Genomic DNA, 57,017 nt, shown 5'->3' with positions numbered 1-57,017 from the left:
TTGCTACACGATGGCTTCGTGCGCTGGCGCTACGCCGGTGTGGCGGGCATTGAACGCTCCCGTTCGCTGCGGGTGCTGCTGCTGGGAATGGTGTACCCCGCGCTCGCGCTGGTCAGTGGCGTAATTGCACTGGTGGGCACCGCACCCAACGTCGGCCTGCACTACGCGATCGGCTTCTCCGCTGGCGGAGCGGTGATGGGCTGGCGCGCCAAGGCGGCGCTGGCGCACAAGCGAGCGCTGGGCCTTTAACGACGTCTAGCGGCGATCTGCTCTTTGCGTGCAATGCAGGACACCATCCACCACTGGGGGCCGCTGCAACCAGCGCGGTGCCACCTGGCGGCATTACTGCCTGGCCGGCACGCGACCGTACGTCACCGACGCCTGACCGGCATCCTCCCCAGGCCCTGACAGGGGTATTCCATGTCAACTTTCCACCCTGCTGACCCCGCTGACGGGCAACCGCGCCCGCAATCGCCGTTGTCTTTGCTCAGCGTCCCGTTTGAGCCGGGACTGCTGAGCGCGCCCGGCTGGGAGGACGGTCTGGCCAACCTGGACTGGACCGAAAACGACTGGGACCTCGCCCAGCGGATTGCCCAACGCGCCACCCAGGCCCAGCAGAGCGGCCAGGCCACCGCCTCAGCGCTTCTGCAGTTTGTCGCCAGGATCAGCTCAATGAGCCTGCAGGTCGGCGGCACCACCCTGTTCATGCCGCGCATCATCAGCCCCGAGGGATCCTCCGCCGGACTGGACCACATCAGCGCCAATGACCTGCAGGCGCTGACGGCGCTTGCGCGTCAGGCACCAACTGACTGGCTCACCGCACGGTGCGCCGATATCGCGCTGGCGACGAACCGGATCACGGGGCGGGACATCCAGCAATTGGCAGCGCTTGGGGCGCGCAGCTACCTCCGTCTGGCACAGCGTGCCGCGGCCAAGGAGATCACCCCGCAGGCGGTAGATCACCTGCGTAGAGCCCTGGATCTGGGCTGGCGCGGCCTGCGCAAGGATGATGCCTTCCGAAGCGAACTCTGGCTGACCTTCATGGTCATGTTCCAGTCGGTACTGGATGGCCCGATGAAGGGGTTGGCCAACCGTTTCGCCGACGAGCTACTCCGTCGCGCAGACGCAGAGCACACACAAGCGGCCGCCGCGTTGCTGGAGTCCACCGCCGCAGGGATGGACCCATCTGCGGACATCGACAGCGAGCTGACCCACCTGCTGTTCCAGCTGGCAAGCCGCCTGTGGCTGTCCCTCAACCTTGTCGAGCGCAGTCGCCAGGCCGGTCGGAAGGCAGGGGAATCACTGGTGGTACGCGCCGGCCGCGCCAGCTCGGCCATGGTCGCGTCGTACTGGATGGCCCAGGGCATTGCCGAGCTGCGGCAGAATCACGCGCCACGCGAGCGTATTCGCGAGCTCCAGCGCGACCTGGAGGACGTGCGCCTGCGCATCAACGACGAAATGGGGGAGGTGGCCATTCCAGTGGACACCCGTCCCATCCACGCCTGGGTGGACGAACACCTCGCAGCGACGGACTATCCAACCTCGCTGATGCGAATTGCGTTCAGCTTCACCGACTATTCGGACTTCACTACCGAAGTGGAACACGCCAAAGCACTCAAGGCAGACTACTTCAGCGCTTGGTTTGGCAGCACTGAGCTGGACGCCGACGGCGTACCGCTACGCTCGCACTCACCGTTTGATCCCACGGATCCCGAACACCTCGAAACGGCTGCGGTCGAAAATGTCTGCCAGACCCGCTACACCTTCTTGCTGGCACCATTCATTCTAACCAGCGTGCGAAAGCTCTCTGAGCGATTCAGCAGCTCCTTCAATGACGTTCTGTCCTTCGTGGGTAGAAGTCCGGGCGCTCCCGAGGGGCACCACAAGCAGATCGCACGGGGCTTGGTGGCAGGCCTGCAGCATGAGTGGGACACGGCCGGGATCAACCTACTTCCCATGGTCGAGCCGATGGTTCGTGCTCAGCTGAAGGCGCACGGCATCAACACCTTGGTGTTCAACAAGGTGAAAGGCGAACAGGAGCGCTCGCTGTCAGAGCTATTGGAGCTTGATGACGAGGTCGGCATTCTTCCGCGCGGCCTGAACTTCGAGCTCAAGGCCCTGATGACGCACCGCGCAGGCTGCAATCTCCGCAACCGCTACGCTCACGGACTACTAAGCGATCAACAGCTTGGGACCTTCCCCATTGTCATCACGTGGTGGGTCGTACTCAGGATGGTGTTGGACCCTTACCGCTGAAGTGGGCAAGCAGCGGCGGGAAGGCGCTGTTGAGACGGCCTCTCGCTAGATGTCCCTTGCTGTGCAATAGGCCGTTATCTGCCTGACGGCCTCGCGGGCGTACCGCGTGACCCCAATCAGCGTGGCAGAGGCCATGCCGTTCCAATCCCCGTATCCCAACAACCAGACCGAGGGCACCGCCACCGCTCGCAGGCCGCTGCCGTCGACCTCCACCTGGCCCTTCGGGGTTACCAGGTCCAAGCCCTTCAGGTGCGGCAACGCCGGGCGGAAGCCAGTGCACCAGATTACCGCATCGAACACCCGCTCGGTGCCATCGGCCCATTGCATGCCGGTGTGGGAGAAGCGGGCCGGCGGTGGCACGGCGGCAAGCACCCCTCGCGCCCGTGCGTCGAGCACCGGCGGCACCATCACGATGTCGCCGAAACCGCCTGACGGCAGCTCGGGCTCCCTGCCTTCCTGTTGCGCCTTCCATCGCTCAGTGGCGCGTTCGAACAGCACGCGGCCATCGACGTCATCGGCTAGGAACGCCGGGTCGTGCTGGGTGATCCAGGTGGTTTCAGCCACCATCGATACTTCGGCCAGAATCTGCGCACCTGAATTGCCACCGCCCATGATGGCCACCCGCATTCCGGCAAACGGCGCAGCGGTACTGTAGTGGGCAGAGTGCAGCTGGATCCCGGTAAAGGAGTCCAGCCCCTCGTACTCAGGGGTGTAGGGTTCTCCCCATGTTCCGGTGGCGCTGATCACCGCCCGCGCCAACCATTGCCGACCGTCGCTGGCCTCCACCCGCAGCCGTTCGCCGACGCGGGTGATTCGTTGCACGCGGATGGGGCGAATGATCGGCAGCGCATATTTCTTTTCGTACTGCGCCAGGTAGGCCAGCACCTCCGCACGCGCAGGGTAGGGGCCTTGGCTGGCGGGCATGGGCCATCCGGGAATGGAGCTCCAGCCCGCCGGGGAAAACAGATGCAGCGATTGCCAGGCATGCTGCCATGCGCCGCCGGGCGACGCTTGCGCATCGAGAATCACATAGGACAGCCCGCTGCGTCGCAGGAAATAGCCGGCCGAAAGACCCGACTGGCCACCTCCAATAACCACCACATCGACGCTCTCCATCGGTGCTCCCTCGCGCCGCCGCACTCAGGCGGCGCTCTTACGCTGCTGTTGATCGGAGATCTTGAGTGCATCCAGGTAGCGCTCCGCATCCAGTGCGGCCATGCAGCCGAACCCGGCCGAGGTGATGGCCTGGCGGTAGTGCTGGTCGGCCACGTCGCCGGCGGCGAACACGCCCTCCACCGAGGTCTGGGTGGCATTGCCGCCCAGGCCCGATCGGATGTCCAGGTAGCCGTTGTTCATGGTCAGCTGGCCCTCGAACAGGCTGGTGTTGGGGTGGTGGCCGATGGCCACGAAGAAGCCGTGGGCGTCGATGTCGCGGGTGCTGCCGTCCAGGGTGGACTTCACGCGCACGCCGGTGACGCCGGCCTCATTGCCCAGCACTTCATCCACCTGGTGGTGCCAAACGGTTTCGATCTTGCCTGCGGCGACCTTGGCGAACAGCTTGTCCTGCATGATCTTTTCCGCCTTCAGGCTGTCGCGGCGGTGGACCAGGTAGACCTTGCGGGCGATGTTGGACAGGTACAGCGCTTCTTCCACGGCGGTGTTGCCGCCGCCGACCACGACCACGTCCTGGTCACGATAGAAGAAGCCATCGCAGGTGGCGCAGGCCGACACGCCGCGGCCCTTGAAGGCCTCTTCGGTCGGAATGCCCAGGTACTTGGCGGTGGCGCCGGTGGCGATGATCAGCGCGTCGCAGGTGTATTCGGCGCTGTCGCCGATCAACTTGAACGGGCGCTGGGTCACATCGGCGGTGTGGATGTGGTCGAAGATCACTTCGGTCTCGAAGCGCTCGGCGTGGGCCTGCATGCGTGCCATCAAGTCCGGGCCCATCACGCCGTGGGCGTCACCCGGCCAGTTGTCCACCTCGGTGGTGGTCATCAGCTGGCCGCCCTGCTGCAGGCCGGTGATCACCACCGGGTTCAGGTTGGCCCGGGCGGCGTAGACGGCTGCGGTCCAGCCCGCCGGGCCGGAACCGAGGATCAACAACGGGATGTGTCGGGTCGTGCTCATGATTCAATAACTCCGTGCGTCGGCAGGAAAGTAGCGCTTGCCCAGCCGCAGGGCGACGTGGACCAACAGGATCAGCACCGGCACCTCCACCAACGGACCGATGACCGCAGCGAAGGCGACCGGCGAGGCCAGACCAAAGGCGGCGATGGCGACGGCAATGGCCAGCTCGAAATTGTTGCCTGCCGCAGTGAAGGCGATTGCGGTCGTGCGCGGGTAGTCCTTCGCAATGAACTTGCCCATGAAGAAGCTCAGCACGAACTGAATGATGAAATAGAGCGTCAGCGGGATCGCGATGCGCACTGCATCCATCGGGATGCGCAGCACATCTCCCCCCTTCAGGCTGAACATGGCAACGATCGTGAACAACAGCGCCGCCAGCGTGATCGGACTGATCGCCGGCAGGAACTTCTCTTCATACCAACGCACGCCCTTGCGCGCCTTGAGCCAGCGGCTGGTGAGGAACCCGGCGAGGAAGGGAATGCCCAGGTAGATCAACACCGCCTCGGCAATGGTCCAGAAGCTGACGTCAATTACGCTGCCCTGCAGCCCGAACACCGGCGGCAGCCACGACAGGAAGAACCAGGCATACACACTGAACAGCGCGATCTGGAAGATCGAGTTGAAGGCCACCAAGCCGGCCACATACTGCCCATCACCGCGGGCGAGCTGGTTCCAGACCAGCACCATGGCAATGCAGCGTGCCAGGCCAATCAGGATCAGGCCGGTCATGTATTCGGGGTAGTCGCGCAGGAACAGCACCGCCAAGCCGAACATCAGGAACGGACCGATGATCCAGTTCTGCACCAGCGAGAGCATCAGCACGCCCTTGTCGGCGAACACCTTGGGCAGCTCTTCGTACTTCACCTTGGCCAGCGGCGGATACATCATCAGGATCAGGCCAATGGCGATGGGGATGTTGGTTGATCCAATCGACAGGCTGTGGAGCGCGCTGGGCACGCCTTCGAACATCGCGCCCAAGCCGACGCCCAGGGCCATCGCCAGGAAAATCCAGAGCGTAAGGTACCGGTCCAGGAAGGACAGGCGGGGGGAATCAGCAGTCATGGCAGGTCTCGGAAAAGCGGTTAGTCGATCTGAGCGATCGGGTCGAGGCGGGCCTTCAGCGCCACGCGGTCGTCCCAGGCGCTGTCAGGAATCTCCAGGAACGCCTGCAGGCGTCGCTTGATGGTCTGATGGGCACGGTCAAAGGCTTCTGCCTTCTGCGCATCCGAACCTTCCACGCCGGCCGGGTCGAACAGGCCCCAATGCACGCGGACGAAGTCACCAAACACCACTGGGCATGCCTCGGCCGCCGCGCTGTCACACACGGTGACGATCAGGTCCATGGCAGCGGCATCGGCTTCGGCAAATTCGTCCCAAGACTTGCTGCGCATGCCCTCGACCGGGAAGCCTTCGCGCTCCAGCTGGGCAATGGCAAAGGGATTGACGCGACCGGCCGGCTGGCTGCCCGCACTGAAGGAGAGATAGCGGCCTTCGCCCCACTTTTTAAGGGTCGATTCGGCAAGTACGCTGCGGGCGGAGTTGCCAGTACACAGGAACAGAACACGACGGGTCATTTGAGCGATCTCTAAGAAGGGGGAGGTCAGCAGCCAGCAGGACGTTCGCAGGCTTGTTCATCGGCGCAGCAGTTTTCGGTCAGGTAGACCACCAGCGCGCTCATCGCCTCGAATTCGGCCCGGTAGCAGATGGTGCGACCGCGCTGCTCGGCGGTGATCAGGCCAGCGGCCAGCAACTCCTTCAGATGGAAGGAGAGGGTGGCACCGGGAAGGGAGAGGGACTGGGCGATGTCGCCGGCCAGCTTGCCGCCACTTCCGGCCTGGACCAGCAGGCGGAAGATGGACAGCCGGGTGGCGTGACCCAGGGCGGCCAGGGCTTGGGTTGCGTTTTTATGTTCCATGATTCTAGAATAGTCGAATCAAATAGCCAGGACAACCCCCATGCAACACCTTCCCAATGTCGTCCCCGGTGCCTTGAACCCTCCGGTGGCCGAAAAGCTGAGCGAGCCGAATGCCGCGCCGCACCGTCCCCGCATCCTGATCTTGTACGGTTCCCTGCGCCCGCAGTCCTTCAGCCGCAAGCTGGCGTTGGAGGCGCAGCGGTTGCTGGAACATCTGGGCGCGGAGACCCGACTCTTTGATCCGCATGAGCTGCCGATGCTCGATTCGGTGCCCGCCTCCCACCCCAAGGTGCAGGAGCTGCGTCAGGCCTCCTTGTGGTCCGAAGGGCACGTATGGGTCAGCCCGGAACGGCATGGGACGCTGACTGCTGTGTTCAAGAACCAGATTGACTGGCTGCCATTGGAAGAGGGGAGCGTACGCCCGACCCAAGGTCGCACCCTGGCCGTGATGCAGGTCTGTGGCGGCTCCCAGTCCTTCAACGTGGTCAATGCGCTGCGCGTACTCGGCCGCTGGATGCGGATGGTCACGATTCCGAACCAGTCCTCGGTGGCCATGGCCTGGCAGGAGTTCGATGACGAGGGGCGCATGAAACCGTCGGCCTACTACGATCGCGTCGTAGATGTGATGGAAGAACTGGTCAAGTTCACCCTGCTGGTGCGTGGTCGCAGTGACTACCTGGTTGATCGCTACAGCGAACGGAAGGGGGCTGTCGAAGCGGCCGGCCTGACCGCCGCGGCCGGCGTCATCGAGACCGCATTGAATGAAAAGGAGAACGGATGAACGCTGTCATCTATCACAACCCCAAGTGCGGAACCTCGCGAAACACATTGGCGTTGATACGCCACGCCGGCATTGAGCCGGAAGTGATCGAGTATCTGGTCGACCCGCCCAGCCGAGCGCGGCTTGTTGAGCTGATTGCCGCTGCTGGATTGGATGTTCGCGGTGCCATCCGCCAGAAGGGCACGCCATATCTGGAACTGGGGTTGGACGACCCCGCGTTGAGCGAAGACGCACTGCTGGATGCCATGCTGGCCAATCCTATTCTCATCAATCGGCCCTTCGTCCAGACCGCCATGGGCACGCACCTGTGCAGGCCCTCCGAGATGGTCCTCGACATCCTGCCAGCAGTGCACGAGCCGTTTACGAAGGAAGATGGCGAAGTGGTGATCGGCCAGGACGGAACGCGCCCAGTCAGCCGCAGAAGCTGCCCCGACTGATCGTTGCGCTGGAGGGGGCGTTAGTTCATTGGTTAATGACTGCTGAGAAGTTTTGGGCGTGACGACCTCCGCCGCTATAGTTGAGCTACAAGCACATCTAGGAGAGGCGACGACCATGAACCTGATGCAGCAAATGCTCCGCGCGTTCGTCCAGGGCGCAAGAGAAACGCCCGCTGGATTTTTCTCGCCGATCGTTGGGATGTGGCGGATCATGTCCACCCAGACCGACCGGGCAATTGCCCGACGCCAACGCTAAACCCTACTCAGTTTCGCCGTGAAACTCGACGCACGCAGCCCGCAAAACGCGGCACGGATCAGTGGCCAACATTTCGGCCGGAGTTGCACCATCGAGCATCGCGTGCGGAGTGAGGAACCACTCGACCTCACCCCAGCCTGTGGTGCGGCGCAGCCCGCCCGACTCGTGCTCGAACGGGCCGAATTCGTGCAGAACCTCCAGAATCTCAGCCAAGTGAGCAACAGGCTGGCCATTGGCGTGGAACTGCCAAGTCGGATAGCGGTAGCCGGGCGAGGACTGGGTGACGTACACCCCTAATAGCTTGCCCGCGCGGCGCAACTGGCTGACAAGCTCACTACCGTTGGGAGCATCAGAGTCAAGCATGTGACCGACCTGCGCGGCACTCGGCCATTGCGCAGCAAGTGTTTGGCGCGCCGTAGCCGCATCGCGGAGGATCCGTTGAGCCGGCGTAAGGGTGTCGAAGTGCATTCAGGCCCCTCGATCAATGATGACTACACAGGATGTGAGTCTAGCAAGCCAAAGTTTCGCCGGCGAATCTGCCACAGTCTCCGCCGTCGCTTGAGCAGACGCCGGGGTCTCAGCCGGAGAATCATTGCGCACTGTTTGCCTGCTGCATGAGCTACTGGTGTAAGAGTGCCGCTGTCTACACGCTGCAAACGTGTGGGGGAAATGTCTCAATTCGCCGAGCTAGATGCGGTCATGTACACCGATGCCGCAAGGATGTTGGAGCTTGCGAATGAATAGGCAAGGGCACTTGAAGGGAGCCGCAATCGGCGCACAATGAGGCTCGGACGCCAGCTTCCGGAGGACCACAATGCCGACCTCAATCACGCAAGAGGAAGCTTTCTTGGCGCTTACCTCCCTACTTGAGAGGGGGAGGGTGACTAATCAGCGCAATCTTCGACAAGAACTCGGCGGGCGCGGCTCGGGCCCCACGCTAAAGCAGTACATCGATGCGTTCTACGCTCAGTTTGGCCATCTGATGGTGACGCCGCCGAACGCTGAACCTGAGGGCGCGGATGAGCATCGATCGCTCCGGCCGGATGATTTGGGTACGCCGGTATTGGCGGCAGTCACAATCCCGGTGGATAGTCCGTGGCGAAGACTCATAGATCTGCTCAGTGCTTGGGAATCAGACCTGCTGCGCCGAGAGGATATCCTGTCCAGGCGCGAGATCGAGCTGCGGAGTCAGGGCAAAAAAGTACAAACTTAGTTGCGCCCCCCAGCGAAAACGCAGTCGTACCGAAGAGTACAAATTTACTTGGCGCAGAAGTACAGATTTAGTTGTCCCGTCAGCAGCGGGGGCGGCCGTTCAACGTCAATCAAGGCCCAGCCATTGCCATGCAGAGCCGACAAAGCCAACCACCGACCGATACATCATTTCGCATAATGTATATTATGTTCTGATCATCTTGGGGTGGTTGGCACGTCTCTTGCCGTTGTCCCGGCACCTACTCTGGCATGGAGCCTGATCGTGCGCGATCTGCAGGTCGATCGGGACATCCTCGAAACCGTTGCAGCACTAGGGCTGCCAGAAACAGCTTTCCTGCAGTGCCGGCTGACGTGATCGAGGTGGCCACTTCGATGGCGCGCCACCAAGAGCGGTGTCCAGGGTAATGGCTGGCCGCGACGCCGAGCCGCCAACCCCGTCCTGTCGGCACCGGGGCCGAAACGCCGCCAACGCGTGTGAGGCGCTTACGTAGGGGCACCGCCCCTACACCCTCTACAGATCACCCAAGACTATTCATGAAAATGCGAAGTCCATCGTGTGTAAGGGCAGCATGCGCGGAAATCCCAACATCTCTGTCCTCGTCCTCCCGGTCAGACTTTCCCCTGGGGCAGTAAGTCGTCGAGGCTCAGGCCCAAGCGCTGGATGCGCTCCAACACGACCATCCATTCTTCATCGAGGAAGCGCTCGCGCTCGCTGCTGCGCAGCTGCGTGGCGGCCTGCTCGGTCATGAACATGCCCAGACCGCGGCGCTTCTCGATCAGGCCTTCATCGGCCAGCTCTTGGTATGCGCGCGAAACGGTGATGGTATTGAGTTGGTAATCGGCGGCCATCTGACGCACCGAAGGCAGGGCGCCGCCCGGTTTGAGAATTCCGTCGAGCATCATGGCAATCACGCGTCCCTTCAGCTGACGGTAGATGGGAGCGCCGTCGCTCCACTGGATGTCGCTCATATTCAGCTCCGTGGGGTCAGCGACCGGGCGAACGAGGAATGCGGTGCGCCATTCTATTTCCCTTTCTATTCAACGAGATAAATTGATATCTCAACGTTCCGACCGCCCCTTCCATCAGTTGGGGATGGCAAGTCGTCGGACTGCATCCAGGTGGTGGTGCTGCCAATGGAGAACCACTTCGACGCCGTAGCACCTGGATCCATGCCGCCGAAATGCATCACTTTGCGGCAGCGCACCCGGCCTCTACCGACAGGGCTCGCACAGCCGCATGTCCCAGAGGTGTCAACTGGACCACCAGGCCGGAAAAATGGCGACCGTCGGCATCATAGGCCAAGGTAGCTTCCAGCCATCGGAGCGCACGTAGATGGTGAAAGGTTCTGTGGATTTCGTTGATGGAGTACTCGGGAAAGTGCATCCGCGCGATCCGCAAACTGGGGCGCACAGTCTGATAGTGCTGGAGCATCAGTGCGCAGAGTCGCAGGCGCTTCCGCGACACAGCATCGGCGATCTCATCCAAGGGTTACCTCCTTGAATTCTGGCGGCACCACGGCGACGCCCCCCTGGTTGGGCAGCCCGAATTGCTGCAGGAACCCGCTGCCGCTCATGGCCGGAGCGTGCAGCAGCCCCTGGGTCTGATCGCACACCAGCAATTCCACTGCGCGGAGTTGCTCTGGGCGCTGGATGCCTTCAGCAACCACCCGCAATCCAAGGATCGCGCCCAACGTGACGATGGACGAAACAATGTCAGAATCCACCGGATTTCTGTCAACGTCGGCGACAAATACCGGATCGATCTTTAGTTCATTGATGGGAAGGCGCTTAAGCCGCGCGAGACTGGTGACTCTGTTGCCGAATCCTTCCAGCGCGATTTGCACCCCATCGGCATACAGGTCCAACAGCGTATTGCGGCACTCATCGCTCTGCTGCATCAGGCAGGATTCGCTGACATCCAGTATCAGCTTGTCTGCCGTAATCCCATTCTGATGCAGGGCATCACGCACTTGGCCACCGAAATCGGAATGCTGAAGCTGCGTCGAAGAGACGTTGACCGCGATCGTCCAGTCCCGGTTGCCGGCATAGTGCCAATCTCGCAATTGGACACAGGCCCGATCGAGCTCCCATCGACCGATCCAATGGATGACCCGCTGGTCGTGTGCTAGTCCAATAAAAGGGGCCAGAGGGATGAGGCCCTGTTGAGGATGCTGCCAAACGGCCATTGCCTCGGCGCCTATCATTTTCCGGCTTCCGCATTCGACCTTTGGGTGGTAAAGCATGACCAGCTCGCCATTGCTCATTGCCCGCATCAACTGCTCGGGCGCGGGCGCAGCAAGGGGACTGGCATGATCAGATACGAGCACGGCTGCAACTCCTTGGCAGAGGGGGGATGCTGAGCAATCACCACCCGCAGGGCTTCTGCCCCTCCCTCATTTGTTGTCAATCAATCTCTTTGAGCTCTACCGTCTTCTGCGCCCTCCTCTCTTTTGCTTGAACCGATCCGCCTGAGGCAGGCATCACCACCGGTAACTGATACCCACCTGCGCTGCTGCTTCATTCCTGCCATTGGCTTCCTGCAACGAAAGCAACATCCAGCCGCTCGTGCCGTTGGCAAAGCCGATCGTCGCGCCTGCACTGAACTCGCGTCTGTTGCGACTGGATCCCGCATCAATCCGGTAGCCATCCATTGAGAGCTCGCCTGGCACACCATGGATCCAGTCGGCCGATATGAAGGGCTGTACCCGAGCGGCGGCGCCACCTTGTTTCACCACGCCAGACACGCGCAGCCCCATGCGGCCAAACAAACCGACCGTATCGCCCCCCTCTACCTGGGTGCCGTTGGTTTCCGTATGCCGCCGCCCCCGAAGATTGCTGTACCCCAGCTGCAACTGGGGCTCCAGATGCATTCCCAGGCTCCCACTACCCACATGTATTGCGTACCCTATTTCCGCTGCGGCCTTAACGGAACTGCTCTTGTAGCGTTCAGACTGCAGCGCAACACCATCCACACGGTTTTGGAACTGGGCGTACTGCAAGCTCCCATCGGCATAGATCCCGGCATAGTCCTCGCCGTTTCCAGCCTTCCGCCAGGTGCCGTGGATCGCCACGGCAGTACCCTTGACCTCGCCACGGGCGTGATACCCGGTAAGGTCGCTGACCGATGTGTTGCTGGCCCGGCCGCGGGACACCTCAATGCCAGCCGAACTTCCCGACGGGCCACGCCAGATTTCGGCGCCCGCGCTAGCCGTATGGGCGCCGCTGCGGATAGCCAGCTGCTGCGCAGCACTGAAACGCTGTTGTGAACTGTCTGCACGAGCCCAGCCTTGCCCCGCGTGCTGCCCCATGTGGCGCCGATGGAAACCCAGTCGAAACATGTCCAGCGCCAGCGAAAGATTGGCTTTGTAAGCGCCGGCCTCAGGTCGCACCTGCCCGGTCGGCAATCCGGCAGGCACCTCCGGCTGCGCGTCCGGCAGCTCTGATTTCAGATACCAGCTGCCATCATTGCCATGACCCTTGCGAAGGAAGTAGTCATATGCACCGGCTACTACACGGCCATCCAGTGCGAACGCATCCTCGCTTGAATGTCCGTCGATCTTGATGACCGGAATACCGCGTACCGTTGAGGCGCCCATTCCCCCCGTGTTGCGGATGCTGACCCGTGTGGTGCCTGATGCATTGCCAGCCACCTGCAACTGATCGGTCGCGGCATCGTCGCCGGCAAGAAAAGCATCCAGCACTAGATGTGCGTCGTGACCCACGTAATTGCCGTTGATCCGCAGCCGGTCGCCCGCCTTGCCGTCGCCGCTGGTGATTGCACCACGGCTGACCACATTGCCTTCGACCACATGCCTGCCCTGCCCTGACCCTCGGGCTATGAAGCGCGAAGTGGCATCGATATGCAGATTCGCGTCCAGAACAATATTGCCTGCGCCTCCAAGCGAAGCACCGTTCTCAAGCCATACCCCGGTTACCTGCTCGTCCGGCATTCCCACAACCCAGCTACCGTCATTGATCTGCAGTTGGGAACCCCGCAACGTAACAACCTCCCAGTTGCGAAGATGACTCCCGAGGGTCGCCGTACTGACGCCTTCCAGCGTCAACCTGTCGACCATTCCATCCGAGACTGATGTGTCATCGCCTCCGTCGAACTGCTGCGAACCGTCATAGTCAATGGCGCTTATCCGGACTGCGTCCGAGCCATCCTGACCGTAGAAATTTCCGATGAATTCACCGGCAGACCACTCGAATGTGTCGTCTCCGCCAGAGAACTCGCCAGCAACCCGCACCGCGCCAGGCACGTGATCGGCATGGATGCTTCCCAGGAAGTGCCCGCCCTGTAGCCTGAACACATCATCGCCGTGGCCGAGAATGGCGTCACCGGCCAGCCATCCGCGGCTGTTCACGTGCAGGGGCCCGCGGACCGCTCCGCCATCGTGGGGATTGATCATTTCCTGACGTCTGATGGCGGTGCCGGAGGTTCGGCCATCAACGCGAGCATCTTGCATGATCTCCATCGCGGTGCCGAGCGTGTTGAGCACGATTGCGGCATCGCTGCCACCAACGATGCTGCCTTCCAACTGCAATCGGGTCATCCCATACTTGCCGGTATTGGATACGTTCAACCCGGCCTCGCTGCCAGAGTACGTGCCCGAAATCTGGTGCAGATTCAGATCGGAAGTGCCCGAGGTTCCGCTGTTGGTGAGCCAAACGCCATAACGGCCACCGCGTATGTCTGCTGCTGTGGAGACCGATACGTCGCCCTCCCCCGGGTTATTGATGTTCAGGCCACGCTCCCCGCCGGACAGGGTTCCCGAATGCTGCTGAACCCGGACGTTGCCACTGCCCTCCTGCGTCAGGAACGCCCCAAATCTATTGCCCTGCGCGTCACCCTGCAGGTCGATCTGCACCTCGCCACTACCGGTGTTCAATAGATGAATGCCGTCAATGCCACCTGCTACCGCCCCCCGCATTTGACGCAGGGTCAAATCGCCCGCGGTAAAGTGGTTGACCAGTACCCCCACCCTGCTGCCGCCGGTCACATCCCCTTCGAGTAGGATGCGTGTATGGTCGAGGCTACTGGGTATGCTCTCATCATTAATGACCGTGATGCCGGAGGTAGCGCCGGCAACCTGCGCCGCCGCGCGCAGACTGACCTCGCCCGCGCCGCCCCGCTTGCCGAGATAGACACCTTGGCCCCGTGCGGAAGCGATGCGTCCGGACAGATTCACCTGCGCCCCCTCCTGGCCATAGCTCAGTAGGATCACCGCATCGGAGCCGCTTGAAATATCACCGCTCGCACCCTGCCGTAGCGACAGCACGCTGCCAGAGCCGGTATTCATCGCCGTTACAGCGCGCCCCTCGGCTCCGGAGGAGTGTATGGTTCCATCCAGATCAAGAGCCAGCTCCCCGCGGCCGTCATGGGTGGTCTTCAGGACATCGGCCACGGGGCTGTCGCTGCGGAGGGCGCTCCCACCGGATTGCTGAACCCGCAGGTTGTCGGTGGTCGTGCCCGAGTTGATCAGCAACGCGCTGGCGGTACCTGCAGTGATCTGGCCGCCGGACACAACATCCAGATCGCCGCGCCCGGAATGCATAACGGCCAACCCGCCGGCCGTCCCGCCAATCGTCCCTTCGGGCTGCACGATGCGCATCGCAGCTGTTGTCCTGGAGCCCACAACCTGCGCTGCCCAACTACGCCCGCTGGCAACGCTTCCAGACAGCGACAGGACACTGTCACCATTCCCCGTATTCGACGCGTACAGGCCCATGTCGCCGCCGGAGATGCGCCCGCCGGCTTGCTGGGTGAAGTCCAGTCGCCCGTGCCCAGGAAGCACGCTCAGGCGCAGCCCGTAGCCATTGGGGAAGACAGTATTGCTGTTGGTGCGCAGATAACTTTCATCCGCCACGACAACCAGATCTGGTTGCGTAGCACGCGAGGAGATCTCCAGATTGCGTGACGTGGTATGGGTGCCGGAACAGATCTGGCGAGAGCCCTCCAGCACGCAGGCACCTTGGACTGGCCCGGCCAGCACCATCAATGAGGAGAGAGTCGGAACCACAAGACGGGTCGTCGTGGGAGTGGCAGGCAGCAGTCGGCCGGACGTCGGCGTCCGGTTTTCGAAGTACGTCATGGCGTGTGATTGCTCGATTGATCTTTACAGTCGTCCGGCGTGGCCAGAAACGCGATACCGACCCGCCAGGCAGGTCTAAGTACACAGGCCCAGATCTTGGGCTGACGGACTGGACCTTGCGTCTGCGGCCATCTCAATTGGTCTCATTTTTTCTCACCAAAGCCCCTTCCTGACGAAACTGCCCAGCCTCAAAGAGCCACGGCCCGGACCGGGCCGTGAAGTGATCCTGGGAGTCTGCAGAGGTGGGCCGCCTGCGTAAGATCCGTCGCGCACTCGGCGCGACGGCAGAGGTCAGAAGCGATACGTCGCCCTGGCGAAAACGCTGCGACCGAGCAGGTCGTACTGGGTGGCGTCTACGGGCACATTTCCGTACACCGCCCCCACGTCGCCAGAGATGGTGTCCGGTTCACGGTTGAACAGGTTGCGAACACCCAACGTCATCGACCAGTCGGATTGGCGATAGGTCACCGCGGCGGTGTGATAGATGCGCGCATCTGCACGGATGTCACGCCGTGCATCGGCGTACCCGAGGTAGTTGAAGCGCGGCGCAAGTTCCGGGTGCTCGGTAGCGCCGATATAATTGACCAGCCACTGGGCCGACCAGTCTCCACGCTGGAACTGCAACTGCGTGGTTGCACTGATCCTGGGGCGCCCGATCGAACCGGCCAGCTCGCTGCTTCGCCGCCCATCCTGACCGGCACTATCGAACAACTGCACGCTGTCTGAAAGCGTGTAGGTGGCACGCGTTTCGTGATTGAGCGTGCCGAAGCCGAACGTATGGCTCGTGTTGATTGCAAGATCGTAGCCGCGGGTGCGCTGGCGATTGATGTTCAGATAGGGGCTGCGGATGTCGCCGATGGCAAAAGCCTGAGCGTCGTTGGTGCGCGGGCCGCGCGTGAACTGGTTGCAGAAGCGGTTCGGATGCACGGCGCTGTCATAGCACCCCCGCACGATGCTGGCCGCGCTGAGCTGGGCGATTTCGTCGCGAATGTCATAGTCGAAGTAGTCAATGGCAATGTTCATGTCCCCGAATGCGGGGGTCAGCACCAACCCGGCGCTGCGGGACCGCGACTTCTCGGGAACAAGCGACCCTGCCCCGCCCTGCGAGTGGATCACCGCTGACGTAGCGGCCCCATTGAAGTTGTCCGGAATGCCATGCGCCGCACAGTTTGCGCGCAGGAAATCGCGGCTGCTTTCACCCCAGCGCACGCAGGGGTCCACGGCCGTCTGCGGCATGAATCCTGTCTGGTTGCCAAGATACAACTCGTACAGCCCGGGCGCGCGGTAGGAGGTGCCCACGCTGCCGCGCATGCGCAACCAGGAATTGACCTGCCAATTCAGGCCCAGCTTCCAGACCTTGTCCGACGCCCCCACCGAGTTGTAACGGAAGATGCGACCGGAGCCGTTGGCAGTCAGCGATTCAATCCCGGGCATGCCCTTGATGATCGGCACCTCGATCTCGGTGAAGCTCTCCAGCACCCGATCCCGACCGCGGGTTGCCTGCGCGGAACTGGTGGACCACCCTCCCCCCGTGCGCGACAGCTCGCCGGGCTGGTCATCAATGGCATAGGTGCGGTACTCGAGGCCGAACGCGGCGCCGACAGCACCGGCTGGCAACGAGAACAGGTCACCGGTGAACAACGCGTTGGCCGTAGCCTGGGTGTAAAGCGTACTGCCCTTGTCCCTCGCAACCAGCAGCGATTTCAGCTCATCGCTGCGCGTGCCATCCAGAAAGCCCGGGTTGAAATAGTCTGCCGCCGGCACGCCAGTGCCCGGCCTGGAGCGATCGCCGGTGCGGGCCGCTACGATGGTGTCCGACGCATAGTTGCCGCTGGAGCGGGAGTAGTTCGTGTTCAACTGCCATGCCCAGGTGTCGGTACCGCCCACAAGGCCGTCGAAGCGGTTGCTGGCATGGAAATAGGTGACAGCAGCCTCGCTGGACAGTCGCAGCGGCATAACCGGCATGGCCAGGTTGAATCGCGTGCCGGCGGCGGGTACCACAGGGAAGAACTGCTGCCAGTACCCGTGTTCGGATTCGCGACGGTTGACCAACCACTGGCTCTGCCAGTTGATGCCGCCGAAGCTGAAATCGGTACTCAGGTAGCCCGTGGCTCTGCGGGCCTGGTTGATGATCTGGCGCTCCTTGTAGCGCTCGAAGTTCGAGACCTCCTCAGTCGACGCCGACTCGGTGCCGCTATGACGGCGGAACCGGTTGGGTCGGAAGCCAGCAAAGGGGCCAACGGTAGTACCGTCCGTTGACGGCACATACATGTTGCTGGTCCCGGGCTCGACGATGGCGTTGATCAGCAGGTTCTGGCAGCCCGCGAGCGGCGTCCCGGCCGTTATCGAGCGGTCTTCGATGTCGATGGAGCGGCCATCTGTGCCTCGGATCAGCGGGCGTTGACACTGCAGGAACCGACGGTCGCCGACAGTCATCGTATTCTGTCGGTTGACGTCGCCCGCCACCACTATGCTGCCTGCATCCATCTTCCAGCCCGCCAGCAGCGATGCGCCAAACTGCTCGCCACCACCGCCGAGTGGCACTTCAGTACGCACCTCCAGCTCTGGACGTGTGATGTCGCGCCGGGTGATCAGGTTTACTGCGCCGGCGACGGCATCGGAGCCGTAGATCGACGACGCACCATCCTTGACGATTTCTACGCTGCGCAGCAGTGCATTGGGAATGACGTTGAGGTCGAAGCTGCCCACCGCGCCGCGTACGCCTGCCGGTCCCGGGCGCTGTCCGTTCAACAGCACCAACGTGCGCTTGGACCCCAATCCGCGCAACGAAATGGTCTGCACGCCCAGTCCACCGTCCACCACGAAGCCACCGAACTGGTTGGTGAGCTGCGTGGAAGAGCCGCCGAGCGCTGAGCGTTGCAGCACATTGGCCAAGGACAGGTTTCCCTGCTCGACGCTGGTGTTGACATCGATGGTCTGGATTGGCGATGTCGCCTCGTAGTCCGCACGGCGCAGCAGTGAACCGGTGACGCTGACTGCATCCAGCTGCGTGGCCGCCTTTGTGGCATTGACTGCTGCAGGCGACGCGGCTGCCTTCGCCGCGTCTTCGGCCGATGCCGGGGGGGCGGCGCCGCTGTCCTGGGCGCGCACGGGCCCTCCATGCAGCGCAGCAACGACCGCCAGGGCCAGGGGCAGATGGGCAGTGCGTGTACGGCGCGTATGTAGTGCATGCATCGGGTTCCACTCCTTCGGTAGTACAGCGTCCTGGCATCGGAACGCGGCGTGGTGGGGCAACAGTCGACCGTCGCACCCGAAAACGGGCACGCACAGGCACTGCAGCGGATATCAAACGGAGGGCGCTGCGCAGAGCGCAGCAGGTGCGATGGGCGGTTACAGCCCGCCCGGACCGCAGTCGTTCCTGAGGTAGTTCTCGATCAGGCCCAGGCTGGTTTCGATGTGGCGCGGATACCACGGCATCGAGTGCGGCATGTCAGGAATGATTTCCAACCGCGATGCGACCCGATCCTTCACTGCGTTGTGGAAGGAGCGTGCATGGAACGCCGGCGTGCGAACGTCGCGATCACCGACATACAGCAGCACGGGCAATCCGGCCTTATCCGTGTTGCGCATCGGATCCATGCCTTTGATGGTCTGCGTATGCAACACGCGCATCTCCCGCGTAGTGCCCCAGCTGTTGCCCAGGCGCGCCAGATCGGTCACCGGTGCACCGGAAATTGCACACTGGTATGGCGAGGGGCTGCGCACGACCGCCGCGGCCGCCGCAAAGCCACCATAGGAATAGCCGAAGATCGCAATTCTGTCCTTGGCGGCAATCCCCTGCGACACCAGCCAGGCCGCGCCGTCATCCTTGTCGTCCTGCATCCTTTCACCCCACTGGCGATCACCGGCCAACAACAGGCTGCGGCCCAGGCCCATGCTTCCCCGATACTGAGGGCGCAGCACGGCGTAACCACGCGAGGTCAGGAAGGGAACCCAACCGCTCGCATCCCAGCCGGTAGTGTCGCGCACCCAAGGGCCGCCATGCGGATGGATGATGGCCGGCAACGCCGGATCGCCTTCCTTCCAGGCGGCAGGCAGATCGAGGATGGCGGGAATCTCGAGGCCATCGCGTGCGCGGTAGCTCACCCAGCGCTGCGCACCGATCCGGCTCGGGTCAATCCATGGGTGCTGGCTACCCAGCGTTGTGACCTTGGCACCATCCACCAGCACGTGATGGGCCACCGGGTGGCGGGCGCTGTCGGTCTCGAAGAGAACCCTCGACAGGTCGTCGTTGTACGCCTGCAGATTGACGCTCTGTCCCGGATAGGCCTGCTTCAACCCTTCATGAAGCGCCTTCAGGCGCGGCTCGATGTAGACGGCCTCCGTGCGCTCGGCATCCACTACAAAGCCCAGGATTGAATTGAAGCTGGCGCTACGCCTGTCCAGGATGAGCCCGCCGATGGAGAAGCGCGGGTGCGCCGCCAGCGGCTCTTTGTCGAACGCTTTCGTAGCCGGATCATACGCCCACGCCTGGACATGGTCGGAGAATCTGTCGGTAAGCACGTACAGCTTCCCCGATGCCTCGTCGATGCCGTTGATGTTCATCGCAAAGCGTTCGCTGAGTTTGGTGGTCAAGGCATCATGGACAACGAACTGACCAGTGGCCCGGTCCTTGATCAGAATCTGGTAGTCGAACTCGTTGCTTCCCGAGGGCTTGATCGACGTGCGGGTCAGGAGCTCGCCAGTACGCGGATGGAACAGCCCTGGCGATGTTTGATCATCGGACCGGACCACCAGTTCGGTGGCGCCGGTTTTCAGGTTGTAGCGGAGGTAGTCCACGCTCAGTGTCGACTGGTTGATCTGCCTGACCAGCACGTGATCAGGCTCCAGCGGCAGCATGTGAACCAGTCCTGCACTGCCGGAAATTTCCGCGCAGCGCTGTGTTTCCTCGCTGATGCCTGCCTTGCGGACATTGCTTGCGAACGCTTCGTCGAAGGACGTCTGCTTGGCGTCGGTGATGTAGGCTTTAGTAATGAAGGTCTTTGTGGCGCCGGTGGCATTGCCTTCGCCGCAGTTCCCGAGGCGGCCCGTCCACTCCTGTCGCGCAATCACCAACGTCTTTTCCGCCTTCAACGCCGAAGCGGCAATGAACTTCATCCGCTCGCCGGCAGGCGTTACGCTCACCGGACCCGCTTCCAGGTTATCCATGTCCCAGTTGGCCAGCGACGGCTCCTGGGCACCATCGGCGGAGGACACCAGCGCGACCAGGCGCTTTCCGTCAGGGCTCATCGATACCGACTGGATGGCAGGATACCGCGCAAAATCCGCGATCGGGATCGGCACCGGCTTCGCCGCGTGGGCGGCTGGAACGATCGACAGCATTACCAAGCCAAGCAGTGACGTACGAAACGAACGATGCTCCATTGCATAACTCCCCATGCGATGACGTGGCCGTGTGGAAGTGCGGCGGCACGACCTTCTGGCAGCAGGAAAGCGGCGTCAATGAAAAGTTTCAGAATTGTTATTCGCGGCTGAATTAGTGGCGCACGCCATCAGTGCAGCACGTCGTGCTCAGGGCATTTACTCGGTGCGGATAGGCCATAAGTCACTGCCGTTGTTCTGGCTCAAAAAGTGATGCGAATCACGCGATGAGTGAATTGTTGCCATGCCCACATCGGTGCGCTTCTAAACCGGCAGTGACAGCGTGCCAACGTGCTGGAAAAAGCCTCGATTCAATCTATTGCGCGTTGCAGCATTCGTTTGCGCAGATGTTGTCCCATCAACACTGCATCGGTGATGCACGCCCGCATCTATCGCTGCGGCAGATGGCCGTAGAGTGCACCCTGCGCTGTGTCGCATCCGAGCGCAGCCAGGAGCATGTGTTGCTCATCCCTGATCACGCCTCCTGCGGAGACGCGTAAGCCGGCGCGCTGCCATTCACCGATTAGCGCAGCAACGGTTGCACGGGCAATCACGCATCGATCCAGTGCGTCGATCAGAGACCGGGGAATCGATATTTCATGCAGTAGCGCAGACGGCAGCCAAGCCAGCGCGGCGTCAGTCTCATCCGGTTCGCCCATGGAAAGCTGCACGCCCATTCCCAGCAGACTGAAGGCATGACGGTGCGCGTCCGAACCGGCAAGGGCCGCAGACTTCGGCAAGCACAGGATCAGGCGCGACGCAGGCAGCCCGCCGCGGCCCAGTGCCGAGCAGACCCGCCCTTGGAAGCCTGGGGCCTGCAACGTGGACATCGAAACCGGAACCGTGATTGTCCACGCGGATCCACCCTCTGCGCGGCACTGTTCGAGTTGGCGACAGGCGGCATCGAGCATCCAGTGATCGAGCTCAACCGCGAGCCCGGCTTGTTCGGCCAATGGCCGGTAGCGCTGGGGCGCAAGGCGCCCTAGGCGCGGGTGACACAGGTACAGGGAGGCCTCGGCGCCGCATACGCTGCGGGTGCGACAGTCAACCCGCGGCTGCAGAGACAGAACCAGCTGACGCCTGGCCACTGCGAGAGACAGGCAAGCGGTAGTCAGCGCGGATGGACGTATTGAACGTGTGGAAGCTGACATCGGGGTCCCCGCGCACGGAACTCAATCAAGCACCGTTGAGTGCACCCGTGCGTAGGAGGTGTGTTATCAGCGGATCCGCAGCCATCGGCGGGCAAACGAAGTTGCCCTGCCCGCGGTCCATGCCAAGTACCTGGCTTTGCCGGAACTCCTGGCGGGTACCGACATCCGTGGCCACCACGCGCAGATGCCGCCTTGTGGCCGCCGCCAGCAACGACGCCAGAGCCTGCTCGCCACGATGCGGGCCGCCCCGGTCGTGATAGGGCCTGACAAGCCTGATCTCCTGGATGGGCATGGGCAGTAGCCATGCCGGTTCAATATAGGCAGGATCAACAGTTCCAATGGAGAAAACGACGCCCCGCGCAGACAACCAGGCCAGTTGCCGCAGGTCCGCGTCGTCTGAAAGTTCCTCGGCATTGAAGACCAGCGTCAGCTGACGGGGTGGCAGGCGCTGCTCGTCCAGCATCTGAAGAAGGGCCTGCCGATAGGAGGGCCGTTTCAGCTTCTGCAACGAGGTGCGCACCGACAGATTCCATTCCAGACCCTGCGCTCGCCATCGCGCCATCTGTTGCCCAGCGGTTTCCAGCACCCAGTAGTCCAGGTGCTTCATCAGGTCCGACGCGGTCACCAATGCCAGAAAGGCGTCGGGCTGCCGCCAGTCCAAGTGGCGGCGCTGCCAACACAGCACGGCTTCGACACCACACACCGCGCCACCGACAAGATCGATTACGGGTTGATAGTGGAGTTGCAGTTCCTCTGCGTCGATGCAGCGACGTAGATCACCGCGGGTGATCAGGCCATACGGTTCTTCGGTACAAGTAGGCGGCATCTGCATTTTCAAGCGCGCTTACCTGTTGAAGCTAGCACCGATCGGGTCACCATCAACCCGTTCGACGCCACGGGACGCGACAATCGTAGCCGCCGGCACCTGGCGATCCAGTGCGTCCAGCACCATCCGACCCATCGGAGTGAGCGATACGCCCCACCCGCTGAAACGCTGGCCATCGCGGTCCCGCAGTACCATGACCGTGAGCCAGCCGCGCCGGCGCAGTTGCTGGAACTCATCCCGGATGGCGTTCGAGGGGTGGGGCGGCAACAGGATCTGTGTTGCGCGCACACCTGGCCGGGCATCGCGGAACTGACGCAGCAGCAGGTGGCACAGGGGCAACGGCTGCGCGTCGGTCAGCGAGCAAAGGCGATCATCCAAAGGCCACCTCCCCAACCTGCGGCCGCGTTGGCGGCACCTGGAGGAAGCACCTGCCAAAGCGAGCAAGGAAAAGTTCGCCGCTGATGGGAGGTGCGTGCAGGTAGCCCTGGCTCTGGTGACAGCCCAGCGTCCGCAGGACCTGCAACTGTTCCTCTCGCTCCACCCCCTCGGCTACCACCCGCAGCTGCAGGGCACTGGCAATGCCGACGATCGCGGCAATGATCGACGGATCGACCTCGTTACGATCCACTCCAGCCACAAAGGCACGGTCGATCTTCAATTCCCGCAATGGCAGCTGCCTCAATCGCGCCAGGCTGGAAAAGCCGGTACCGAAGTCATCCATTGCGATCTGGACGCCGGCCGCCGCCAGTGCCGCGAGCTGGCTTTGGGTGATGTCGGCATCCTTGATGGCGGTCGACTCTGTAACCTCCAGCACCAGCTGGTTGCTGGGCACGCCATACCAGACCAGGCAGTTCAGTACACGCTGGGCGAAGCGCGCGCACTCCAGCTGCAGTGGCGATACGTTCACCGCCACGGACCAATGCAGGTTGCCGCGCTCGCGCCAATGGCGGAGCTGGCGGCAGGCGGCACGCAGCACCCATTGCCCCAGACGATCGATCACCCCGCCCTGTTCAGCCATCTGAATGAACTGGGCCGGGGGAATGAGTCCCAGCCGTGGGTGAGCCCAGCGCACAAGGGCTTCGGCTCCAACGGTTTGGCCGGTCGAACAGTCCAGCTTGGGCTGGTAAAGCAGGTGCAGCTGGCCGTTGTCGATTGCCCGCAGCAGGTCTTCAGGAGTTGGCTGCGGACCGGGAAGGGCTTCAGCGGGGTTGAACATGGCCGGTACTCCACAAAGGAGCGGCCATGCTCAGCAAATCCCGGTGCAACGGCTTCTGCCTCCGGCTCAAATGATGTCAAATGATCTTTTCTGTCTCGTCGGCCCTTGCCTAACGCATGCCCTCCCCTTCACAGCGGCCGTCCTGCCACAGTTTGGGGGGCGTAGCATCCAACGCAGGAAAGGCTACCCCTCGCGGCACAACTTTCCCATTCCGGATCACCGGGCTTGATACCGGGACGCAAGGTGCTTGAGCTGCTCGCTGTGGCCGGGGCGGAATCAAGGCGCGTCGCGGCTGCAGCTCGGGCAGTGGAGGGGCGCCGGGGGGCCGTCCTTTCAGGGGCAGCGCGCCTCCGGCCCTTGCCGGCGCGGGGACCGGCGTCAACCAATGGTCATCTGGCCGGGCTGCGGGCAACGGCCTACTGGCTGACAAGGCCGTGGCAGCAAGGACCAGGCTGACGATGCAAGCGTGCAGGCACATGCTGTTTTCTTCACGGTCCGCGAGGATGCGCCAAGCGTCCCCTGCAGGGCAGATGCCGGCATCTACCGGTACCTCATTTTTTTCTCTATTGAGCCACAGGCTCGCGCGTGGCCTGGACGGTCGGGCGAACTTCGTCCTTCCGCTCTGCCGTGGACAGCCAGGCCATCGTCGCGCCGCGCAGGGAAACACGGTCACGCATGTCGCCTGAGCCCCGTGAAGGCACCAAGCTGGCCACCAGGTGCTGCAGGTGAACGTCACCTTCACGCCGGCCATCTGCCTGGAGCCGCTTTGCCAGCGCCAAGGCCTGGTCACGCCGGCCGTGATGCTGGTCATCGGCAATCTGCAGCAGGTCCAGGCGTTGCCGCAACTCGCGCTCGCTGCCTGGAAGCAGCTTACGTGCTCGGTCGGCCCATCGGCGGCTGTCCGCCCATTGTCCACGAACAGCTTCAATCTCGGAACCGACCACGGCCAGTAACGCCTGGTCCAGCGGTGTCAGATCACCCCGGGCGTCAGCGGCCTGCACCTCGCCCATCAGCCGCGCTGCTGCATCCAGATTACCCACCCGCAGCGCCAGGGCCGCCACCTGCATCTGCCTGATCGGCAGCGCCGGATCCCACCCCGTCTGCGGGCCCGGTTCGCGGAAGACCAGGACTCTGGCTGCTTCGTAATGCTGCCGCGCCGAGGCGGAATCATTCGACAGCAGTGCCACCCAGGCTTTGGCCAACGTGGCAATAAAGCGCGAATTTGGGTCGTCCGCCTCACCGCATCCAGCACCTGCTTCTCGATCGCCGCCGGAACCCAGCAGGGTCGTGATCCGCAGAAGCTGACACGCGGCATTGGAACGGTCGGGGCTCCCGCCCTCTGCGACGGCCGGCGACGCCTGCAGCGCCAAGCGGCCAGCCTGTTCAGCGTCACGCAGACGCCCTTGCATCTCGAAGACGCGCGAGACCAGGATGTTGCCGCGAATACCGGCAGTGCCTTCCAGGCCCAGCGCCTGCATCTGCCTGGCCCTCGCCTCGGCCTGGGTCAACTGCAGCGAATGGAGATCCTCCAGGGCCAACTCGATCTCCAGCTGGCCTTGAAGGTTCAGGTTTCCGAGCGACTGCGCTGTCTGCAGGGCCTCACCCAGCCAGCGCAGGCGACTTTCAGCATCGGTGCTGAGATTGGCCAGGGTCACCTGGATATCTGCCGCAAGACCGAGATCGCCGCTGCGCATGGCGCGCTGCAGTGCAGTCGCAACCAGCGTATTGTCATGGGCCGCCTGGCCCGCATGCACGATCGCCAGCACCTCGGCGTACTCTGCATATCGCGGTATACCCGCCTGTTGCAGCAACTGCGCGGCATGCTGGTAGGCCGATTCCCCCTTCGCTGGCTCCATCGTGGCGATTGCCCGTGCTCCCTGGAGCGCCGCTTCGGCTGCCTGTGCACGCATGCCCTCGCCCGCTGCCTCGGCGATGGCCTGTGCGGAAGCGGCGGCTTCGCGCGAACGCTCAAACTCACCAAGCCCGTAATAGGCATCAGCAAAGGCGACGGCGCCTTGGTAACGCGCTGTCACGGAAGTATCGGCCACCACCGTCGGGGCTCCCAGCTGGGAGATGGCCTTGCGGAACTGCCCGGTCTCGATCAACAGCCGCACATACCGGCGCTGATAGGGCGCGTGTGCCGGGTACGCCTGAAGCAGTTCCTTCAGGGCTTTTTCCGCGTCGCGCGCCCGCCTGGGATCCATCTCCAGCTGGCGCGCTTCCAGCGAACGAGCCGCGTTGCCGGGCAACGGCGCCAGCAGCGTGCGCGCCAACTCCATGTGTCGCACCGCCTCCAGGTTCTCGCCCAGGTTGGACTGGGCGATGGCCAGCTGAAGATGCATGAGGCCGAAACGTGGTGCACCGGCCAGGACCTCCTTTGCCGCCTGCTGCACACCGCGCCAGTCGCCCCGGTCGAAGGCGGCCGCAGCCACGGCATACTGCTCGGCGCTGGTGCTGTCCACTTCCAGCGCCGGCCAACGATCTGCCGGCCCAGGCACAAATAGAGTGACCAGCTCCCGTGACAACGCATCAATCGCCGCAGGCGCTTCGGCCAAGCCAACCTCCCTCTCCAGCATCCTGTCGCGGCCCTTCCGCTGAACGCGAGCACGCAATACAACATGCTTGCCATCGGCGCTGCGCACCGCACTGAGCAACACCACGTGAGGGGGGGGCAAGGCCTTGCCCTGCGCCAGATCCTCGCCGTTCAGCAGCTGCACCTCGGGGAGCTGCTGCAGTTTCCAGCTGCTCCATTGGACCAGTAGTTCCGACGCCCAAGGTACATCAGCGCCGGCATTGGACTGCAATGGCATCAAGGCCACCGTCACCGGGGAATCCGTACGTGGCCAGAAGGTCCATAGTGCCAGGCCGGCAACAACCACAAGCAGCGCCGCCGCTGCCGTCACCCATAGATGCCTGCGGCGACGCGGCACAAGTGGTGCAATGCCGGGTTCTTCGGGGGTCGCTGGTGCTGAAGGGGCCTCGGCCGCTACCGGGCCAGCATCGCCATCGGCGTTGGCCGGCGCCGCATCGGCATCGTGGTCGGCTTCCGGAACCGCTTCGGTAACGCTGTCGGCCTCCGCCGCGTGGACGGCGGCCTCTGGATCAGATGCTGCCTCGATCTGCGCAGGATCGCTGACCGGGGGCATCGAATCAAACCACTGCACGGGGCCCGGTGGCTGGAACACATAGCCGCGCTTGGCCACCGTGCGGATCCACTCCCGGCGAGATTCGCCCAGCGCCTTGCGCAGCAACCAGATGCTCTGTGACAGGTTGGCATCATCCACCACCAGCCCCGCCCAGAGCCGATCAAACAGCTCCTGCCGGGTGAACAACCGGTCCGGCTCGGAGATCAACAGCAACAGCAGATCAAAGATCCGGTGCTGCAGCTCAACGCTGCCCTCGGCGGAAACGATGCGGCGAAAGCGGAGATCGATCAGCAGATCTCCAACCTGCAGCGCCTGCGTACCCATGGGCCATGGCGTGCTCATCGGGAGCCCCTGCCTGGTAGGGATATATGGCAGCACGATGGGATCAAGCGGGGGCTCTCCTGGTGGATCGAGGGCTGGCGCAGCCTTACCCAAGGCCACGCCAGTGGTGAGAATGTGACGCCGATTGAAGGATTCATGCAACTGTCCCAGGTCATCCCCCCGGTCTGACAAGCGAAGCCCTTCAGTTACCACGCTCCTCAATCTGCCCCCCGTGCGCCCTGTCAGTACCCGTCGCGAGCGGGCTACAGGAACCTGTGCATCACAAAGACATCCACCAGGCCCAGCGTCCCATGCCGGAACGCCTTCGGTAACGTCCCGACCACTGCAAACCCCAGCCTCCGGTACAACGCCACGGCCGGGCCATTGGTACTGACCACGTAATTGAACTGCATGGCCAGGAATCCTTCCGCCCTCGCCCGCTCCAGGCTGTGCTCCACCAAAGCCCGGCCCACGCCTTGCCCTTGTGCCGGCGCATCCACCACATAGGTGGCGCTGGCCACATGAGCCCCAAGATCAGGGTAATTCGGCCCCATCTTGTACATGCCCACAACCCGGCCCTCCAGCACAGCCACGTAAGGCGTCTGGTCTTGGAACCAATGCGTGCGAAACGTTTCGACCCCAAAAGCGCCGGCGAACGGCAGCGCATCCTGCTTCGCAATGGCTGCCTTCAACATGCACCACAGGGCGTCGAAGTCACTTTCGCTGGCCGGTCGAATGTCCATGCGACTCCTGCAGGTCTGAGGTAGTGACCAGGGCGGACACTATCAGAATCGGACTCCGGCCCCGTCGCTGCTTCACGCGCCACCGCCATCCGCTCCGTAATAGTTGAGGAAATTCCGGCCTTTAGAGCAATAGATGCCCCCTGTTTCCGCGCACATCCCGCACCGGCTTCGACGATGGCGCGTACCTGCCTACGTCCTGCTGGGCATCTACCTGCTGTATCTGCTGGCCGGCAACATCTTCCTCAACACGCCACTGTTCGATCAGATCACCAACCGCAAGCCGCACAAGTTCGTGATGACTACGGGTCCGGCCATCACCCTGCTGCCCGGTCACGTGATCGCCTGGAACGTGCACATGCGCGGCCATGTGAACCACACGGTCTACGTGTTGCACGCAGACCGCGCCAGCGCCCGGTTGGCGGTACTGCCCTTGTTCCAGCGCGAGGTGCGGGTGCCACGCCTGCAGGCCACGGGGGTTTCCGCCGAGATCAGCCGCGTGGAAGACGCCATTCCTTCACCACCGCGCGGCGACCAGGGCTGGACCCTGCGCTTCGATGCCATCCACAGCGACAGCATCCGCAGCGCCCGGCTGGGCAAGCTGCTGATCATCGGCAAGGGCCAAGGTACCGTCGGGTTCCTGAAGCAGCTGCGTGGCGGGCCGTCGGAACTCTTTGAATCCGAAGTTGCGTTCGGCGATGCGGACACCAGTTTTGACGGCGTGCAGCTGTTGGGCGACATGGATCTCACCGCGCACTTCAGCTATCCGCGCCACTACCGGGACCAGGCGCCCGGTCTGGCCAAGTTGAGGCTGCTGCGTGCCCAGCTTGATGTTGATGCCCGCAGTCAGGGCCTGCGCATGGATACCGATGCCACAACGCCGAAGATCTCCAGCGCGCCCGTTCCCGGACGCCTTCAGCTGGCGCTCCACCTGATCGACGGCCAACTGCAGCCCGGCGACCACGCGCTCTGGCAGGTGCCGCTCCACCTGGGCGACGGCGCACCCGATCGCGGCGTGCTGGCACTGCAGCTCAACGTGACCAACGACCTGCGCCTGCAGGCCCGCCTGCCGCCCAAACCCGGCTCAGGCAGTGAAGTGGATGCCGATCTGCACATCAGTGGCCGGGACATCCCCTTCCAACAGCCTGCCCAGCTGCTGCAACGCAGCTCTGGCACCGTGCGCGGCGAATGGACGTTCACCTCGCTCAACTGGATCCCTGCCCTGTTCGTCCGCAAGCCGTGGCTGCAGCTGGACGGCGGCGGCACGCTGAAAGCGGATCTGCGCGTGCGCAACGGTGAACTGATCGAAGGCAGCACCGTGGACATCCCGGCCGCCGAAGCCGTGGCCGAAGTGGCGCGCGTACGCCTGGCGGGCACGGCCAGCGCCCATGGTGAGTTGACGGCCGGCAGCCCCAGCCAGGCACAGCTGGCTGTCCGGCTGCCGCGATTCACTGCGCGGCCAACCGATGCCAAGGACGTGCGCCTGTTCGACGGCCGTGATCTGGCCCTGGACCTGGCCGGCGATGGTCGCCTGCAGGAGCTGCGCAAAGGTGTCCGCGCGCATCTGCGCTTCAGCGAAGCAACCATTCCTGATCTGACCGCCTACAACCGTTACCTTGGCTCGCCACAGGTGCGACTGCTGCGTGGCACTGGCAGCCTGAGTGGCGATGCCACGCTAGACACCGATGGGCGCGTCGGTCATGGCACCGCCCGCCTGCTGGGGCGCAACGCGAGTGCCAAGGTGGCAGGGCTGGACATGGGCGGCGATGTCGACGTGAATGCAACACTGCGCCGCGGCGACTTCAACCAGCGTCATTTCGACCTGTCCGGCACCACGGTCGAGCTGCGCAATGTGCAGGTGGCGGGCATGGAGCGCACATGCGCCTGGAAAGGTCGCGCGGCCTTCAAGCGTGGCCGAATCGATGCGCAGCCGCCGTTCCAGGTCGATGCCACCACAGATCTGGATCTCAGCGATGCCCGTCCGTTGCTCGCGCTGTTCGCAGAGCGCACCGACTACCCGCGCTGGACCCTGTCCCTTCTGGATTCTGGACAGGTGCAGGCACAGGCGACGCTGCGCTGGCGGCCTGGCCATCTGGTCATCGATGGACTGCAGGCCGAGAACGATCGCCTGTCGGTACGCGCGCGGCTGGATCTGCTGGAACAGCGCAAACGCGGCGATCTCTACCTGCGCTGGGGACTGCTGGGCGCGGGCATCGAGCTGGACGGCGACCAGCGCCAATGGCATCTGGCGAAGGCGCGGCAGTGGTTCGACGAACGCCCTTCCCTGTTGCCGGCCAGCGAAGGATCCAGTGCCATTGGAACTTCAGATTGAACGGAATCCGCTAGAGTTTCACGAAACGCTGGATCTTCCGGGCCAGCCAACCACTGAACACCAACGGCGCATCCAGCGCTGACACGCAGATGCAGGGAACCCCGGGCGCAGTAACCGGCTGATGCTCCACGTCTTCATCCAGATCCGCCACGTCGCCCGGTGCGAACAACCCCAGCGCATCGTTGTACGAGCCCCGAAGGATCTGGGTCAGTTCGCTGCGACCATGGCTGTGCATGGGCAGGCATTTGCCCGGGGCGATCTTCAGCATGATCAGCGAAGGCATCTGCTCGGCACGGATGCAGTGCACGCCCGGCGCCATCCAGCGCCAGCGCAGGCCGCTGAGCGAGGCGCCGAAATACGGATGCAGCGAGGCAGGCAGATCATCCGGATTGGCCTCTGGCCGCTCCTTCGGCACAGGACGCATGCAATCCGCCATGGCAATCGGCGTTTCCGTGGCCAGCTGCATCAGCATCGCCTCGCGCAGTTGTTCGCGGCGCGTGTCGGCTGCAGACGGCTGGGTCTGCTCCAGCAGCACCGAGCCGATCGCTTCGGCATCGCGCAGGCGCTGACGGCAATGCGGGCACTGCTCCAGGTGGGCACCGGCCACGATGCTCAACGGTGCTGGCAGCGCGCCGGCGGCATAGCTCATCAGGGTGGATTCGTGCAGGTGGTGGTGCGGATTCACAGCACACCTCCCACTTTGGCCTGCAGTTGCAGGAACGCGCGACGCAGGTGTGATTTGACCGTTCCCAGCGGCATGCCCAACGCCTCGGCAATTTCGCTGTGGCTCTTGGCCTCGAAATAGGACATCCGCACCAACCGCGCCTGCACCGCGGGCAGCTCGTTGATACGCTGGCGCAGGCGCGCCTGGTCGGCGAACTGCTCGGCGCTGCTGCGTTCGATCACATCCAGTGTTGCCGCGTCCTCCACCGCCGCCTGCACCTGCATCCAACTGCGCTCACGGCGCACTCGATCGATATGCAGGTTGCGCGCGATGCGATACAGCCAGGTACTCAGTGCGCCCTGTGCCGGGTCGAACTCGGCGGCCCGCAACCACAGCCGCAACAGGCATTCCTGCGCCACCTCCTCGGCCACGGCATCGGGTGCACCCAGGCCGCGCAGGTAAACGCACAAGCGCGGCATGAAGTAGTCGTAGATCCGCATGAAACAGTCGCGGTCGCGCAGCCGCGCCACGCCGTCCATGTCACCGGCCCAGTTCGTCGGCTCGCTGCTCGGCTGCTGGGAACTGGACACGGTGCGTGCGGTATCGAAGTTGAGGAGTGTGCTGGCGGCGTCAGGGTACATCTGCGTTCGCGGCGGGCGGGTGAAGGTCTGTCCTCTGTACGCACAGGGGCAGCAATTGGATGCAGTCAGCCCTGCGCATCCAACCGACCGCCCCCACCGTATGACCTGGGCCCTCCCCTTCCGGATGAAGACCATGCGCACTGCCTGGCTGCTGCTGTGCCTGCCCCATGCCGCGCTGGCGGCACCCTGGCTGCGAGGTGAGGGCGTGGCCACCTCCGCGCAGGGCGACATCCTCTACCGTGAAGTGCACTGGCGCCGCGAGGCGACGGAGGGTGCCGAGCGCTGGGTGCTGTACCAGTGCCCGGATGGCCAACCCTTCGCCCGCAAGCATCTGCCCGCCAGCGTCCGGCCGCAGGCACGGGGTTATTCGCTGGAAGACCGCCGCAGCGGCCAGACCGCTGAAGTCGACGTCACTGGCGATTCGGTGTCGATTGTCTGGAAGGAGGATGCCGTCAGCGAGCTGCGTCGGCGCCGGCTTGAACTGCCGCTGGACGCGGTGATCGATGCGGGGTTCGACGCCGCAGTGCGCCTGCACTGGCCCGCGCTGCTGCGCGGCGAACGCATCCGCCTGCCCTTCCTGGTGCCGGGGCGGCAGCGCTACTTCCCGGTGCAGGTGCGGCACATCGGTCCGGTTCGTTGGCAGGGCATCGATGGCCAGTCGATCGAGGTCAGCCTGGACACCTGGTACGGCGGCGTCGCGCCGCGGCTGTCATTGGTCTATGCCAACGCCGACCGTCGCTTGCTGGAGTTCCGCGGCACCAGCAACCTGCGCGATGCCCGCGGCAGCTATCCGCAGGTGACGGTGCGCTTCAGCTCGCCAGCTGCCGAGCGACCGGCCGGTGACTGGCAACAGGGGTGGACGCAGCCTCTGGTTGAGCGTTGCGCCGTGACGCCAAGGTGAAGTCGAAATTTTCCGCGTCGCGTCGCATCCATTGCACGCGCTGCTGCGTACAGGTAGACACGACACCCGCCGAGATCCGCCATGGCCTCTGTAGCGCCCCTCCCCCGTCGACGTTGGCGCCTGCTGCGTACGTTGCAGCGCTGGATCGATACCGGCAACGCCGCAGAGACCACCGGTGAACAGCCCGGCCGCATCGACTGGGTGCGCGCGGTACCGTTCGCACTGATGCACCTGGCATGTATCGCGGTGCTCTGGGTAGGCATCTCGTGGACAGCGGTGATCGTTGCCGCAGCACTCTATGCGGTGCGCATGTTCGCCATCACAGCGTTCTATCACCGCTACTTCTCGCACCGGACCTTCCAGGCATCACGAACGGTGCAGTTCGTGTTCGCGGTGATCGGCGCTTCCAGCGTGCAGCGAGGGCCGCTTTGGTGGGCCGCCCATCATCGCCATCACCATCGGCATGCCGACCAGCCATTGGATCCGCACTCCCCGCGCGAAGGCGGCTTCTGGCGCAGCCACATGGGCTGGTTCCTGACCCGCGAGGCGTTCGCCACGGATCTGTCGCGGATACCGGACCTGGCGCGCTTCCCGGAGCTGCGCTGGCTGGACCGCTTCGATACGGCAGTACCGGTACTGCTGGCCGCAGCGCTGTACGCACTGGGTGCTGGGCTGGAGCGCTGGGCACCGGGCCTGCACACCACGGGCCCGCAGCTGCTGGTGTGGGGCTTCTTCATTTCCACCATCGTGCTGTTCCATGCCACCGTCACCATCAATTCGCTGGCGCACCGCTTCGGTCGCCGCCGCTTCGAGACCCGCGACGACAGCCGCAACAACCTGTGGCTGGCGCTGCTCACCTTCGGCGAAGGCTGGCACAACAACCATCACTTCTTCCCGGGCACTGTCCGCCAGGGCTTCCGCTGGTGGGAAGTGGATCTGACCTGGTACGGGCTGCGCGCAATGGCGGCGCTTGGCCTGGTCAAAGGGCTCAAGCCCATTCCCGAGTGGGTTCTGGCCAAGGCGAGGTACTGACATGCGCATCGCGGTCATCGGCTCGGGTATCGCGGGATTGGCCAGTGCGTGGTGGCTGGATGGCCAGCACGACGTCACGCTGTTCGAGGCCAACGACTATCTCGGTGGCCACACCCACACCCACGACGTGCAGGTGGCAGGCACGCGCATGGCGGTGGATACGGGCTTCATCGTGTTCAATCCCCTGCACTACCCGCTGCTGACGGCGCTGTTCGATGAACTGGGCGTGGCCTCGCAACCAACCACGATGAGCTTCTCCATGCATAGCGAGCGCAGTGGCGTGGAGTACAACGCCACCTCGCTCGATGGTCTGTTCTGCCAGCGCCGCAACCTGGTGTCGCCGCGGTTCTGGGGCATGCTGGCCGACCTGCGCCGGTTCTATCGGGATGCGCCGTTGCTGCTGGCCGAGGAAGACGGCCCCACGCTGGGCGAGTACCTGCGCAGCCAGCGCTATGGCGAAGCCTTCATCGACGAGCACCTGCTGCCGATGGCCTCGGCACTGTGGTCCTCACCGGCGGCCACCGTGCAGGACTTCCCGGCACGCTACCTGGCCCAGTTCATGGCCAATCATCAAATGTTGCAGATGACCGGGCGGCCGAGCTGGCGGGTGGTCAGCGGCGGATCGGCGCGCTACGTGGATGCGCTGCGTCGCCGCTGGCGCGTGCATGAGCGGCTGCAATGTCCGGTCAGCAGAGTCGAACGCATGCCCTGGGGTGCACGCGTGCACAGCGCCGCCGGCGTGGAGGCTTTCGACGAAGTGATCCTGGCCTGCCACAGCGACCAGGCGCTGGCGTTGCTTGCCGACGCCGATGCCATCGAGCGCGAGGTCCTCGGTGCCATCCGCTATCAGTCCAACGAGGCGGTGCTGCATACCGATGCCTCGTTGCTGCCGCGCAACCGCAAGGCGTGGGCGGCGTGGAACGCGCACGTGCCACAGGATCACGCCGCACCCTGCACGGTGAGCTACTGCATGAACCTGCTGCAAGGCCTGGCCGGTGACACGCCCCTGGTCGTGACCCTCAACCGCAGCGAGGCAATCGACCCCACCAAGGTGCTGCGCACGCTTCATTACGCGCACCCGGTACACGATTACGCTGCAGTGCGGGCACAGCAGCGCTGGGCGGAACTGCAGGGGCGCCGCCATACCTGGTTCGCGGGCGCCTACTGGGGCTGGGGCTTCCACGAGGACGGCATCCGCAGTGCCCGCCGAGTGGTGGACGCGATGCAGGCCTGCGCTCCGCATCGGCTGGCATCCGCCTCGGATGAGGTGGCGGCATGAGTGCCAGCGCACTCTACATCGGGCAGGTGATGCATCGCCGGCATCATCCGCATCCGCATGCGTTCCGCTACCCCATCGCGCAGCTGCTGCTCGATCTGGACGAGCTGGATACGGTGTTCGCCGGCCGCTGGTTGTGGTCGGTCAATCGCCGCAACCTCGCCGAGTTCCGTCGCAGCGACTACTTCGGCGATCCCGCACGGCCACTGGCCGATGCAGTCCGCGACCACGCTGCCGGCACGCTCGGCTACCGGCCGACTGGCCCGGTTCGCCTGCTCACCCATCTTCGCTTCGCCGGGCACGTGTTCAATCCGGTCAGCTTCTACTACTGCTACAAGGCCGACGGCAGCACGCTGGACTGCATTGTCGCCGAGATCACCAATACGCCCTGGAAGGAACGGCACGCCTATGTGCTGCCGCTCGCTACCGCCACGCACGAAGGCAGTTCACTGCGCTGGCAGTTCGACAAGTGCTTCCATGTCTCGCCGTTCATGCCGATGGACTGCCGCTACGACTGGCGGTTCAACCGCCCGGACCAGGATCTGCGCGTGCACATGCAGGTCTGGCGCGACGGCGTGCGCCAGTTCGATGCCACCCAGACCATGCAGCGGCGTGCCCTGGACGGCCGCGGGCTGGCCCGGGTCCTGGCCTGCTATCCGCTGATGACCACCCAGGTCGTGGCCGCCATCCACTGGCACGCACTGCGGCTGTGGATGAAGCGCAACCCCGTGCACGACCACCCCACCCTTGCCGAGAAACCGCGATGAACTCGATGACTCCTTCGGTCGCGTTGCCGCGCCCGGGCGCCTTGGATGCTTTCCTGCGCCGCCGCCTGCTGGCCCAGCTTGCCCCCCTGCGCGATGGTCGACTGTGCGTGCGTGATGCACTCGGTGAAGCCTGGCTGGGCGACGCCCGTGGCGAACAGCATGTCACGGTCACCATCGATGACCCGGCGTTCTATCGCAAGGTTGCTGCGCAAGGCAGCGTGGGTGCAGGTGAAAGCTACATCCAGGGCGAGTGGCACTGCGATGATCTGGTGGCACTGATCCGGCTGCTGGTGCGCAATCGCGACCTGCTCGACGGCATGGAGCGCGGCCCGGCCCGCGTTGGCGGCTGGCTGCTGCGGGGCTGGAACCGCCTGCGCCGCAACAGCCGTGAAGGCAGCCGTCGCAACATTGCCGCGCACTATGACCTGGGCAACGATTTCTTTGCCCTGTTCCTGTCGCCGGACCTGATGTACTCGTCGGCGCTGTTCACCAGCGAATCCGAGTCATTGGAATCCGCTTCGCGGCGCAAGCTTGACCGCATCTGCCAGCAGCTCCAGCTCAAGCCCGGCGACCGTGTGGTGGAAATCGGCACCGGCTGGGGTGGTTTCGCGGTACACGCCGCCCAGTACTACGGCTGTCATGTCACCACCACCACCATCTCTGCCGAGCAGCATGCGCTGGCCACCGAGCGCGTGCGGAACGCAGGGCTGCAGGACCAGGTCACGCTGCTGATGCAGGACTACCGCGACCTGCAGGGCCAGTTCGACAAGCTGGTATCGATCGAGATGATCGAGGCCATCGGCGCCGAATACCTGGACACCTACATGGCGACGCTGCAGCGCCTGCTCAAACCTGATGGCGTTGCCCTGCTGCAGGCCATCACCATCGAGGACCACCGCTACGAACAGGCCCGGCGCAGCGTCGACTACATCAAGCGCTATGTATTCCCGGGCAGCTTCATCCCATCGATCAACGCGATCATGGCTGCCAAGACGCGCTCCAGCGACCTGCAGCTTATCGCCCAGCAGGACTTTGGCCACTCCTACGCACTGACCCTGCACGCCTGGCGCCAGCGCTTCCTGGCCCAGCTGCCCGCAGTGCAGGCGCAGGGCTTTGACGCGCGCTTCTGCCGGCTGTGGGAATTCTATCTGGCCTACTGCGAGGGCGGCTTCCTGGAACGTTCGATCGGCGTCTCGCATCTGCTGCTGGCCCGTCCGGACCACCGGCCCGTTCTCGCTGCCGCCGACAGCCACTGACATGCGCCGCTTCTGGGCCAATCTGCTCGGCAACCAGCTGGTCTGGCTGTGTGCCGTGGCCGGCGCGGGGCGCGGCTGGCAATGGCCGGCGCTGCTGGCCGCGATGATCTATATCGGCAGCCAGCTACTGACCTCGCCGCAGCCCCGGCTGGATCTGCGCCTGATGCTGTTGGCGCTGGCCTGCGCATGGCTGGTCGACGCCAGTGCCGCCGCCAGCGGTACAGTGCGCTACGCGGCCGCCCCACTGGGTTGGGTGCCGCCGCCCTGGATCATGGCGTTGTGGGCGGCGTTCGCGATGACGCTGACCACGTCGATGCGCTTCCTGCAGCGTCACCCGGCACTACCGGCCCTGTTCGGCCTGTTGCTGGCACCTCTGGCCTATGTCTCTGCCGCACGTGGATTCGATGCAGTGCGGTTCCCCGATCCAGTGTGGCCAGGACTGCTGGTCCTGGGCACCGGCTGGAGCATCGCGCTTTCCCTGCTGTGCTGGACCGCCGGTCGTGGCATGCACATTCCACAGCCGCCCTTCGCAGGAACGTCGTCATGATCAATCTGATGTGGGTACTGCTGTACGCCGTGCTGGTGATGAGCTGGGGCTGGGCCTGGCAGCGCCGCCACCACAACATCGGCGTGGTCGATGTGCTCTGGGCCAAGGGCGTGGGCGCCTCGGCCCTGTTGCTGGCGCTGCTTGGCGACGGTGCGGTGATGCCGCGGGTTGCGCTGGGCGTGCTGGGGGGACTGTGGGGCAGCCGCCTGGCCCTGCATCTGTGGCATCGGGTCCGTCACGATCAGGAGGACGGACGCTACCGCTACCTGCGCGAGTACTGGCACGGGCATCAGGGCCGGATCTTCGGCTTCTTCATGGCGCAGGCGCTGCTGATCGTTCTGTTTGCCCTGCCCTTTGTGTCAGTGGCTGCCAACCCTCGGGCCGACCTGACCCTGTGGGTGGTGGCTGCAGCGCTGGTCTGGCTGCTGAGCGTCGGCGGCGAGACCCTGGCCGACCGCCAGTTGGCCCGCTTCCGCGCCATTCCAGCGAACAAGGGCCGAACCTGCCGCGATGGGCTCTGGCGTTACTCCCGCCACCCCAACTACTTCTTCGAGTGGCTGCACTGGTTCAGCTATGTCCTGCTCGCGGTCGGCTCTCCACTGTGGTGGCTGCCCTGGGCCGGCCCGCTGCTGATGTACGTGTTCCTGCGCTATCTCAGCGGCATTCCGTTCACCGAGAAACAGGCACTGCGCAGCCGTGGCGACGACTACCGCGCCTACCAGCGCAGTACATCGATGTTCTTTCCCTGGTTCCCCCGTACTTCCAAGGAGCATTCCGCATGAGCGCGATCCCGTCACTGAACCCGGCCGAAGATGCGGAAACCGGGCTGATCGCCTGGGCCGAACGTGGACTGGTCCCCGATGCGGCGCTGCGTGCGGGCATCCGCCGCTTGTGTACGCAACGCCTGCAGGAGGAAAGCGAAGGCGGCATCGAAGGCCAATCCGCACGCTTCAGCCAGCGCATTGCCGAGCTGGCCGACAGCCCACTCGCGCTGCATACCGACGCGGCCAACCGCCAGCACTATGAAGTGCCTGCAGCCTTCTTCCAGGCCTGCCTGGGCAAGCGGCTGAAGTACAGCAGCTGCTACTACCCCACCGGGCGCGAAACGCTGGACCAGGCGGAGGACGCCATGCTGGAACTGTACGGCCAGCGCGCCGGATTGGCCGATGGCCAGCAGATTCTTGAGCTGGGCTGCGGCTGGGGCTCACTGACCCTGTGGATGGCCGAACGCTATCCGCAGGCGCATATCACCGCCGTCTCCAACTCGCACAGCCAACGCCAGCACATCATGGCGCAGTGCCACGCACGCGGCCTGGGCAACGTCGAGGTGTTGACCCGTGACGTCAACCAGCTTGACCTGCCAACAGCGCGGTTCGACCGCTGCGTCTCGGTGGAGATGTTCGAGCACGTACGCAACTACGAGCGCCTGCTGGCAGGCATCGCGCGGTGGCTGAAACCGGATGGCGCGCTGTTCGTGCACATCTTCGCCCATCGCACACTGATGTATCCGTTCGAGACCGACGGCGGTGACAACTGGATGGGTCGCCACTTCTTCACCGGCGGACTGATGCCGGCGGCCGACACGTTGCTGCATTTCCAGCGCGACCTGCGCCTGGACCAACGCTGGTTGCTGGACGGCACCCACTACCAGCGCACGGCCGACCACTGGCTGGCCAACCAGGATGCAGCCCGCGAGCAGGTGATGCCGGTGTTGATCGCTACCTACGGCCAGGCTGCAGCGAAGGTCTGGTGGCAGCGCTGGCGGATGTTCTGGATGGCATGCGCCGAGCTGTTCGGCTACGACGACGGCCAGCAGTGGCTGGTGGCCCACTATCTGTTCCGACCCCGCTGAGGTGCCCCATGCGCATGCTTCCGCTGCTTCCCCTGATCGCGGTCGGCCTGTTCGGTTCCGGCTGCAGCTCCAGCGACTCCCGCCCCCTGCCGCGCCCACCGTCAGTGGACGTGCCGCGCTTCATGGGCGACTGGTACGTGATCGCGCATATCCCGTCGCGTCCTGAACGCGAGGCCTTCGACGCCGTGGAAAGCTATGCACTGCGCCCCGATGGACGCATCCAGACCACCTTCACCTACCGCAAAGGCAGCTTCGATGCGCCACAGAAGTCGATGCACCCCATCGGCCGTGTCGAGAAGGAAGGCAATGGCGCGGTCTGGGGCATGCAGTTCATCTGGCCGATACAGGCTGAGTACGTGATCGCCTGGCTCGACGAAAGCTACCGACAGACCATCGTGGCGCGAAGCAAGCGCGATTACGTCTGGTACATGGCCCGCACCCCGCAGGTGTCGGACAGTGACTACCAGCAGGCGGTCGAGCGGATTGCGGCCATGGGTTACGACACCCGCAAGCTGAGGCGGGTGCCGCAGTCGGTGCGATGACACGGCACCTTCTGCCCGGGTCGATCGTCCTGGAGCATCAGTCGATCATCAATCATTGCAACGTGGTGCACTCGCGGCGCGCCCTGCAGATACGATGCTGGGCAGGCCAGCAAGGCCGGAACGGATACACGACCGATGAACAGCCCCGCGGACGATGCCATCACAACCTCCTGGAATGGATTCGAAGTCCGCCAGATCCTTCCGTGCGACCTCGACCTCATCTGTGCTCACCGGGAAGCAATGTTCCGTGAAAGCGGCCGGAGCGAAGAGGTCCTTCAGCGGATGGCGGCCCCGTTCCGTACCTGGCTCGAACCGCGCCTGGTGTCGGGCGACTATTTCGGCCATGTACTTTCCGACAAGGGACAACCCATCGCAGGCATCGGCCTGATGCTGATCGACTGGCCGCCCCACCCCGCCCATCCAGAGCAGGACACGCGTGGCTACGTACTCAATGTCTACGTGGAGCCCGGCTATCGGCGTCGCGGCATCGCCCGCCAACTGATGAAACTGGCCGACCATGCATTCGCCGGACGAGGGGTGGCCTACGCGGTGCTGCACGCTACCGCCCAAGGGAAACCGCTGTATTCGGATCTCGGATGGGCTGCGACCAGCGAAATGGCCCGCGCCCTGGGCAGCGGGAGCGAAGTGCCCTGAAGGGCGCGCTTGGGGCCTGATGATCCACCGCATCAATCGGCAACACTGGATTGATGGGTCTTGCACATCGACTCTTAGGAATAATCGCAAAAATCCAACAAATTCGATGCTCGACGCGACAGCAGCGCCAGAATGATCGCCACGCCCTTCGGGCGCCGATCACCTCCCAGCGCATGAATGGATACCCTGCACCGCGCCGACTGCGGCTGGCACTCCTCGACGATCACGAAGTCGTCCGCCGCGGCACCGTCCTGCACCTGTCCCGCGACGTCCGCTTCAACATTGTCGCCAGCCACACCCGCAGCGATGAGCTCATCGGCAGCCTGCGCCAGCTGGCGGTGGATGTCGCCATCGTCGATCTCACCCTGGCGCCTGGCGACCGCAGCAGCGATGAGCTGGTTCCCCTGCTGCGCGACTGCTTTCCACATATTCCCCTGCTCGCCTTCGCCACGCTGATGCCAACCACCCGCATCGACCACCTGCTGGCGGCCGGCATCTCCGGCGTGGTCAGCAAGTCCGAGCCCCTGGAGATGCTGTCTGATGCCATCGTGCGCATATCGCAGGGACTGTGCCGCCTGCCCGCCGATTGCCTGTTCCCGACCTGCCGCGAGGAACTCAGTCGCAATGAACGCGAAGTACTGGACCTGCTCCTGGCCGGCTTGACCGTCTCGGAGATCGCGCTACGCCGCCACCGCAGCGTCAAGACGGTCAGTACCCAGAAGGTCGCCGCCCTGCGCAAGCTCGGGTTGCGCAATGACGTGGAGATCTATGCACTGCGGCAGCAGCTGGAGCTCCAATGAGGGGGCGTATTCGCCTCCGTCTGCGCACGTCGTGCATGTTGTGGCTGGCCCTGATCCTGCTGCCAGCAGCCTCGGCCGAGGATGCACAGCTGCAGAGATGGTCCGCCGGCCGCGAAGTGCGGGTCGCCACTGCGCCATCACTGCGCCCGCTACCTGCAACGCTGGCGGATTCAAGCACGCTCCCCACCCTCGCCCATGGCTATGCCAGGCTTGTGGCTCAGCATTCCGGCCTGCGCTTCCGCGATCTCACCTACGCCAGCACGAGCGCAGCGGTCGCGGCCGTGTGCCGGCACGAGGCCGACCTGGTGCTGGTCATGGGCAATCCTTCGCATCGCCCGCTTCCCTGTCCCGAGCTGATGGCCTCCGGCGCCTTTCATGGCGGCAAGACGGTGTTGGCCGTGCGCAAAGGCGAGCACCCGCCCCGTGACCTCACCGGCGTGAGGGCACAGGTGCTGGCCGTGGTTGACGGCGGCCCCTATGCCAGCTGGCTGGCGTTCCACCACCCTCGGATCCACCTGCTGCACCTGCCCGACCGCCATGCGGCCCTGGCCGCCGTGGAAAGCGGCATCGCCGATGCTGCAATCGGCCTGGAAGCGACGTTGCACTCGATGATCCGGCAGCACTTCGCGGGCAACCTGCAACTGCACCCGGTCGACAGCGATTTTTCCACCGACCTGCACCTGCTTGTCCGCCGCGAGGACCAGCAACTGCTGGCGCGCATCGATCAGGCGCTGCGCGCCATCACGCTCGAACAGCACGCAGGCCTGCTGGAGTTATGGGCACAGCAGATGCTGCCCGCATCCATCGAGAGCGCGCTGGACGGGGTGCGCCCCACGCTCCTGCTATGGCTGCTGTATCTGGCTGTGGCACTGATCGGCCTGCCGGTGCTCTGGCAGGCATTACGTTGGCGAATCGGCCGCGCGGAACAACGCCTGGGGCGCGCGGCGGGGATGATCAGCCATGAGGTGCGCAACTCCGCGCAGACGGTACTGACTTCGATCGACCTATTGAGTCAGTCACCCCAGCCCAAGGGGCAGCGCGAACTGCTCGCGGCAGCGCTTGCCGCCGGCCACTCGCTACGCCGGCTGCTGGATCGCTCGCTGGCGTTCTCGCGCCTTGCCAGTGGCAGCTTCAGGCCGCAGCCCGCACCCTGCGACGTCGGTCAACTCTGTGCCCGCGCACTGGAAGCAATCCGCCCGGAGGCACGACGGAGAGGCCTGTCACTCCAGCTTGATCGCGCGCCGGATCCAGCGCCGGTGGTCGCGCTCGATGCTGATGGGCTGCGCCAGATTGTCGACAACCTGCTGGGCAATGCATTGAAATTCACGGATGTCGGCGGTATCGAAGTGCGGCTGCAACTGTCACCCGCCAGGGCTCCCCGGGAGCTGTTGCTGGATGTGATCGACAGCGGCATCGGCATCGCGCCCGCTCAACTGGCGCTGCTGTTCCGGCCATTCCAGCAGAGCGAAGATGGCCAGAGGCGTGGCGGCAGCGGGTTGGGCCTGACGATTGCGCACGAACTGGCCGTTGCCATGGGCGGCAACCTGACCGCACACAGCGTGCATGGGCGCGGCAGCCGCTTCACCCTGCGATTGCCGGTCCGCGCCGTCCACGGTGATCAGCCGCCCATCGAGCCTATGCAGCAGACGCCACTGGCCGGCATCGACCTGCTCCTGGTCGAGGATCATGCACTCAGCCGGCACGTCGTCGCAGAGCAGCTGCGTCGGCTGGGTGCCGATGTACGCGCGGTTGCCGATGCCGACACCGCATTGGCCGAGCATGCGCTACGACCATTCGCCACGGTCGTGCTGGATATCGGGCTTCGCGGCCAGGATGGCTACGCACTGGCGCAGCAGCTGCGCGCTCAGGCACAGGTACCCCTGCAAGTGATTGCCCTGTCCGCCCGCATTGGGCGCCGGCACGCGGCACGCTGCCGAAGGGCCGGATTCGACGCCATCCTGGTCAAGCCGCTGCAGGTTGCGAGCTTGCTGCAGGCGTTGGGCCTCCCGCCCCCGGCACACGGTACTGCGCCCGATGACGCCCCTGGCGCCGAGCCGGATTACGCTGCGGACATTGCCCATGAGCTGGCCAGGATCGAACAGGCCGTGCAGGACGCCGATACCCCGACACTGCGCCATCATGCACACCGCCTGCAGGGCACGCTGCAGATGTGCCGGGCTACGGATCAGGCCGGCACGGCGGCCGACCTGTGGGAGCTGGGGCATGAGGCCGCGCCTGACTGGGTCGAGGCGCGGCGACTGCTGCAGGGATTGCAGCAGTGGCACGGCTCCCGCAAGGCGGAAGCCGCACCATCGGCCTGATCAGGCCGCCAGGCGCTCGACCTGGCGACGGGTGAGGTCGTTGAAGCGGCCCAGCGACATCAGGTGCTGATGGATCAGCGCCAGCCAGCCGCTGCGGTGCCACTCGACCACGGTCGCTTCCGGCAGCGCCACGAACTTCTCGACGTCCACCACCAGGAAGCCGTTGAGATTGAACTCGCGGCCATCCGGGGTGCGGACGGTGGCATTGCGCTCGACCAGCAGGCCGTTGTCGATCAGGGCCTTGGAGAAGGCCTGGGTCTGTTCGTGCTCGCGGGTGTACTGGCCGCAGAACTCCAGCGCCTGCTGCACCATGTCGGTGGCCTTGCCGTCCACGAACAGCGGCTGGCCTTCGTCACCGCCCTTGACCACGCGCGAGCTCTCTTCGTCGATGCCCAGCAGGAAGTCGTTGTCAGCACCGGTGTCGATGAAGATGAAGGGGTGGCGACGCAGGTAGGCCGGAATGTAGGCCTCGTCTTCCCACAGGCCGTCCTTGATGAACAGGTTCTGGTCGGAAACACCGACGGCCGCCATCGGCACGGCGGTCGGGCCGGCGAACAGAATCGGGAAGTGGTGCAGGGCCAGCGAGAACTCGCCCAGCACCAGCGGAATGGCGTTGTTGCCGGCGGCAAACTCGAGCCTGCCCGGCAGGATGCGCAGATCGGCATGCACATCGGCCTGCAGCGGCACCGGACGGGTGTAGAACAGGGGGGCGCTGCTCGGCGCCGCTTCGGTGGTGGTGTCGCTGGTGGTCGTCATCTTGGGAACCGTTCGATCATGCGCGCCTGCCATCCCGGGCGCGCCAGCGGGAACAACCTGAATCCCGCATTATCAACAAGCTCGATGACAACGGCCACCCCACCGACGACCTATTTCAGCTGCAGGGGGTAGCGCTGCCAGAGAACGTGGACCAGGAAGCCGGCCAGCTCGGTGTCGCGTGCACTCACCGCCGCACGGATCTTGTCCAGCAGCACCATGTCCGAGCAGGCGCGCACATCGGCATGGTTGGCCTGCCCTGCCCGGCGGGCGCGATAGCGCGCGGCCCGCTGCGCGTCACTCATTGCGTACCCGAACTTGGGCGGACGGCCGCGCTTTCGCGGCAGGGTCAGCTCCAGGGTTCCGGGGTCTTTGTCATCACGCATGAGAGGGGTGCGGGCGGCGGCGAGCAACGGGGGGTGCGCAATTTATCGTGAGGCATCACTTTAATCCAGCTTTTTCTGCAGTTTTGTTGCGATGCAATGCAAAAAACGTTTCGCGCGCCGCGCCGAATCCATCCACGCATGGCGTGGATCTTCTGCAGACTCACGTGCGACACCCGGTAGATCCACGCCATGCGTGGATACGGAACCCATGCCCGCCCAAAAAAAGGGAGCCCGCGAACGGGCTCCCCTCACCTTCTTCATGCGGCACGTACCGGCTCGTAGCCATGCAGGTGCGCCTCACTGCTGGCCCGGCCCTGGCTGAGCGAACGCAGCGACGTGGTGTAACCCACCAGCTGCGCCAGCGGCGCAAAGCCACTGACCTCGGCGCGACCGTCCTGGTCGTCGATGCGGGCAATACGACCATGCCGACGGTTGAGGTCGCCAACCACATCACCCACCGACGCCGACGGCGAATGCACCGTCACCGCCATCACCGGCTCCAGCAGCTGCGTGCCACCCTCGGCCAGCGCCGCCTTGATTGCCTCGGCACCCGCACGGTGGAACGCCATCTCCGAAGAGTCCTTGGCATGGGTCTGGCCATCGACAAGACTGACCTCGATACCGACCACCGGATGGCCCTGCGGCCCTTCCGACAGCGCAGCACGCACGCCCTTCTCCACCGCGGCGATGAAACTGCGCGGCACCACGCCACCGACGATGCGGTCGTTGAACACCACCTGGTCATCCTCACGCGGCGATACATCCAACACCACGTGCGCGAACTGGCCCTGGCCGCCGGTCTGCTTGACCAGCCGCCCGACGACGCCGGTCATCGCACGCATCGGCGTCTCCTGGTAGGCCACGCGCGGCGAACCCACGCCCACGTCCACCTTCCATTCGCTGCGCAGGCGCTCGACCATCACCTCCAGGTGCAGCTCGCCCATGCCCCAGACCAGGGTCTCCGCCGTGTCGCGATCGGTTTCGACGCGGAACGAGGGATCTTCCTGGGCCAGGCTGGCCAGGCCCTGCGCCATCCGGATCAGGTCGGCCGCACGCGCCGGTTCCAACCGCCAGGCCAGCACCGGCGCCTGTGCCTGGATGTTCTCCAGGCGCAGCGGCTGCGCACGGCCGCTCAGCGTTTCACCGCTGACCGCATCCTTCCAGCCCAGTACCGCGACGATGTCACCGGCCACGGCCTGTTCGATGTCGTGGGTCTGGTCAGCCTGCACGCGCACCAGGCGGCTGACACGCCGCCCCTGCGGATGCTGCGAACTGGCCACGGCGTCGCCCACCTTCAAGGTGCCCGAGTAAAGCCGCACGAAGCTCAGCGCGCCATGCTGCTGATGGGTGATCTTGAACAGCAGGCCCGCCAGCGGACCGTCCGGATCCGGCGGCAGCACCACTTCGCCCTCATCGCTTTCCGCGCTGACGGCTGGGCGATCCAGCGGCGACGGCAGGTAATCGACCACGGCGTCCAGCAGCGTCTCGATGCCCTTGTCCTTGAACGCAGCACCGGCCAGCACAGGCACGCCCGCACCCGTCAGCGTCGCCCGGCGAATCGCCGCGCGCAGCTGCCCGGCATCGATCACGCGACCTTCCAGCCAGGCATCGGCCAGTTCTTCGTCATGATCGGCCACGGCCTCGACCAGCGCATCGCGCTGGGCTTGCCACTGGGCGCGCGCCGCGTCGTCCCACGGGGTGATGACCGTCGCCGCACCGTCGCGCCACTGCAGCACGCGCTCGTCGACCAGGTCGACCCAGCCATTGAAGTCGCTTTCGCTCCCCAGCGGCACGCCCAGTGCCCACGGCCGCGCCTGCAGCTTGTCCTGCAACTGCTCCAGCACGCGCTCGAACGAAGCGCCGACGCGGTCCATCTTGTTGACGAAAGCGATCAGCGGCACGCGATGGCGGCGCGCCTGGCGCCACACCGTCTCGGACTGCGGCTGCACACCGTCCACGGCCGAGAACACGGCCACGGCACCGTCGAGCACGCGCAGTGAACGTTCGACTTCGATGGCGAAGTCGATGTGGCCGGGGGTGTCGATCAGGGTCAGCCGATGCGGCGGCAGGTCACGCGGCGCCCATTGCGCCTGCACGGCGGCAGCGCCGATGGTGATGCCACGTTCGCGCTCGATCGCCGAGAAATCGGTGGTCGCATTGCCGTCGTGCACTTCGCCGACGCGGTGGATCTCGCCGCTTTTCCACAGCAGGCGTTCGGTCAGCGTGGTTTTGCCGGCGTCGATGTGGGCAATGATGCCAAGGTTGCGACGACGGGATAGGACTTGGGTGTTCATAAAGAGATTCCTGCAAAGCCAACTTCAGGGGCCGCACACCCCGGTTGGCGACAGGGTGCGCGGCTAGCGTTCGGTCTCGGCGATCTGGTGCATGGCACGTTCTCCTTGAGTACTGGGTAGAGTCGACTGGGTAGAGTCGACTGTTAGTCGACTCACAAGAAACGAAAACGAAAAGAGCGCCCCGGAGGGCGCTCTGTCGAAGGTCCAGCGATGGCCGCTTCAACGGCCTCGTGGGGCTCCAGGCAGACACGCCCGTTCCGCGCTTGCGCGGGTCAGGGTGAAAAACTTCAGGAGCGGCATCCGGTTCATGGGGCGCATTCTAGACCTGCCAATCTGGCGCGCAAGTGAATATTGAACACAAAAATGGAACGATGCACACCACGGTAGAGCCACCCCACGGGTGGCTGTAATGAGTGCCTGGCGCCTTACTTGCACCCATGCAGCGTGCGGGCATCCGCCACGGTCGCTGCCTGGTCATCCCCCATCGAGATCCACCCCTTCAGCGACGTCGCCGGGTCCACGTGCGGCAGCCGTGGGCCACCGTGGATCAGCACCTCGGTCCAGCTCCCCACCGGCGCCAGCTCGGACAGGCGCGCCGCCTGGTCGTCCTCGGTGCTGAACATGTCATCAGGACCGGCCGGTGGCGTGGTATTCACGGTTTCCGTCTTGCGGGTACGGACCCGAAGTGCACCGTCCGGCAACCGCTGGGTGATCACGTCGTAGCGCTCGACACCATAGGCCCACCTGTTTTCGCCAACGCTGCGGGTCTCGCCACCGTCGTCAGCCACGGCCACCACCTCGCCGGCCGGCCCAACGACGCCCGCGACAGAGCCCAGACCGGACATCAACGCCTGGTAGACGATCATCTGCCGCTGCTCGGGGGTCAACGCGCCGGCCTTGAGCTTGGCGGCAGGAATCTGCAGGTACGCCGCTTCCCTGCACAGCACCAGCACCTGCTGGTCGTCCCAGCTCACCGACATTTCCTCGTTGGCGAAGTACTGCGTCTTCATCGTCGTCACAGCGGCACCGTCGCTACTGGAATGCCGGGTCTCGATCAGCGAGGCGTTCTCGGCCGCGTTGGTCAGCGAAACTGGAGATGTCGACGCCGCATTGGCGGCAAATGCGGAGAAAACGGCCGATGCGAACAACAACGTCCGCGAAACACCTAAAGCGGTGGGCAACATTGAATCAGTCCATTGAATATAACTGGCGCCGAATAATACAGCGTCCGGATGGCGCGACCTATCAGTCAGCAAGCGCCCAGATGACCCCCAATTCCAAGGCCAAACCAAAGTTCGGCAAGCTTGAGCGTTGAGATCACGAGTGCTTTCCTGGGTATTGCATGTAGTCCCGGTTCCCCTGCAGCTGATCTCTGATGGAAAGAGCGGCGCGCAGCAATCTCATGGCGTTGTCTTGTCTTCCTGCGGCAGTGCCGTCCCGCTCCCCGTCTCAACCTTGTTTGCCGCAACTGCAAGCGCGCGCACGAACGGGAACTTCTCCGGCAGCCACGGGTATTCTGCCGCCATCGTTGCGCGGGCCTCGGCCTCTCTGTCTCTGACCCCGATCATGTCTGCCGGTGTGCCGCTGCGCGGATGCCGTTCCAGTTCCAGTTCGGGGTGCATGCCCACCCGGATCTGGCCGATGTAGTTCAACTTGCCAGGCTCGATGGTGAAGCTGTAGGCCTCGGTTTCAGGCACTGCCAGCCCCGTCTGGCCCATGGCGATCCAGCCGATGTAGTAGCGACCGGCCTTGACCCGCCGTGTCTTGATGCCCGGCTCGCAGCTGATCACGCTGCTGAAGCGGTACAGGCCCAGGGCGCCGGTGGAGGGCGTGCCCGGGCGGTACAGCTGTACGAACCGGGTCCACCCCGCGCACGCGGTGGTGGCGACCAGGATGCCCTCGTCGGCACCCAGCTTGGCGGTAGGCTTGATGTTCTCGATGCCGGCACTCGCCGATGCCGAGACCGCAAGTAGAGCGAGCATGCAGATCCACTTCATTGGCAACCTCCGGCTCAGCGGATGAACAGCGGCAGGGCCAGGATGCTGTCGCACGCCGGCGTGCAGCTGCGGAACTGCTCGGCGAGCACTTCGGCGCTCGGCGCGCCCGGCGCTGGTGTCGCCAGCCGGGTGCGGAAGGGATGGCGTTCCAGCAGCCAGGGCTGCGTCTGCTGCAACAGCCGTAACGACTCCGCTTCGCGATCGCGTACCGAGATCCAGGTCGGCCTGGAGTGCTGGCGGTCGAACAGTCCAGACACCACAACCTCACCGATGTAGGTCGTTTCGCCTGCACGCACGTCGAAAGTCAGCGCTTCGTCCTCGGGCACCGCCCCGACGTATCCATAACCGTGTTCGGTCAGGTAGCCGACATAGTGGCGCCCGGCCTTGGCGCGGATGGCGGCCAGACCGGCCCTGCAGCCGAACTCGAATTCGCCACGCAGGTCAGCCATCGGCGACGTCGAGCGCGTGCCGCTGGCAAAGATCGTGATCAGCCTGATGTTGCTGGTGGCGCAGTTCACCGACATCACCACGTAGCCCTCGTCCGCGGCCAGTGGAACATCCTGTCGTGCCTGCAGCGTCGCGCACCCACCCAGCACCGTCGCGAGCGCTGCCGCGACCACCCACGAAATCCCTTTCATCGTGCTTGCCCCCTGGTTCCGGCGGAGCATACGGGATCCGCTGCCGCCGCGCCATTGAGGGGGCCGATGCCGCGGCCAGAAGCGCCTTGTCCGGCGCAAGTTCGGCCTGGAAACGCCATGCGATTCCGGAACGGCTCCGCTTCGTGGATGCGATCGAGCGCACCAGCGTGGACAAGATCAACATGAAGGAGCTGCGCAGCCTGCTTGGAACGAGTGCAGAAATGGGCACCCGCTGATCGCTGGCGCTGCGCAGGCATTCAAGCCATCAACGGCAGCTGCGACTGAGAGTGTTGACCACCTGGCTGCACGCCTCATTCACCGCTTCGCTCAGAACGCCCAGGGCGGATGCTTCCGAGCCGATGGCGCAGCTGCTCGGCGCCCAGCCCGCCCCAGGGGCCAGTCTGCATCGCTACCGTAGTAGAGAGCGTGGTGCGGAAAGTGTACGGATGGGTGAAGGCGATCTTGCACTTGACCCCGCCACTCCGGGCTTCGCGGTCTTCCAGGCTCACCTGCGGGGTCACGCACATCGCGCTCATGGTCTGATCCAGCACGACGCCCTCACACGATCACGTGACCACCACCAGCGGCACGCCGCGCCGCGGGTGCTCCAGCACCACCACATCCTGCTGGTAGACCCGCTGCAGGTTGTCTTCGGTCAGCACCTGCAATGGCGTGCCATCGGCCGCCACCCTGCCCTGCTCCAGCAACACGATGCGGTCGGCATAGCCGGCGGCCAGATTGAGGTCGTGCAGCACCACGATCACGCAGGCACCGGCTTCGGCACAGGCGCGCACACTGCGCAGCGTGCGCTCCTGATGGCGCAGATCCAGCGCTGCGGTCGGCTCATCAAGCAGCAGCAGCGGCGTGTCCTGCGCCAGCACGCGCGCGAACGTGGTCCGGGCGGACTCGCCACCGGACAGCTGCTGCACCTCGCGCAGGCGCAGCGCCTGCAGTTCGGCGGCATCGATTGCCGCTTCCACTTGGGCGTCGTCCACGGCTGGATCCGGCGGATGCGGCAGTCGACCCATCGCCACCACTTCTTCCACGCTGAAGGCGAAACGCACGCCGTGCTCCTGCGGCATTACCGCGCGCTCGCGCGCCAGCGGCCCCGCCTTGTAACTGGCCAACGGCTTGCCCAGCAGGCTCACCTCACCCACGTCGGCACGCAGGTCACCAGCAGCCACCGCCAACAGCGTGGACTTGCCGGCGCCGTTCGGGCCAACCAAGGCAGTCACCGTACCCGGCTCGAATGCCAGCGAAATGCCATGCAGGATCTCGCGCTGCTGGCGGCGCACCACCACCTCGCGCAGCTTCAGCAGCACGCTCATGGCGCCGCCTTGCGGCGCTGCTGCAGCACCAGCCAGAGGAAGAACGGCGCGCCCAGCGCGGCCGAGAACAGGCCCAGCGGAATCTCCGCGGGCGGATCAAGCGTGCGTGCCGCGGTGTCGGCCACCACGATCAGCAGTGCACCGAGCAGGCCGGACAACGGCAGCAACCAGCGATGACCAGGGCCGACCAGCAGGCGTGCTACGTGTGGCACCACCAGGCCAACGAAGCTGATCGAACCGGCAAACGCCACCGCCGCGCCCACCAGCAGCGCACTGAACGCCACCAGGCGACGCCGCGTGCGGGTCACGTCCAGCCCCAGATGCTGCGCCTGGCGTTCGCCCAGCGCCAGCATGTCCAGCGGCGTGGCCAACCGCTGCAACGCGAACACGCCGATGGCAAACAGGGGCACCACCGCCGCCACATCGGCCCAGTTGGCACGCGCCAGCGAGCCCATCTGCCAGAACACCAGCGACTGCAGTTCGCTTTCGCTGGCGATGTACGTTAGGAAACCGATCAACGCCGAGCAGAACGCGGCCATCGCGATACCGACCAGCAGCAGCGTGGCATTGCCACTGCCCTTGCCGGGACGTGCCAGCGCGTAGGTCAGGCCGATCGCCAGCGCACCGCCGGCGAATGCCGCTACAGGCACCAGCCAACCGGCGGCGCCCGCAGCGCCGAGAACAATGGCTGCGACTGCACCCAGCGCAGCACCCTGGCTGACACCGACGATGCCGGGGTCGGCCAGCGGATTGCCGAACAGGCCCTGCAGGCTGGCGCCGGCCATCGCCAATGATGCGCCGACCATCGCGCCCAACAGGGCACGCGGAATACGCAGCTGCCAGACCACCGCCAGATCACGGCTGCTGACCGCCTGCGAATCGAGCAGGCCCAGCTTCACCGCCAACGCCTGCATCACCTCCAGCGGCGGCAGCCGCAGCGGGCCCACGGCGAACGAGGCCAGCACCGCACCCAGCAGTGCCAGCAACGCCACCAGCAACATGGCCCGCCCGCGACGGCGGCGCCGATCCGCCGGACTCATGCCTTCGGCAACGCCGCCAGGGCCTTGGCCAGGGCCAGTGCACCCGCACCAGAACCCACGCTGGTGTACTTCAGCTGCACATCCGGCATCACCCAGACCCGGTTGGCCTGCCCGGCCGGGGTCTGCTTCAGCGTCGGGTACGCCTTCCACAGACCCTCGGCACCGCCGAACAGCTGCAGGTCATGCTCGGTCACCAGGATCACCTCCGGTGCCGCGGCGACCACGCCTTCATTGCTCAGCTGCGAGTAGTTCTTCACCCCCGCCTCGGTGCCGATGTTGACGCCGCCAGCCAGCGCGATCAGCTGCGCCGAGGCGCTGTCGGCACCGGCAACAGTCGGTGAACCACCGGCGCCGGTAGCCGATACGTGGATCAGTCGTGGCGCATGGCCCAGGCCCTTGCCAATCGCTGCAGCCTCGTCGAGCTGACGCTGCACCTGCGTGGCCAGTGCCTGCCCTGCCTCGGCCAGCCCTAGTGCGGCGGCGACCTTGCGCACTTTGTCCGGCGCCGGCTGCAGGTCATCGATGACCACCGCCGGCTCGCCCACTTCGCGCAGCTTCTTGGCCAGTTCGGTGTGGCGGCGCAGGCTGTTGCCGAGGAACAGCGAGCCCTGCAGGCTCAGCACGCCCTCCACGCCAGTGGTTCGGTTGAACAGGAACTGGTGCGGCGCGGCCAGGCCGGCCTGGGTGGTGGTGTTGGTCGGCGCGGCAAATACCTGCTTGCCCAGCCCCAGTGCTTCGATCACCGCGATGACGTCGTCGCCACCGGCGATGATGCGACTGGTGTCAGCCACTTCAATGTCAGCGCCATCGTCGGAATGCACCTTGGCCGGCAGCACCGCCTTCTGGTCATGCACGGCCGGCATTTCGGCACCTGCCACGCGCTGCCAGCCTGCCGGCAACGCGGTTTCCGCAGCGGCCGCCGTTGCTGCGGGCGACTCGGCAGGCGTCTTGGCATCAGAGGGAGCCGACGAGCCGCCACAGGCAGCCAGCGCCAGCGAAACAGCCAACGGAAGCGCACACAGGCGCAGACGGGACGCGATGTTCATGCACATTCTCCTTGCTGGCAGGGCGACGCGCACGCCGCCCTGCCCTGTGACTTACTGCTTCGGGGTGATGCGGGTGATACGGTCACCCTTCGGGTCTTCAGCGCCGCGCGACTTGTTCACCGCGAACACATTGCCCTTGCCATCGGCACGGACGTGGTTCGGCAGCGTGCCGCCGTCGAGGTTGGCGACCACCTTGCCGTCACCGTTCACCACGGTGACCGTGCCAGCGCCACGGTTGCTGACGTAGGCCAGGCCGGAGGCATCATCGAAGGCGACGTTCAGCGCGCCGGCGCCGACCGGCACATCGTGCAGCACCTTGCCGGCGGCCACATCGACGATCAGCAGGTTGTCGGTGCCCTGCGAAGCCACGTACAGGCGGTTGCGTGCCGCGTCGAAGGCCACGCCCGAGGCACTGATCGAATTGCCCAGGTCGATGACCTTCTCGACCTTGCCGCTGGCCACATCGATCACTGCCGCTTCCGGGGTGCCGATGCTGACGGTGAACAGCTTGCCGCCCTTCTCATCCAGCACCAGGCTCATCGGGGTGAACTTGCCGTCATCCACGCCGGAGTCCAGCGTCACTGCCGGCAGCTCCTTGAGGGTCTTGGCATCGAACACCGACAGGTGGTCTTCACCCGTGGCCGACGCGAATACCTTGCCGTGAGTGCCATCGACCACCACGTCGCGCGCGTGCGGCACGGCATCGACCGGGAACTGATGGACCAGCGACAGGTCCTTCTGGCGATAGACCGCGATGGAGTTCTGGCGGGTGTTGGTGACCCACACGTTGCCGTTGGTGTCATCCACGCCGACGCCGTAGACCGCGTACACCGCGCCATTGGTGCTGCCCGGCACCTGCGCCGGGGTGATCGCCTTGGTCACCTTCAGCGACTTCGGGTCCAGCTTCAGCAGCTGCGACTGGGTCACCGGCGGGCGGCCCACGGCCGAGGTCACGAACACCGCGTTGCTGGCGGCGCTGTAGGCGGACTGGTACAGGCCCGGCACCAGCTTGTTGGACTGGGTGGCGAACTGCGCCTGGCCGGACAGCGGCAGCTGCGGCGAAACGCGCAGCTTCAGCACGGTGGCTGCGGCCGGCTGGCTGGCGCGCACCACCACCGGGTGGGTGCCCGGCACCGCGTCGGCGGGAATGCTCAGCTGGGTCTTGAAGTTGCCATCGGCATCGACCACCAGCGGCTGCGTGTTGAGCACGCTGTCGCCACGCAGCAGGCTGACCTTCTGGCCCGGCACGAAACCGCGACCGACCACATCGGCAGTGCTGCCGGGAACCACGTTCTCACCGCGCGAGACGACCTCGCCCTTGAAGGTGGCGTTGGCCGGCTGGTCGAACACCGGCTGTGCGCTGGCGGTCACCGCCAGCAACAGGCCGGCGGCGAGAGAGGTAAGACGGAAAGACGGACGGAACGACATGGAAGGCTCCTTGCACACGTAGGCCGCGCCACGTGACGCGGGATTCATCGGTTGCCTGGGCCGCTGCACATCGGCAGCCTCGCCTGGGTAGTGGGGTCGCACGCCTTGGCATGCGAAGGGATTCATTCGGCGGCGTTGTCACCGCCGCTGGCCGCGCCGTCACCGGCACTGCGGTCGGTTACGCCATACAGTTCGTGCAGCGCGGCATGGAACGACGCGGGCAGCATCGGGCCGTGGCCGAGGCCGTCGAACTCGCGGTACTGCACGCTCATGCCCGGCACCTTGGCCAACCGTTCGGACAACTGCATCGCCGCATCCGGCGTGGCGCCACCGATGCGGCGCAGGTGCGCGACCACGCGCGGATTGTTCATGTCACGCTTGCCGCGATCGCCAACACGCTCGGCGCCGCCCAGCATCAGCCAGAGCCTTGCCGCCTGGCCATGCACGTTCTGCACGAACTGCTGCTCCGGATCACCCAGCGCCGCGCCCTGGCTCCACCACAGCGACGGGCTGGCCGCCAGATACGACTGGAAGGCGGCGGGACGGGTATACAGCGCATTGAGCACGAACAACCCACCCAGCGAGTGGCCCCACAGCGCTTGCTGCTGCGTATCGATGCGTGCGCGACGCTCGACTTCCGGCTTGATGCGGCGTTCGATCACATCCAGGAAGGCCGCAGCACCACCGCCGACCGCCTGGGTCGTACCGCTCTCGTCGTCGGCGCGATCGATCCATGCAGTGTAGTCGCGGGTGCGCGCCTTGGAGTCGATGCGCAGGTCGTTGTCGTAGCCGATCAGCACCAGCACCGGTGGCGCCTTGCGCGCGGCCAGTTCGGCCAGCAACGGCTGGTCCAGGACCATGGCGACGGCATTGCCGTCCAGCGCGTACAGCACCGGGGAGGGCGTCTTGCCGGCCTTGGCCGGGATTGCCAGGTTCACCCGCCAACGGCGCTGCTGGTCCGGGCTGTCCACCACGAAATGCTCGAAACGATAGCTGGCCGCCGGCTCGTCGAGCACGGTGTGGCCAATCTTCTGCAGCGGATTGCGCTGCTGCGCATGGGCGTACGGGGTGGCCAGGAGCAGACCCATCATCAAGGCGGCCAGGCCGCGGGCCAGCGGACCACGGCGCGAAGGCGGGACGAAATGCTTCATCAGCGGCGGCAGAAGCGGCCCAGGGCCGCCGGTTCACAAGGGACCGCAGTCTACCTTAAACGCGAATGATTATCACATCGATCGAACGTCACGCTGTGTATCACGCGCGGGAGATCGGGGCCGCCAGCTTCGGCCCCTCGCTATGTTCCTGCCGGAGTTGCCAATCACCACTGGAAGCCTACACCGATGGTGAAGCCATGGTCCTCCGTGGTGGTCGAACCCGATGCCCTGAGCATGAACGAGCCATCCTCGGAGACTGCAGAAAAGCCGAGCGCGACTGCAGACTCACCACCATAAGTCGACCCGGCCATTGCAATCATCCTTCCGCCCGGAACGAAGCTGCTCGGGAGACCCGCCATCGACATCGACAGCGCGATACCTGCGTTTGCTTCGCGACGCAGCTGCTTGATCTGGCGATCCGTATATCCGTTGGCCTGGACCAGCGCCCAGCTCGCTTCCTGCCGGGACAGTGATCGTGCCTGCCCCAGATTGACTGCGTCAGTATCACGCGTGGCGGGCGCAACATGGGTGATCTGCCGCTCCGCGCCGGCCGCCCCCACCGAAAGCGCGTTCGGCCGATCGGCGCGCGAGCCGGCGCCCAGCGCGACACTTCCCGGCGCGCTGGCGACCGCGTCCTTGCCCAACGCGGTTGCCTGGGCGGCGGTGGTTGCAGCACCCTGCCCCACCGCCACGCTTCCGGTACCACTCGCGGAGGTCCCTGCCCCCACCGCGACCGCACCGCTACCAACCTCCGCCCGCGCAGCAGGCTGCTCAGAGCTCGGCCTGTCCACTGCGACTCCCTCACTCAGCGCGTCTGCACGCTGCACGCGCTTGTCCAAAGCGTTGAGCTGCGCGCCGGTGACCGCGTCAGTGCTGGCATCATCGATCCGGCCCGCAGCGATGCCGGTCACCCGCCGACCACCTTCGTGGCCGCTGACATCCAGCTCTTTGCCTCCCGTGTCTTTTCCGATCGTGAGCGACTTGCTCTGCGGATCCTTTTTAACCAACCCGATTTCCCCGCGCACGATCTGATTCCGGGTCTGCTCCACCTCCGCCGCAGTGCGGATGACACCCTCGCCAGCAGAGTTGGCTGCCTGCAACGCAGCGCTTGCCACACCTCCGACCCGATCCGCCGTCGCCTGCGCTGTGGCCGCCCCGGCAGTGGCGTCATCGGCCGTGCGCTGCGCACCATCGGCTGCGCTGGAAGCCGCGTCAGCGGCAGACTGCGCCGCCTGGGCGGCCTGATCGACCACGTTGAGCTGGCTGACATTGACTGCATCGGTCGTTTTCACGCCGGCCGCAACGTTGGCGATCTGGCTGCTCGCCTGCCCGTCATGGGCGGCATCGTAGGCGCCCAGGTTTTCGTTCCAGCGGAGGCTGTCACGCGCCAGGCCGTCGACGCGGTCATTGACCGTGCCGATGTTCTGATCCAATGCGTTCAGCGCGCCGCCAACGTTGCCGTGCTGGGTCACCTCGCCGGTGCTGCCATCGGCATTGATGGCAGCCACTC

At 64.8% G+C, this 57,017-nt stretch carries 53 protein-coding genes (1 of these 53 running past the window's edge); 20 read left to right on the top strand and 33 right to left on the bottom strand.

What is annotated here, in order from left to right; translation table 11 throughout:
* Positions 1–249: the 3' portion of a hypothetical protein gene (locus tag AC13GF_RS05950; protein WP_483003803.1), read on the top strand. 168 nt of this gene lie to the left of the window's left edge; 249 of the gene's 417 nt are visible here — the last part of the coding sequence; its start codon lies off the left edge, out of view; the stop codon is at positions 247–249.
* 171 nt (positions 250–420) lie between these two features.
* On the top strand, positions 421–2,256 hold the full coding sequence (locus tag AC13GF_RS05945) for a DUF4209 domain-containing protein (RefSeq protein WP_483003802.1): 1,836 nt from the start codon (positions 421–423) through the stop codon (positions 2,254–2,256).
* 45 nt (positions 2,257–2,301) lie between these two features.
* Here the strand turns inward: AC13GF_RS05945 and AC13GF_RS05940 are convergent, their stop codons facing one another.
* The 5 genes from AC13GF_RS05940 to AC13GF_RS05920 are packed head-to-tail and all read right to left on the bottom strand — an operon-like array spanning position 2,302 to position 6,298.
* Positions 2,302–3,372, bottom strand: a complete 1,071-nt coding sequence (locus tag AC13GF_RS05940; RefSeq protein WP_483003800.1) for an ArsO family NAD(P)H-dependent flavin-containing monooxygenase — start codon at positions 3,370–3,372, stop codon at positions 2,302–2,304.
* Positions 3,373–3,396: 24 nt separating this feature from the next.
* A complete protein-coding gene (gene trxB / locus AC13GF_RS05935; RefSeq protein WP_483003799.1) occupies positions 3,397–4,383 on the bottom strand; it encodes a thioredoxin-disulfide reductase in 987 nt (328 codons plus the stop codon).
* A 3-nt stretch (positions 4,384–4,386) separates the two neighbouring features.
* Positions 4,387–5,445: an ACR3 family arsenite efflux transporter gene (arsB, locus tag AC13GF_RS05930; protein ID WP_087922543.1), complete on the bottom strand. Its 1,059-nt coding sequence runs from the start codon at positions 5,443–5,445 to the stop codon at positions 4,387–4,389.
* Positions 5,446–5,465: 20 nt separating this feature from the next.
* Entirely contained in the window at positions 5,466–5,957 is a 492-nt protein-coding gene (locus AC13GF_RS05925) for an arsenate reductase ArsC (RefSeq protein WP_087922542.1), read from the bottom strand.
* 26 nt (positions 5,958–5,983) lie between these two features.
* On the bottom strand, positions 5,984–6,298 hold the full coding sequence (locus AC13GF_RS05920) for an ArsR/SmtB family transcription factor (RefSeq protein WP_483003797.1): 315 nt from the start codon (positions 6,296–6,298) through the stop codon (positions 5,984–5,986).
* Between the two features lie 40 nt (positions 6,299–6,338).
* Here AC13GF_RS05920 and arsH point away from each other — a divergent pair, with 40 nt between their 5' ends.
* The 3 genes from arsH to AC13GF_RS05905 all read left to right on the top strand — a co-directional run bounded on the left by arsH (position 6,339) and on the right by AC13GF_RS05905 (position 7,772).
* Positions 6,339–7,079, top strand: coding sequence for an arsenical resistance protein ArsH (gene arsH / locus AC13GF_RS05915; protein ID WP_483003796.1), 741 nt, complete (start codon positions 6,339–6,341; stop codon positions 7,077–7,079).
* Positions 7,076–7,516 carry an arsenate reductase (glutaredoxin) gene (arsC, locus tag AC13GF_RS05910; RefSeq protein WP_483003794.1) on the top strand — a complete coding sequence of 147 codons (441 nt, stop codon included), beginning with the start codon at positions 7,076–7,078 and terminating at the stop codon, positions 7,514–7,516. The genes arsH and arsC overlap by 4 nt, the downstream gene beginning before the upstream one ends.
* 115 nt (positions 7,517–7,631) lie before the next feature.
* A complete protein-coding gene (locus AC13GF_RS05905; RefSeq protein ID WP_483003793.1) occupies positions 7,632–7,772 on the top strand; it encodes a hypothetical protein in 141 nt (46 codons plus the stop codon).
* A gap of 3 nt (positions 7,773–7,775) precedes the next feature.
* Here AC13GF_RS05905 and AC13GF_RS05900 read toward each other — a convergent pair whose 3' ends face one another.
* The gene (locus AC13GF_RS05900) at positions 7,776–8,240 is read right to left on the bottom strand and encodes a hypothetical protein (RefSeq protein ID WP_483003791.1); all 465 of its coding nucleotides are present in this window, start codon (positions 8,238–8,240) and stop codon (positions 7,776–7,778) included.
* Between the two features lie 346 nt (positions 8,241–8,586).
* On the opposite strand from AC13GF_RS05900, the gene AC13GF_RS05895 reads away from it, so the two are divergent.
* Positions 8,587–8,985 carry a hypothetical protein gene (locus AC13GF_RS05895; RefSeq protein ID WP_087922537.1) on the top strand — a complete coding sequence of 133 codons (399 nt, stop codon included), beginning with the start codon at positions 8,587–8,589 and terminating at the stop codon, positions 8,983–8,985.
* Positions 8,986–9,593: 608 nt separating this feature from the next.
* On the opposite strand, the gene AC13GF_RS05890 is transcribed toward AC13GF_RS05895, so the two are convergent.
* From AC13GF_RS05890 to AC13GF_RS05835, 12 genes are all read right to left on the bottom strand, one after another.
* A complete protein-coding gene (locus AC13GF_RS05890) occupies positions 9,594–9,953 on the bottom strand; it encodes a GntR family transcriptional regulator (RefSeq protein WP_483003789.1) in 360 nt (119 codons plus the stop codon).
* 217 nt (positions 9,954–10,170) lie between these two features.
* Positions 10,171–10,470, bottom strand: coding sequence for a hypothetical protein (locus tag AC13GF_RS05885; protein ID WP_483003787.1), 300 nt, complete (start codon positions 10,468–10,470; stop codon positions 10,171–10,173).
* Entirely contained in the window at positions 10,463–11,311 is an 849-nt protein-coding gene (locus tag AC13GF_RS05880; RefSeq protein WP_483003785.1) for an EAL domain-containing protein, read from the bottom strand. The genes AC13GF_RS05885 and AC13GF_RS05880 overlap by 8 nt, the downstream gene beginning before the upstream one ends.
* A gap of 153 nt (positions 11,312–11,464) precedes the next feature.
* Complete coding sequence (locus AC13GF_RS05875; protein WP_483003783.1) at positions 11,465–15,079, bottom strand: autotransporter outer membrane beta-barrel domain-containing protein; 3,615 nt, start codon at positions 15,077–15,079, stop codon at positions 11,465–11,467.
* Positions 15,080–15,370: 291 nt separating this feature from the next.
* On the bottom strand, positions 15,371–18,190 hold the full coding sequence (locus AC13GF_RS05870; RefSeq protein ID WP_483003781.1) for a TonB-dependent receptor domain-containing protein: 2,820 nt from the start codon (positions 18,188–18,190) through the stop codon (positions 15,371–15,373).
* Positions 18,191–18,430: 240 nt separating this feature from the next.
* Positions 18,431–20,422: an alpha/beta hydrolase family protein gene (locus AC13GF_RS05865; protein ID WP_483003779.1), complete on the bottom strand. Its 1,992-nt coding sequence runs from the start codon at positions 20,420–20,422 to the stop codon at positions 18,431–18,433.
* A 428-nt stretch (positions 20,423–20,850) separates the two neighbouring features.
* Complete coding sequence (locus tag AC13GF_RS05860; RefSeq protein ID WP_483003777.1) at positions 20,851–21,612, bottom strand: EAL domain-containing protein; 762 nt, start codon at positions 21,610–21,612, stop codon at positions 20,851–20,853.
* A gap of 25 nt (positions 21,613–21,637) precedes the next feature.
* A complete protein-coding gene (locus AC13GF_RS05855; RefSeq protein WP_483004287.1) occupies positions 21,638–22,444 on the bottom strand; it encodes an EAL domain-containing protein in 807 nt (268 codons plus the stop codon).
* Positions 22,445–22,456: 12 nt separating this feature from the next.
* A complete protein-coding gene (locus tag AC13GF_RS05850) occupies positions 22,457–22,816 on the bottom strand; it encodes a hypothetical protein (RefSeq protein ID WP_483003775.1) in 360 nt (119 codons plus the stop codon).
* Positions 22,809–23,654, bottom strand: a complete 846-nt coding sequence (locus tag AC13GF_RS05845; RefSeq protein WP_483003773.1) for a putative bifunctional diguanylate cyclase/phosphodiesterase — start codon at positions 23,652–23,654, stop codon at positions 22,809–22,811. Before AC13GF_RS05845 ends, AC13GF_RS05850 begins: the two co-directional genes overlap by 8 nt.
* Before the next feature lie 563 nt (positions 23,655–24,217).
* Positions 24,218–27,142, bottom strand: a complete 2,925-nt coding sequence (locus tag AC13GF_RS05840) for a winged helix-turn-helix domain-containing protein (RefSeq protein WP_483003771.1) — start codon at positions 27,140–27,142, stop codon at positions 24,218–24,220.
* Between the two features lie 242 nt (positions 27,143–27,384).
* A complete protein-coding gene (locus tag AC13GF_RS05835; RefSeq protein WP_483003770.1) occupies positions 27,385–27,864 on the bottom strand; it encodes a GNAT family N-acetyltransferase in 480 nt (159 codons plus the stop codon).
* A 133-nt stretch (positions 27,865–27,997) separates the two neighbouring features.
* On the opposite strand from AC13GF_RS05835, the gene AC13GF_RS05830 reads away from it, so the two are divergent.
* The gene (locus AC13GF_RS05830; RefSeq protein ID WP_483003769.1) at positions 27,998–30,193 is read left to right on the top strand and encodes an AsmA family protein; all 2,196 of its coding nucleotides are present in this window, start codon (positions 27,998–28,000) and stop codon (positions 30,191–30,193) included.
* Positions 30,194–30,203: 10 nt separating this feature from the next.
* Here the strand turns inward: AC13GF_RS05830 and AC13GF_RS05825 are convergent, their stop codons facing one another.
* Together AC13GF_RS05825 and AC13GF_RS05820 are read right to left on the bottom strand one after the other, a co-directional pair.
* Entirely contained in the window at positions 30,204–30,878 is a 675-nt protein-coding gene (locus AC13GF_RS05825) for a ChrR family anti-sigma-E factor (RefSeq protein ID WP_483003767.1), read from the bottom strand.
* Positions 30,875–31,498, bottom strand: a complete 624-nt coding sequence (locus tag AC13GF_RS05820) for a sigma-70 family RNA polymerase sigma factor (RefSeq protein WP_483003765.1) — start codon at positions 31,496–31,498, stop codon at positions 30,875–30,877. Before AC13GF_RS05820 ends, AC13GF_RS05825 begins: the two co-directional genes overlap by 4 nt.
* A 133-nt stretch (positions 31,499–31,631) precedes the next feature.
* Between AC13GF_RS05820 and AC13GF_RS05815 the strand changes: the two genes are divergently transcribed.
* The 12 genes from AC13GF_RS05815 to AC13GF_RS05760 all read left to right on the top strand — a co-directional run bounded on the left by AC13GF_RS05815 (position 31,632) and on the right by AC13GF_RS05760 (position 43,446).
* Positions 31,632–32,399 (top strand): hypothetical protein, encoded by a 768-nt coding sequence (locus AC13GF_RS05815; RefSeq protein ID WP_483003763.1) that lies wholly within the window; start codon positions 31,632–31,634, stop codon positions 32,397–32,399.
* 81 nt (positions 32,400–32,480) lie between these two features.
* The gene (locus tag AC13GF_RS05810) at positions 32,481–33,431 is read left to right on the top strand and encodes an acyl-CoA desaturase (RefSeq protein ID WP_483003761.1); all 951 of its coding nucleotides are present in this window, start codon (positions 32,481–32,483) and stop codon (positions 33,429–33,431) included.
* 1 nt (position 33,432) lies between these two features.
* On the top strand, positions 33,433–34,710 hold the full coding sequence (locus AC13GF_RS05805; RefSeq protein ID WP_483003759.1) for an NAD(P)/FAD-dependent oxidoreductase: 1,278 nt from the start codon (positions 33,433–33,435) through the stop codon (positions 34,708–34,710).
* Positions 34,707–35,474: a DUF1365 domain-containing protein gene (locus AC13GF_RS05800; RefSeq protein ID WP_483003757.1), complete on the top strand. Its 768-nt coding sequence runs from the start codon at positions 34,707–34,709 to the stop codon at positions 35,472–35,474. Before AC13GF_RS05805 ends, AC13GF_RS05800 begins: the two co-directional genes overlap by 4 nt.
* Entirely contained in the window at positions 35,471–36,730 is a 1,260-nt protein-coding gene (locus tag AC13GF_RS05795; protein WP_483003755.1) for a class I SAM-dependent methyltransferase, read from the top strand. Before AC13GF_RS05800 ends, AC13GF_RS05795 begins: the two co-directional genes overlap by 4 nt.
* Position 36,731: 1 nt before the next feature.
* On the top strand, positions 36,732–37,277 hold the full coding sequence (locus AC13GF_RS05790) for a DUF2878 domain-containing protein (protein WP_483003753.1): 546 nt from the start codon (positions 36,732–36,734) through the stop codon (positions 37,275–37,277).
* Positions 37,274–38,059: a DUF1295 domain-containing protein gene (locus tag AC13GF_RS05785; RefSeq protein ID WP_483003751.1), complete on the top strand. Its 786-nt coding sequence runs from the start codon at positions 37,274–37,276 to the stop codon at positions 38,057–38,059. The genes AC13GF_RS05790 and AC13GF_RS05785 overlap by 4 nt, the downstream gene beginning before the upstream one ends.
* Positions 38,056–39,129, top strand: coding sequence for an SAM-dependent methyltransferase (locus AC13GF_RS05780; RefSeq protein WP_483003749.1), 1,074 nt, complete (start codon positions 38,056–38,058; stop codon positions 39,127–39,129). The genes AC13GF_RS05785 and AC13GF_RS05780 overlap by 4 nt, the downstream gene beginning before the upstream one ends.
* Positions 39,130–39,137: 8 nt before the next feature.
* Positions 39,138–39,671 (top strand): lipocalin family protein, encoded by a 534-nt coding sequence (locus AC13GF_RS05775; protein ID WP_483003747.1) that lies wholly within the window; start codon positions 39,138–39,140, stop codon positions 39,669–39,671.
* A gap of 135 nt (positions 39,672–39,806) precedes the next feature.
* Entirely contained in the window at positions 39,807–40,325 is a 519-nt protein-coding gene (locus AC13GF_RS05770) for a GNAT family N-acetyltransferase (protein ID WP_483003746.1), read from the top strand.
* Positions 40,326–40,498: 173 nt separating this feature from the next.
* On the top strand, positions 40,499–41,125 hold the full coding sequence (locus AC13GF_RS05765) for a LuxR C-terminal-related transcriptional regulator (protein WP_483003744.1): 627 nt from the start codon (positions 40,499–40,501) through the stop codon (positions 41,123–41,125).
* A 35-nt stretch (positions 41,126–41,160) separates the two neighbouring features.
* Positions 41,161–43,446, top strand: coding sequence for an ATP-binding protein (locus AC13GF_RS05760; protein ID WP_483003742.1), 2,286 nt, complete (start codon positions 41,161–41,163; stop codon positions 43,444–43,446).
* On the opposite strand, the gene AC13GF_RS05755 is transcribed toward AC13GF_RS05760, so the two are convergent.
* From AC13GF_RS05755 to AC13GF_RS05730, 6 genes are all read right to left on the bottom strand, one after another.
* The gene (locus AC13GF_RS05755; protein ID WP_279911945.1) at positions 43,447–44,202 is read right to left on the bottom strand and encodes a SapC family protein; all 756 of its coding nucleotides are present in this window, start codon (positions 44,200–44,202) and stop codon (positions 43,447–43,449) included.
* Between the two features lie 110 nt (positions 44,203–44,312).
* Positions 44,313–44,585, bottom strand: coding sequence for a hypothetical protein (locus AC13GF_RS05750; RefSeq protein ID WP_006366874.1), 273 nt, complete (start codon positions 44,583–44,585; stop codon positions 44,313–44,315).
* 257 nt (positions 44,586–44,842) lie between these two features.
* The gene (fusA, locus tag AC13GF_RS05745) at positions 44,843–46,879 is read right to left on the bottom strand and encodes an elongation factor G (RefSeq protein ID WP_483003741.1); all 2,037 of its coding nucleotides are present in this window, start codon (positions 46,877–46,879) and stop codon (positions 44,843–44,845) included.
* Between the two features lie 425 nt (positions 46,880–47,304).
* Positions 47,305–48,063 (bottom strand): hypothetical protein, encoded by a 759-nt coding sequence (locus AC13GF_RS05740; RefSeq protein ID WP_483003740.1) that lies wholly within the window; start codon positions 48,061–48,063, stop codon positions 47,305–47,307.
* Between the two features lie 216 nt (positions 48,064–48,279).
* Complete coding sequence (locus AC13GF_RS05735; protein WP_483003738.1) at positions 48,280–48,876, bottom strand: hypothetical protein; 597 nt, start codon at positions 48,874–48,876, stop codon at positions 48,280–48,282.
* A gap of 14 nt (positions 48,877–48,890) precedes the next feature.
* A complete protein-coding gene (locus AC13GF_RS05730) occupies positions 48,891–49,514 on the bottom strand; it encodes a hypothetical protein (protein WP_483003736.1) in 624 nt (207 codons plus the stop codon).
* An 86-nt stretch (positions 49,515–49,600) separates the two neighbouring features.
* Between AC13GF_RS05730 and AC13GF_RS05725 the strand changes: the two genes are divergently transcribed.
* A complete protein-coding gene (locus AC13GF_RS05725; protein ID WP_483003734.1) occupies positions 49,601–49,750 on the top strand; it encodes a hypothetical protein in 150 nt (49 codons plus the stop codon).
* Between the two features lie 75 nt (positions 49,751–49,825).
* Here AC13GF_RS05725 and AC13GF_RS05720 read toward each other — a convergent pair whose 3' ends face one another.
* From AC13GF_RS05720 to AC13GF_RS05690, 7 genes are all read right to left on the bottom strand, one after another.
* Entirely contained in the window at positions 49,826–50,050 is a 225-nt protein-coding gene (locus tag AC13GF_RS05720) for a hypothetical protein (RefSeq protein ID WP_483003732.1), read from the bottom strand.
* A 30-nt stretch (positions 50,051–50,080) separates the two neighbouring features.
* Complete coding sequence (locus AC13GF_RS05715) at positions 50,081–50,842, bottom strand: heme ABC transporter ATP-binding protein (protein WP_483003730.1); 762 nt, start codon at positions 50,840–50,842, stop codon at positions 50,081–50,083.
* Entirely contained in the window at positions 50,839–51,882 is a 1,044-nt protein-coding gene (locus tag AC13GF_RS05710; protein WP_483003728.1) for a FecCD family ABC transporter permease, read from the bottom strand. Before AC13GF_RS05710 ends, AC13GF_RS05715 begins: the two co-directional genes overlap by 4 nt.
* Positions 51,879–52,928 (bottom strand): heme/hemin ABC transporter substrate-binding protein, encoded by a 1,050-nt coding sequence (locus AC13GF_RS05705; protein WP_005409610.1) that lies wholly within the window; start codon positions 52,926–52,928, stop codon positions 51,879–51,881. The genes AC13GF_RS05710 and AC13GF_RS05705 overlap by 4 nt, the downstream gene beginning before the upstream one ends.
* Before the next feature lie 51 nt (positions 52,929–52,979).
* Positions 52,980–54,356 (bottom strand): YncE family protein, encoded by a 1,377-nt coding sequence (locus AC13GF_RS05700; protein WP_483003726.1) that lies wholly within the window; start codon positions 54,354–54,356, stop codon positions 52,980–52,982.
* 122 nt (positions 54,357–54,478) lie between these two features.
* Positions 54,479–55,507 (bottom strand): alpha/beta hydrolase, encoded by a 1,029-nt coding sequence (locus AC13GF_RS05695; protein WP_483003724.1) that lies wholly within the window; start codon positions 55,505–55,507, stop codon positions 54,479–54,481.
* Positions 55,508–55,671: 164 nt separating this feature from the next.
* A partial coding sequence (locus AC13GF_RS05690) for a YadA family autotransporter adhesin (RefSeq protein ID WP_483003722.1) occupies positions 55,672–57,017 on the bottom strand: 1,346 nt, incomplete at its 5' end.

Source organism: Stenotrophomonas sp. 22LJNL06-5-1, from assembly GCF_056861455.1.
Note: the sequence above shows the minus strand (reverse complement) of the source record. Positions and strands in the feature narration are given on the sequence as shown.

What these genes read in the sequence shown, in the direction of transcription:
- AC13GF_RS05945 (WP_483003802.1), top strand. Translation starts at nt 421, where the DNA reads ATGTCAACTTTCCACCCTGCTGACCCCGCTGACGGGCAACCGCGCCCG.
- AC13GF_RS05940 (WP_483003800.1), bottom strand. Translation starts at nt 3,372, where the DNA reads ATGGAGAGCGTCGATGTGGTGGTTATTGGAGGTGGCCAGTCGGGTCTT.
- trxB (WP_483003799.1), bottom strand. Translation starts at nt 4,383, where the DNA reads ATGAGCACGACCCGACACATCCCGTTGTTGATCCTCGGTTCCGGCCCG.
- arsB (WP_087922543.1), bottom strand. Translation starts at nt 5,445, where the DNA reads ATGACTGCTGATTCCCCCCGCCTGTCCTTCCTGGACCGGTACCTTACG.
- AC13GF_RS05925 (WP_087922542.1), bottom strand. Translation starts at nt 5,957, where the DNA reads ATGACCCGTCGTGTTCTGTTCCTGTGTACTGGCAACTCCGCCCGCAGC.
- AC13GF_RS05920 (WP_483003797.1), bottom strand. Translation starts at nt 6,298, where the DNA reads ATGGAACATAAAAACGCAACCCAAGCCCTGGCCGCCCTGGGTCACGCC.
- arsH (WP_483003796.1), top strand. Translation starts at nt 6,339, where the DNA reads ATGCAACACCTTCCCAATGTCGTCCCCGGTGCCTTGAACCCTCCGGTG.
- arsC (WP_483003794.1), top strand. Translation starts at nt 7,076, where the DNA reads ATGAACGCTGTCATCTATCACAACCCCAAGTGCGGAACCTCGCGAAAC.
- AC13GF_RS05905 (WP_483003793.1), top strand. Translation starts at nt 7,632, where the DNA reads ATGAACCTGATGCAGCAAATGCTCCGCGCGTTCGTCCAGGGCGCAAGA.
- AC13GF_RS05900 (WP_483003791.1), bottom strand. Translation starts at nt 8,240, where the DNA reads ATGCACTTCGACACCCTTACGCCGGCTCAACGGATCCTCCGCGATGCG.
- AC13GF_RS05895 (WP_087922537.1), top strand. Translation starts at nt 8,587, where the DNA reads ATGCCGACCTCAATCACGCAAGAGGAAGCTTTCTTGGCGCTTACCTCC.
- AC13GF_RS05890 (WP_483003789.1), bottom strand. Translation starts at nt 9,953, where the DNA reads ATGAGCGACATCCAGTGGAGCGACGGCGCTCCCATCTACCGTCAGCTG.
- AC13GF_RS05875 (WP_483003783.1), bottom strand. Translation starts at nt 15,079, where the DNA reads ATGACGTACTTCGAAAACCGGACGCCGACGTCCGGCCGACTGCTGCCT.
- AC13GF_RS05865 (WP_483003779.1), bottom strand. Translation starts at nt 20,422, where the DNA reads ATGCTGTCGATCGTTCCAGCCGCCCACGCGGCGAAGCCGGTGCCGATC.
- AC13GF_RS05860 (WP_483003777.1), bottom strand. Translation starts at nt 21,612, where the DNA reads ATGTCAGCTTCCACACGTTCAATACGTCCATCCGCGCTGACTACCGCT.
- AC13GF_RS05855 (WP_483004287.1), bottom strand. Translation starts at nt 22,444, where the DNA reads ATGCAGATGCCGCCTACTTGTACCGAAGAACCGTATGGCCTGATCACC.
- AC13GF_RS05845 (WP_483003773.1), bottom strand. Translation starts at nt 23,654, where the DNA reads ATGTTCAACCCCGCTGAAGCCCTTCCCGGTCCGCAGCCAACTCCTGAA.
- AC13GF_RS05840 (WP_483003771.1), bottom strand. Translation starts at nt 27,142, where the DNA reads ATGAGCACGCCATGGCCCATGGGTACGCAGGCGCTGCAGGTTGGAGAT.
- AC13GF_RS05835 (WP_483003770.1), bottom strand. Translation starts at nt 27,864, where the DNA reads ATGGACATTCGACCGGCCAGCGAAAGTGACTTCGACGCCCTGTGGTGC.
- AC13GF_RS05830 (WP_483003769.1), top strand. Translation starts at nt 27,998, where the DNA reads ATGCCCCCTGTTTCCGCGCACATCCCGCACCGGCTTCGACGATGGCGC.
- AC13GF_RS05820 (WP_483003765.1), bottom strand. Translation starts at nt 31,498, where the DNA reads ATGTACCCTGACGCCGCCAGCACACTCCTCAACTTCGATACCGCACGC.
- AC13GF_RS05815 (WP_483003763.1), top strand. Translation starts at nt 31,632, where the DNA reads ATGCGCACTGCCTGGCTGCTGCTGTGCCTGCCCCATGCCGCGCTGGCG.
- AC13GF_RS05810 (WP_483003761.1), top strand. Translation starts at nt 32,481, where the DNA reads ATGGCCTCTGTAGCGCCCCTCCCCCGTCGACGTTGGCGCCTGCTGCGT.
- AC13GF_RS05805 (WP_483003759.1), top strand. Translation starts at nt 33,433, where the DNA reads ATGCGCATCGCGGTCATCGGCTCGGGTATCGCGGGATTGGCCAGTGCG.
- AC13GF_RS05800 (WP_483003757.1), top strand. Translation starts at nt 34,707, where the DNA reads ATGAGTGCCAGCGCACTCTACATCGGGCAGGTGATGCATCGCCGGCAT.
- AC13GF_RS05795 (WP_483003755.1), top strand. Translation starts at nt 35,471, where the DNA reads ATGAACTCGATGACTCCTTCGGTCGCGTTGCCGCGCCCGGGCGCCTTG.
- AC13GF_RS05790 (WP_483003753.1), top strand. Translation starts at nt 36,732, where the DNA reads ATGCGCCGCTTCTGGGCCAATCTGCTCGGCAACCAGCTGGTCTGGCTG.
- AC13GF_RS05785 (WP_483003751.1), top strand. Translation starts at nt 37,274, where the DNA reads ATGATCAATCTGATGTGGGTACTGCTGTACGCCGTGCTGGTGATGAGC.
- AC13GF_RS05780 (WP_483003749.1), top strand. Translation starts at nt 38,056, where the DNA reads ATGAGCGCGATCCCGTCACTGAACCCGGCCGAAGATGCGGAAACCGGG.
- AC13GF_RS05775 (WP_483003747.1), top strand. Translation starts at nt 39,138, where the DNA reads ATGCGCATGCTTCCGCTGCTTCCCCTGATCGCGGTCGGCCTGTTCGGT.
- AC13GF_RS05770 (WP_483003746.1), top strand. Translation starts at nt 39,807, where the DNA reads ATGAACAGCCCCGCGGACGATGCCATCACAACCTCCTGGAATGGATTC.
- AC13GF_RS05765 (WP_483003744.1), top strand. Translation starts at nt 40,499, where the DNA reads ATGAATGGATACCCTGCACCGCGCCGACTGCGGCTGGCACTCCTCGAC.
- AC13GF_RS05760 (WP_483003742.1), top strand. Translation starts at nt 41,161, where the DNA reads ATGTTGTGGCTGGCCCTGATCCTGCTGCCAGCAGCCTCGGCCGAGGAT.
- AC13GF_RS05755 (WP_279911945.1), bottom strand. Translation starts at nt 44,202, where the DNA reads ATGACGACCACCAGCGACACCACCACCGAAGCGGCGCCGAGCAGCGCC.
- AC13GF_RS05750 (WP_006366874.1), bottom strand. Translation starts at nt 44,585, where the DNA reads ATGCGTGATGACAAAGACCCCGGAACCCTGGAGCTGACCCTGCCGCGA.
- fusA (WP_483003741.1), bottom strand. Translation starts at nt 46,879, where the DNA reads ATGAACACCCAAGTCCTATCCCGTCGTCGCAACCTTGGCATCATTGCC.
- AC13GF_RS05740 (WP_483003740.1), bottom strand. Translation starts at nt 48,063, where the DNA reads ATGTTGCCCACCGCTTTAGGTGTTTCGCGGACGTTGTTGTTCGCATCG.
- AC13GF_RS05735 (WP_483003738.1), bottom strand. Translation starts at nt 48,876, where the DNA reads ATGAAGTGGATCTGCATGCTCGCTCTACTTGCGGTCTCGGCATCGGCG.
- AC13GF_RS05730 (WP_483003736.1), bottom strand. Translation starts at nt 49,514, where the DNA reads ATGAAAGGGATTTCGTGGGTGGTCGCGGCAGCGCTCGCGACGGTGCTG.
- AC13GF_RS05720 (WP_483003732.1), bottom strand. Translation starts at nt 50,050, where the DNA reads ATGAGCGCGATGTGCGTGACCCCGCAGGTGAGCCTGGAAGACCGCGAA.
- AC13GF_RS05715 (WP_483003730.1), bottom strand. Translation starts at nt 50,842, where the DNA reads ATGAGCGTGCTGCTGAAGCTGCGCGAGGTGGTGGTGCGCCGCCAGCAG.
- AC13GF_RS05710 (WP_483003728.1), bottom strand. Translation starts at nt 51,882, where the DNA reads ATGAGTCCGGCGGATCGGCGCCGCCGTCGCGGGCGGGCCATGTTGCTG.
- AC13GF_RS05705 (WP_005409610.1), bottom strand. Translation starts at nt 52,928, where the DNA reads ATGAACATCGCGTCCCGTCTGCGCCTGTGTGCGCTTCCGTTGGCTGTT.
- AC13GF_RS05700 (WP_483003726.1), bottom strand. Translation starts at nt 54,356, where the DNA reads ATGTCGTTCCGTCCGTCTTTCCGTCTTACCTCTCTCGCCGCCGGCCTG.
- AC13GF_RS05695 (WP_483003724.1), bottom strand. Translation starts at nt 55,507, where the DNA reads ATGAAGCATTTCGTCCCGCCTTCGCGCCGTGGTCCGCTGGCCCGCGGC.